We start from the raw sequence: 57671 nt of genomic DNA on the forward strand, positions 1-57671 counted from the left end.
GCGCTACTGGAAGCACAACCTGATCAACCGGGAAGATATCGTCTGGGCGAAAAACATCCACAAAATCGCCATGAATGAGGAAGTGGGTGACACTGGGCGTTATAATTTCGGTCAGAAGTGCGTATTCTGGGCGGCGATTATCAGTCTGGTGCTGTTGCTGGCCAGTGGTATCGTTATCTGGCGGCCATACTTTGCCCCCTCCTTCTCCATTCCGCTGATCCGCATCGCGTTGGTGGTGCATTCGTTGGCAGCGGTGGGGTTGATCATCGTGATTATGGTGCACATTTACGCCGCGTTGTGGGTAAAAGGCACCATTACCGCGATGGTGGAAGGTTGGGTGCCGGCTGCCTGGGCCAAGAAGCATCACCCGCGCTGGTACCGTGAGGTCCGCGAGAAACAACAGGAAGACAAACCCAGATGAGTATCCGCATCGTTCCTAAAGAGCAGTTAGGGGCACAGCGTGAAAAGTCTTCAACGGCGGAAACTATTCCGCCGTTACTTTTCGCCAACTTGAAGAGCCTTTATACCCGCCGAGCCGAACGTCTGCAGCAACTGGCCGCAGACCATCCGCTGGGTGACTATCTCAACTTTGCTGCCAGCATTGCGCAGGCGCAGAACAACGCCTGCCACGATAATCCGCTGGAGCTGGATCTCGGTGAAACGCTGACCCAGAGCGCCGCCAGCGGCAAGCCGCCGTTGGACATCAGCGTCTATCCACGCAGCGAACACTGGCACAAGCTGCTGGCATCGCTGATCGCAGAACTGCGCCCGCAGGCACCGGAACACGTGCTGGCGGTGTTGGATAACCTGGAGAAATCCTCGTCCCATGAGCTGGAGCTGTTGGCCAGCGCCCTGCTGAAAGGCGAGTTTGCCAAAGTAGGCAGCGACAAAGCCCCGTTCCTTTGGGCAGCGCTGTCGTTGTACTGGGCGCAGATGGCCAGCCAGATCCCTGGCAAGGCCCGGGCCGAGTACGGCGAGCATCGCCAGTTCTGCCCGGTGTGCGGCAGTATCCCGGTTTCCAGCGTGGTGCATCTTGGTACCGTGAACGGCCTGCGCTATCTGCACTGCAACCTGTGCGAGAGCGAATGGCACGTGGTGCGGGTGAAATGCAGCAACTGCGAGCAAACCGGCGATCTCAACTACTGGTCACTGGAAAGTGAGCAGGCGGCGGTGAAAGCGGAAAGCTGTGGCGATTGCGGCACCTACCTGAAGATCCTCTATCAGGAGAAGGACCCGAAGGTCGAGGCGGTGGCCGACGATCTGGCTTCGCTTATCCTCGATGCCAAGATGGAAGAGGAAGGCTTTGCGCGCAGCAGTATCAACCCGTTCCTGTTCCCTGGGGAATAATGACAGTTGGGTTTTTTTATTCGACCCTTGCCACGGTAATTGCTCAACTCAACTCCATCACTTTTGCAGCCCCCTCTCCCTAGCGAGAGGGGGCATGAGGGGGCCGCAGCGACTTTCGGATTAGACATCTGGCAAACCGGCAAGCGAGTTGCTACCGTTACGTCAAGACGCGTAACGCGAAAGGAAGACATGATGTTGAAGACCCTTGCCAAAGGCGCGGCGTTAGCCGTGCTGCTTACCGGGCTGGTAGCCTGCGATAATCAGGACAGCAAAAAGCCGGAAGTCCCCGCCCCCGCGCCAAAACCGGTAGTGACACAACCCGTAACGCCAGCTCCAGCGCCGCCGGTGGAAGAACCCAAGCCCGTCCCTGGCCTGAACGTCTCGCTGCAAAAAGGCCAAATCACCTTTGAACTGCCGCCGGGCTTCAGCGATCAGACCAAGCTGAGCGGCATCATCAACGACGACAAGTCGACCATTCAGCTGTTTCTCGACAGCAAATCACGCCAGCGCACTGTCGCTTCGGAAGTGATCCCGCCAGCAGACATGAAGATCAATACCAGCGATGCGATGCTCAAAGAGCTGACGCAAAGCATCATTACTGAGCTGTCCGACCGCTATCAGAACATCAAGAAAACCAAAGAAGAGAATTTCACCGTCGGTAAGCAGAAGTTCCATCGTTTGGATACTGAACAGACGGTCAACGGGCAAAAACTGGTTTCCACCATCGTGTTGACGGTGTTCAATAAACGGGTCGTGACGTTGCAGCTGTTAACACCAGCTAAAACACCGGATCTACATCATGCCCTGGTACAGCGAATTATTGATACCATGCAGGTTAAATAACCTGACTGGTTTAGCTCGGCACGCCAATAAGCCAGTTTGCCGATAACCGGACACTGAAAAATCGAGTGACCATGAGCACTGAATCCCAGCACCTATACAGCCAGTTACCTGCCATTGACCGCCTGCTGCGCGATCCTGCGGTTGAACCCGCCGTCGCCAAACACGGCCAGACGCTTATCAGCGAACTACTGCGCCAGATGCAGGCACAGGCGCGTGAAGCCATCAAGACGCAGCAACAGCTGCCCGCCTGGTGTCAGGACTGGCCACAGGCGCTACAGGCACGCCTGGAACAACAGCAGCGCCCGGCGTTGCAACCGGTGTTTAACCTCAGCGGCACCGTTTTGCATACCAACCTGGGGCGAGCGCTGTTGGCGCAACCGGCAGTTGATGCGGTGGTCAGTGCCATGAGCAGTGCCGTGACGCTGGAATACGATTTGGATGGTGCAGGCCGTGGGCACCGCGATCGGGCCATCGCGGACTTGCTCTGCCAGCTCACCGGGGCGGAAGATGCCTGCATCGTCAACAATAACGCGGCGGCGGTGCTATTGATGCTGGCGGCAGTGGCACCGGGCCAGCAAGTGGTGGTATCACGTGGCGAGTTGGTGGAGATTGGCGGCGCGTTCCGCATCCCGGACGTCATGCGCCAGGCTGGCTGCCAACTGGTGGAAGTCGGCACCACCAACCGTACACATCTGAAAGATTATCGTGCCGCCATCAACGAGCAAACCGGCCTGTTGATGAAGGTGCACACCAGTAATTACAGCATTCAAGGGTTTACCGCTGCGGTCGATGAAAGCGAACTGGCGGTGTTGGGCCACGAACAGGGCATTCCTGTGGCGACCGATTTGGGCAGTGGCTCGCTGATCGACATGGCGCAATACGGCTTGCCAGCCGAACCGATGCCGCAACGCCTGATCGCTGCAGGTGTCGATCTGGTGACCTTCTCCGGTGATAAACTGCTGGGCGGGCCGCAGGCCGGGATTATCGTAGGTAAAAAAGATCTCATCGCCCGTCTGCAACAGCACCCACTCAAGCGCGCCCTGCGCGTCGGCAAAATTACCTTGGCGGCGCTGGAAGCCACGCTGCGGTTGTATCAACAGCCAGAGTTACTGGCAGAACACTTACCCACCTTGCGCTTACTGACCCGTCCACAGCAACAGATGCAGGAAACCGCCGAACGTTTGCAGAGCCAGTTGGCTCCGCGATTTTCTGGCAGCTTCGAGCTGCGCAGCGAGCCGTGCTGGTCACAGATTGGCAGCGGTTCGTTGCCGGTAGATCGCCTGCCGAGCTACGCGTTGACCTTTACCCCACTCGATGGCCGGGGCGCAACCTTAGAAGGTTTGGCCCAGCAGTGGCGTAGCTTGCCGCAGCCGGTCATTGGCCGCATCAACGACGGCAAACTGTGGCTCGATCTGCGTTGCCTGGAACAGGAGGGCGCACTGGTTGAGGCGCTGAGCGCATGATTATCGCCACCGCTGGCCATGTCGACCACGGCAAAACTACCCTGCTGCAGGCGATCACCGGCATCAATGCCGATCGCCTGCCGGAGGAGCAACGCCGTGGCATGACCATCGATCTTGGTTATGCCTATTGGCCGCAGCCCGATGGCCGCGTGCTGGGGTTTATCGACGTTCCCGGCCATGAAAAATTCCTCGCTAACATGCTGGCGGGCATTGGCGGCATCGACCATGCGCTGCTGGTGGTGGCCTGTGACGATGGCGTAATGGCGCAAACCCGTGAGCACCTGGCGATCCTGCGCCTGAGCGGCAGGGCGCAGTTGACGGTGGCGTTAACCAAAGCTGACCGTGTAGATCCTGCACGAATCGCTGAAGTGCAAACCCAAGTATTGGCCGAATTGGCACAGCAGGGCTGGCATGATGTGCCGGTGTTTGTTACTGCGGCGGCCCTGGGGAAAGGTATTGATGAGCTGCGCCAGCATCTGTTGGCGCTGCAACCCGGTGAGCACTTACTCTCCCGGCGTTTTCGGCTAGCGGTGGATCGCGCCTTCAGCGTTAAAGGTGCCGGGCTGGTAGTGACAGGGACGGCGCTGGGCGGCAGCGTGGCGGTAGGCGATACGCTGTGGCTGACCGGTGCGGACGTGCCAGTGCGGGTGCGCGGCTTGCATGCGCAGAATCAGGCGACAGAACAGGCGGTTGCCGGACAGCGCATTGCGCTGAATATCAGCGGTGACGTCAGCAAAGACCAGCTAACGCGCGGCGACTGGCTGTTGGCGCAACAACCGCCAGCGGCGGTAGAACGTATTCTGGTGGTGATAGAGGCCGATGCGCCGATACAGCACTGGCAGTCGCTGCATATTCACCATGCCGCCAGCCATATCACCGGGCGTATTGCGCTACTGGCCGATAACCTGGCGGAGCTGATCCTCGATCGTCCGCTGTGGCTGGTGGAAAACGATCGGTTGGTACTGCGGGATATCAGCGCACGCCAAACGCTGGGCGCTGCACGCGTGCTGGGGCTCTCCTCGCCGAAACGGGGCAAGCGTCAGCCGGAATATCTGGCCTGGCTGGCCGCGCTGGCTCAGGCATCCAGCGATGGGCAGGTGCTGGATTTGCGCTTGCCGGGTGACGCACTGGATTTGGCCGCGTTTGCCTGGGCGCGACAACTGACGGATGACGGTCTGCAGGAACTGCTGGCGGGCTATGCCCTGATGATCTCCGGCGACATGGCGCTAGCCCCAACCAACGTGCAAGCGCATGAGCAACGCCTGTTGCAGGTGTTGGCCGAATACCATCAGCAACATGCCGATCAGCTAGGCCTGGGGCGGGCTCGTCTGCGCCGAATGGCGTTACCGGCGCTGCATGAGCCGCTGGTATTTATGATGATCGATCGGCTGCTGGCGGCGGGGTTGCTGCGCAATACGCGCGGCTGGCTGCACCTGCCGGACCACGGTTTGGCATTCAGCAGCGAGCAACAGGCGCTGTGGAGCCGCATTGAGCCGCTGTTTAGTGACGATCCCTGGTGGGTGCGCGATCTGGCCGCCTCGTTGGGCGAAGAGGAAAACAGCGTTCGCGCCGCGTTGCGCAAGGCGGCACAGCTTGGCTACGTCACCGCCGTGGTGGTCGATCGCTACTACCTCAGCCAGCGTATCGAACAGTTTGCCGCAATGATCCGCGAGCTGGACGCCACGCAAGGCAGCACCAATGCCGGTGATTTCCGCGATCGGCTGGGGATTGGCCGCAAGCTGGCGATCCAGGTATTGGAATTCTTCGATCGTAGCGGCTTTACCCGGCGCAAGGGGAATCAGCACCTGCTACGGGATCGCGGGCTGTTTGGTGGTTGAAATTATGGGTGCATATTGTTGCGCCCAGTTTAAAAGATTGTGACACCCCTCATGCGTTTGAGCATTGTTTCGCCATTTCTCCTCATAAACCCCTATCATTCCGGCTAGAGATCGTTCACCGCTTCTTAAGTTTGATCTGCGGCCATGGTGCCGTGAACCTGCTTACCGTCTGCGGGCGGTAAGGTTGCAGCCACGTTAAAAGGAGATACAAATGGCGAATACCACTACGGCAAGTCACCTCACGCCTGAAAACACCGGGTTTCCTCTCAAGCTGAAAAAACGTTATGACAACTTTATCGGTGGTGCCTGGGTGGCGCCGGTACAGAGCGAGTATTACACCAACCTGACGCCGATCACCGGCCAGACGCTGTGCGAAGTGGCCAGCTCCTCCTCCCAGGATATCGAGTTGGCTCTGGATGCGGCCCACGATGCCAAAGGGGCATGGGGGAAAATGTCGGTGCAGGCGCGCGCCAATTTGCTCAACCGGGTCGCCGATCGCATGGAGCAGAATATCGATCTGCTGGCGGCGGCAGAAACCTGGGATAACGGCAAACCGATCCGCGAAACCGTCAATGCCGACGTTCCGTTAGCTATCGACCATTTCCGCTACTTTGCTGCCTGCGTACGAGCGCAAGAGGGCGGCATCAGCGAGATCGACTCCGAAACTGTCGCCTATCACTTCCACGAACCGCTGGGCGTGGTGGCACAAATCATTCCGTGGAACTTCCCGCTGCTGATGGCGTGCTGGAAGATGGCGCCAGCGCTGGCAGCGGGTAACTGCATCGTGCTGAAACCGGCCAAGCTGACGCCGCTATCGGTGCTGGTGCTGATGGAACTGATCCAGGACATCCTGCCGCCAGGGGTGATCAACGTGGTCAACGGCGCAGGTGGTGAAATCGGGGAATATCTGGCCACCTCCAAGCGCATCGCTAAAGTGGCCTTTACCGGTTCGACCGAAGTGGGCCGCCAAATCATGGGCTACGCCACCCAGAACATCATTCCGGTGACGCTGGAACTGGGCGGCAAGTCACCCAACATCTTCTTTGCCGACGTGATGGACAAAGAGGACTCGTTCTTCGACAAGGCGCTGGAAGGCTTTGCGCTGTTTGCCTTTAACCAGGGGGAAGTCTGTACCTGTCCGAGCCGGGCGCTGGTGCAGGAATCGATCTACGAGCGCTTTATGGAGCGGGCGATCAAACGGGTGGAGAGCATCCGTAGCGGCAACCCGCTGGATGCCAGCACCCAAATGGGGGCGCAGGTTTCCGAAGGGCAGATGAAGACCATTCTTAACTACATCGAGATCGGCAAGCAGGAAGGAGCCAAGGTGCTGACCGGTGGCCGACGTAAGGCACTGGATGGCGGGTTGGCGCAAGGGTACTACATGGAACCTACCATTCTGTTCGGTAAGAACAGCATGCGGGTATTCCAGGAAGAGATTTTTGGCCCGGTGCTGGCGGTGACCACTTTCAAGGATATGGATGAAGCACTGGCGCTGGCCAATGATACCGATTTTGGCCTGGGGGCCGGGGTGTGGAGCCGCAACGGCAACATTGCCTACCAGATGGGGCGCAACATTCAGGCGGGCCGCGTCTGGACCAACTGCTACCATGCTTACCCGGCACATGCGGCGTTCGGCGGCTACAAACAGTCGGGGATCGGGCGGGAAACCCATAAGATGATGTTGGAGCACTATCAGCAGACCAAGTGCCTACTGGTGAGCTACTCCGAAAAACCGATGGGGCTGTTCTAAACCCTCACACCAGTCCTCTCCCTTTGGGAGAGGACTGGTTAACCATTACACTGTGACATTCGGTGCGGGAGTGGCGCCACCACGGTGTTTGCTGAGGAACAGCGCCGTCAACATCAGCCAACACAGGCCACTGACCAGATTGAACAGGCTGAATAATCCGTTACCGCCCCAGACATAGGCCACCTTGGCCAACTCGATCCCGATGGTGAACACCGACATGCTCAGCATCCCCATCACGGCCGAAACGGCACCTTTGCTCACGTTGCTGGAAAATAGCGTCAGGCGATACAGACCGGCGTTCGCCAAACCAATGCCGTAAGCGTAAAGGCTCAGCCCGGCGGTCATCCACAGGTAGGCATGGGCGGAAAATACCGTGGCCAGCGCGGCGAGCAGCAGGCCCAGCAGCATCGGCCATGCGCCCAGCTTGATCGGGCGTTCAATACTGAGTTTGCCGGTGATGCGAGCCAGCGTCAGGTTGCCGAGGATCAGCGCGCCAAACACCGGGATTTGCAACAGGCCATAGTCCAGCGCCGAGAGTGACTCACCCTTGATCAGGATCACCGGAGACTGGGCAATCCAGGCCAACAGCGGCAGGCTGGCAAAGCCGATAGCCAATGAACCACAGATAAAGCGCCGATTGACCAGCACCTGACGATAGTCCCGCCACAGGTTGGCCGCCGAGAAGGCTTCCCCTCGCAGCGTGGCGGTTTCAGGCATGGCTTTCCACAGGCCGACAAAGGCAATCGCGGCCAGGGCGGCAAACAGTACAAACATGCTCTGCCAGGAGGCGACGTGAACCCAGGCAGCCCCGGCCAACGGCCCCAGCAGCGGGGCGATCAACGCCACGTTAGCCATCAGCGCGGTGATTTTGATACATGTCGCCTCTTCAAACGACTCCTGAATGGTGGCATAGCCCACCGCGCCGATAAAGCACAGGCCGATCCCTTGCAGGAAGCGCATCACGATAAACTGCTCGATATTGGTGACCAGCAGAATGGCCAGGCAGGTGACGATAAAGAACAGCACCCCGGCCAGCATCACCGGGCGGCGGCCACGGCGATCTGACAGCGGGCCAAGTAGCCACTGCAGGAAAATACCGCCAGCCAGATAGGCGGTCATTGAGGTGGGCACCCACTCCACACCGGCGTTGAAATCGGCCACGACCGCCAGCATACCGGGCTGGATCATATCGTTGGCGATATAGGTCGCGAATTCGAACAGTACCAGACAAAGTGGGAATAAAAGCGCCTGTCGGCCCAGAAGTGCCGCAGGGGGTAATGATGTTTTCATTTTTATTTTACTGATAGTAAAGAAGAAATAAGGAACTGCCAGGGCGGGAGAGCGCAAACTGAGCGAGTTGTGGCGGCTATTTTGCCGCCAATTGTTCACCTTGGCAATCATAAGGTGATTTTAGGCTCATTCTTAATAGCGCGTTTAAGCGTTGTGCTGTGCCCCCCTGAGCTATAACCTCTGATTAACATTTCGTTATGACAGAATTATAGGCAACTGACGGGCAGCAATGAGCAATAAAATTGGTTGGATAGATAACTTGCGTGCGCTGGCGTGCATGATGGTGGTGATGATCCACGCGACCACCTACTACGTCGCCAACGGTGTGGCTGTGGGTGAACATAACTGGGATATGGCTAACGTATTGAACTCGATCTCACGGGCTTCGGTGCCGCTGTTCTTTATGATTTCCGGCTTTCTGTTTTTTGGTGAGCGCAGTGCCAACCAAAAACACTTTATCCGCATTACCTGCTGTATTTTGTTCTACAGCGTCATTGCCCTGATTTATATTGCCTGCTTTACCCGCATCGGCTTTTGGCCCTCGTTGCGCGCTATCCTGCAAAAGCCGGTGTTTTATCACCTGTGGTTCTTTTATGCCATTGCGGTGGTCTACCTGCTTTCGCCGCTGATCAGCGTCAAACCGGTTTCTGGCCGCTATCTGGCCGGGGTGATCGTCATTCTGGCGATTATCGCCAACCCTAATACCAGCAAGCTGACCCTGGATAATGTCCAGCTACTACCGGTGAACCTGTACATCTTTGGCGATACCTTCTATTACCTGCTGTATGCCTTGGCAGGGCGAGCGATCGGCGTGATGGTTACCCAACGGCGCGGTATGAGCCTGTTGGCGGTGCTGTGCTTTGTTGCTAGCGTGGTCCTGATTATCCGTGGCACCAAAAGCCAGATGTTTATCAACGGCAGCTTTGCCGATACGTTTTATATGTACACCGGCCCCTTGGTATTTGTGGCGGCGGTCTCGCTGCTGGTGTGGTGCAAAAACTGCCTGCCGAATCCAATCGGCTGGCTAGGCGTGATTTCCCGCCACTCGCTGGCGATCTACGGCTTTCATGCCCTGATCGTTAACGTGATGCGTAATCGCCACTGGGAGTTTCCGGCCTACCCGCTGCTGGATATCTTCTGGGTGTTTGGCATGGCGCTTGGCGTGAGCCTGCTGTTGTCGATGGGGTTACAGAAAGTGGATACCCGGCGGCTGGTGTCTTAAGCCTGCCAGCGCTGCTGTGCCCGCCGCAGTTGGCGCCCAGAGGAGAAGCCTGCGGTTAGCGCGGCTTTTTCCAGGCCGTAGCCCTGCTGCAGCCGCTGCTGTGCGACCGCCAGCCGCAGCTGTTCATGATATTCCCGAACGCTGAGGCCGATATGCAGACGGAACAGCCGGGCCAGATGGCGGCTGCTGACGTGGGCTTTCTCCGCTACCTGAGGGACCGACCACTCGGCCTCCGGCTCGGCGGCCATCACATCCTGCGCCCGGTGCACGGCTGGATGCAGATGATTGCGATAGCGTAACCACGGGGAGAGCTGCGGATCGTCGCCGGAGCGGCGGAAATACACCACCATCTCACGGGCAATCTCTAGCGCGCGGTCAGCCCCACAGTGCTGATTGACCAGGTGCAGGGCCAAATCGATACCGGCGGTGATGCCTGCGCTGGTAAACACGCCGCGATCCTCAACAAAAATACGGTTTTCCTTCACCTGTGCTGCCGGTGCCTGCTGGCGCAAGCGCTCGATCACGGCGTGGTGAGTGGTGCAATGATAGCCGTCGAGCAATCCGGCCTGGGCGGCCAACAGCGCACCGGAACAGACACATACCAGATCTATCTGCCGCTGGGCCAAAGCCGGGCGCAATGCCTGGAGCCAATTGCGTGCCAGAGCCGCTTCCTCGCTAGCAAAGTAATGCGTTGAGTCTGCCACCCCCGGTATCACCAGAATATCCCCTTCGTTCCACCGCTGTGGCAAGGGGGCTAGCTGGCCGATGGTCATGCCGATGGAGCAGGAAATTTGCGGCACCGGGCTGACATAGTGCAGCTGGAACTGCCCGGTTAGCCGCAATACCTCTGCCGGGCCGCTGACATCCAGTAACAGCACGTTGGGGAGCATCAGAAAGTAAACGGCCTTGGGCATGATTATTCCTGCGAAAGTTGCGCCAATGCTTGATCGACGCTGGCAATAGTGGCAAAGCGGTCGACCAGCACGGTTTCAGTATGCCGCTTTAACTGCTCGGGGGTAAAGAGGCTGCCGTCCGGGTGATGCATTGGGAAAGTGAGTGTGGCTTCGGTCACAAACGTCACTTTATAGCCCAGATCGGAGGCGACGCGGGTGGTGCTTTCACAGCATTGCTCGGTGCGGATACCGCTGATGATCAGATGGTTGATCTGGCGTTCACGCAGCCAGGCATCCAGGCCAGATTCAGTCAGCGCATTGTGTACTCGCTTTTGCACCGTAACGTCAGCCTGATGGTTCAGGAACGGCAGGCGTTTCACGTAGCCAGATGCCAAGGAGAACGGTCCCTCAGGCGAGACATGGAATACGTCGACCAGCGGCACCTCTTGCTGCTGACAACCCGCAATCAGGCGTGTCAGCGCCTGTTGAAACGCAGGCAGATCGTCTTCCTGCCAGAACGGACGATGCTGAAAGGATTGTTGAACATCGATGATCAATAGTGCGCTACGTGACATTTTCGGCCCTCCTCTATTTGGTATAACACCATATTGCGCTGGCGATAGGGCAGAAAGAAGGTCAAAAACGGCCATCATGATGACAACAACGGACGGGATGAGGTTTGCGGGCGGTTACCGATAATAATCCCGGTGAACGCGGTATTGATTACTATAATTGATTGACCGTCCTTTGACTGGAACGAGGAGGGTAATGACCCCAACCGCTGGTCTGCAAATGATGTGCAGGTTTCATTTATCGTCGATTTTGGAGGGCAATAGCAAAGGAATAAGAAACCGAATTGTTGGCAGCCATATCGGTAACGATTAACTTATCTGAATGGGCAACCAAACATGAAAAAACGTCAGTTGGCAGTAATTATCGCGGGTGGACTGCTGTTTTTTTCAGGGATGAGTCAGGCACAAGAACACAACGCTTCGGTCACCAAAACCATCACTATCACCGCCACTATCGGAGACAGTATTTTTGTTTCTCGCCCGCAGAGTGGGGATTGGTATCAGACGGTGGATTTAGCGGCCACCGATGGTACACAGCAATCTTTCGCCAGCAGTATACCGGTACAGGTTTGGAGCACTACGCCGCAGTTCAACGTGTCGCTGGTTCATCCACTTGAGATCGCCCGCACCGATTCGGCTTATAAAATGGATGGGGTGAAGGTTAAGTTTGCCGGTGAAGGCAGCAATGGCAAAGATCTTGGTGCTAGTGGCGCGGCGCAAACCTTCGATCAGAAAGTTCAGGTGGGCAATGGCTATCAAAGCGTTTATCAGTTGAAGGTGAACGCTAATGCGCCTAAGAGCAACGGCAATGCCGACACCCAAGGTTTGTATACCGGGGAAATGGTGATGCTGTTTGAGATCGCGGCCGGCTCGATTTAGCCCTTAATACTGAGCAATTTAAAGCCTAATGCCAACGGGAGCAGCCAAGTACATACATAGGTGTTGGATATGTATGTACCTGGCAGAGGCGTTGGTGAATTACATCAGCGGCTGCAGGCAGCGGTAAAGCTCGCGGAAAGTATTGCGTTGGGCGGTGTAATATTGATGCCGTTCAGCATCCGGCTCATGCACCTGCTCTAACGGCAATTCAGGCAGTAGGGTGCTCAAAGATACCCCAGGGTTCAGCGCAATCTGCGCCAGACGCGCGGCACCTAATGCCGGGCCAACGTCACCACCGGTGCGGTATTCCAGCCGTTGGCCGCTGATATCCGCCAGCATCTGGCGCCAGAACGGGCTACGTGCGCCGCCGCCAATCAAGGTGATAGCCGTGGGTTGCAGGCCGCTGGCATGCAGCACGTCCATGCCATCCGCCAGTGCAAAACCCACGCCTTCCAGCACTGCCCGTGCGAGATCGTTCGGCCCATGTTGATGAGTGAAGCCCCAGAAGGCGCCTTTGGCGTTCGGGTTGTTGTGTGGCGTACGCTCGCCGGAAAGATAGGGCAAGAACCATAACGGCGTTTCAGCAGGAGCGGCCTGCTCAACGTTACGCAGCAAGGTGGCAACGCTGTCGACATGGGTTAACTGGCAGGCCCAGTCCAGGCAGGACGCCGCGCTGAGCATCACCGACATCAGGTGCCAGGTCTGCGGCAGCGCATGGCAGAAGCTGTGCACCGCACTGGTCGGGTTACTGAGGAAACCGTCGCTGACGGCGAAGTAGACGCCAGAGGTACCCAGTGACAGCATCGCCTGCCCGGCCTGATACAGCCCAACGCCGATCGCCCCGGCGGCATTGTCACCCCCGCCAGCTACCACCGGCACCGGCGCCATCCCCCAACGTTGGGCCAGTTCGCTATCCACTTGCCCGGTGATCTGGTTACCCTCAAACAGCGCAGGCATCTGCTCACGCGTCAGCTCGCAGGCATCAAGCATGGCGTCGCTCCAGTCACGTTTGGCGACGTCTAGCCACATTGTCCCTGCGGCATCGGACATATCGCTGGCAAACTCGCCGGTGATGCACCAACGCAGGTAATCCTTCGGCAATAACACCCTATCGATCTGCTGGAAAATCTGTGGCTCGTGCTCCTTGACCCACAGTAGCTTGGGGGCGGTGAAGCCGGGCATCATCAGGTTGCCGGTGATTTCACGTGAGTTGGGTACGGTTTGTTCTAGTGCCTGGCATTGCGCAAAGCTGCGGCCATCGTTCCACAGGATGGCCGGGCGTAATACCCGTTGCTGTTTATCCAGTAACGTTGCGCCATGCATCTGGCCGGTCAGGCCAATGGCTTTGACCTGTTGCAGGCTATGCTGTTTAGCCAATGCCAACATGGCGCGGTCGGTGGCCTGCCACCAATCTTGCGGGTCTTGTTCAGACCATAGGGGATGGGGGCGTGAGATGGGCAGTGGTTCACTCTGGCTGGCCAGCAGTTGGCCTTGCTCGCCTAGCAGGATGACTTTCACGCCGGAAGTACCGAGATCGATTCCAATATACATGAGCACGGATCCTTTGAAGCGCGGTGAGATGGCCCACCGCGCCGTAGAGAGTTAGCCGAACAGGTAGCGGTTGACCAGGTTCTCCAGCTTTTCCTGATGCCCGCTGGCATGTTGCGGTGCCAGCACCTGTTGCTCGGCGTGCTGTGCCAGCGCTTCGAGCGACAGTTTCCCTTGCAGGATCTGTTGGCCCAATTCACCGTTCCAACCGGCATAGCGTTTGGCAACCTGCTGATGTAGCTGACCATCTTCGATCATGCGGGCGGCCACTTTCAGCGCCAGCGCCATGGTGTCCATCGCGCCGATATGGCCGTAGAACAGATCATATTTGTCGGTACTTTGGCGGCGTACCTTCGAGTCAAAGTTCAGCCCGCCGGTAGTGAAGCCGCCGGCCTTGAGGATTTCGAACATCACCAGCGCGTTTTCTTCCACGCTGTTCGGGAACTGATCGGTATCCCAACCTAGCTGTGGATCGCCCCGGTTGGCATCGACCGAACCGAAAATCCCCAGCGCGATGGCGGTGGCGATCTCGTGGTGGAACGAATGCCCGGCCAGCGTGGCGTGGTTGGCCTCGATGTTCACCTTGATCTCTTTTTCCAGGCCGAACTGTTTAAGGAAACCGTACACGGTGGCGACGTCGTAATCGTACTGATGCTTGGTCGGCTCCTGGGGTTTGGGCTCGATCAGCAGCGTTCCCTGGAAGCCGATCTTATGTTTGTGCTCAACTACCATCTGCATAAAGCGGCCAATCTGTTCACGCTCCTGGCGCAGATCGGTATTGAGCAGGGTTTCATAGCCTTCGCGCCCGCCCCACAGCACATAGTTTTCACCACCCAGTTTGTGGGTAGCATTCATGGCCGTGAACACCTGAGTGGCTGCCCAGCTGAAGACTTCCGGATCCGGATTGGTCGCCGCCCCGGCACCGTAACGCGGATGGGTGAAGCAGTTGGCGGTGCCCCACAGCAGCTTCACGCCGCTGCTTTGCTGTTTCTCAGCCAGCACATCGGTCATGATCGCAAAATTGTTCAGATACTCTTTTAACGTGGCCCCTTCCGGTGACACGTCAATATCGTGGAAGCAGTAGTAAGGCACGTTCAGCTTATGGAAAAACTCGAACGCCACATCGGCCTTGCGTTTAGCCAGCTCCAGCGCTTCGCCCGGCTGTTGCCAAGGGCGATCGAAGGCCCCGATGCCGAACATGTCTGCCCCGTTCCAGCAGAAGGTGTGCCAGTAGCAGGCGGCGAAGCGCAGATGGTCGGCCATACGTTTGCCGAGGATGATTTCATCGGGGTTGTAGTGGCGGAAAGCCAACGGGTTATTGCTGCTGGTGCCTTCGTAACGAACCTGTTCTAGCTGATCAAAATAGGATTGCATGAGTGACTCCTTGGTAACGGTGCCCGGCGTAAGGGATGCGGGATGCGCTCATCTTCGGAGTAAGCGGCGGAATGCTCAATTACGTTATTTCACACTTAAATTCACAGAATTATTAAATGTGCGCGGGATCTCATAATTCAACGAAGGGCCGGTTTTACTGGCCGCGGGTTATTTCACAGGTTTAAAACATGACCGCCATCATAAAATCAACATTAAACCAAAAACCGTAATTCACTGGTGAAAATCTGTAATTGCTGAACACCGCATAAGCGACAACAATCCACTGGAAGTTTCGTGTTTTATCTCGTTACCTTTCAATTTTGCCGTTTGAAAGCCTCGGATAACTATTTCCCTACACAACTCAAGGGTTATAAAATGAAATTCAAACCACTCTTGCTTTCAGCTTGCGCATTGCTGCTACTGGCCAGCCAACCGGGCTACAGCCAACAGATTAAAATCGGTATGGCTATCGACGACCTGCGTCTGGAACGTTGGCAAAAAGACCGCGATATTTTTGTCAAGAAAGCCAACGCCCTGGGGGCCGATGTGTTTGTTCAGTCGGCCAACGGCAATGAAGAAACCCAAATGGCGCAGATCGAGAATATGATCAACCGCGGCGTCGATGTTCTGGTGATCATCCCTTATAACGGCCAGGTGCTGAGCAACGTGATCAGCGAGGCGAAGCGCGAAGGCATCAAGGTCCTGGCCTATGACCGCATGATCAACAATGCCGATATCGATTTCTACATCTCGTTTGATAATGAGAAAGTGGGTGAGATGCAGGCGGAAAGCCTGGTGCAGCGCGTGCCACAGGGCAACTACTTCCTGATGGGCGGCTCGCCGGTGGATAATAACGCCAAGCTGTTCCGCAAGGGGCAGATGACCGTGCTGCAACCGCTGATCGACAGCGGCAAGATCAAGGTGGTGGGCGATCAGTGGGCCGACGGCTGGCTGCCGGAAAACGCGCTGAAGATCATGGAAAACGCCCTGACGGCCAACAATAACCATATCGACGCGGTCGTGGCCTCCAACGATGCCACCGCCGGTGGAGCCATTCAGGCACTGGCTGCACAAGGGCTGGCGGGGAAGGTGGCGATCTCTGGTCAGGACGCCGATCTGGCGGCAGTAAAACGCATTGTAGCGGGCACCCAAACCATGACGGTCTATAAACCGATCAGCAAGCTGGCCGACGAAGCGGCGGATATCGCCGTGCAGCTGGGCAAAGGGGAACAACCCAAGTCCAATGCCAAATTAAATAATGGCAGTAAAGAGGTTTCGGCCTGGTTATTAACCCCGGTACAGGTGGATAAAACGAATATCGACAGTACGGTTATTGCCGATGGTTTCCATAAGCAATCCGATCTTAATTAATGGCAATGCCATCTGGGGGGAGTGAATAATGCCCTGCCTGTTAGAAATGCGAAATATCACTAAACAATTCGGCGCAGTGAAAGCCGTGGATAATGTCAGCCTACACTTGGAAGCGGGGCAGGTATTATCCTTGTGCGGTGAAAATGGCTCAGGAAAATCCACCTTGATGAAAGTGCTGTGCGGAATATATCCGCACGGCAGTTATCAGGGCGATATTTATTTTTCGGGTGAGATTGTTACGGCGAAAACCATTCGCGATACCGAGCAGAAAGGCATCGCCATCATTCACCAGGAATTGGCCCTGGTGAAGCAGATGACGGTGCTGGAGAACCTGTTTCTCGGCAACGAGTGGGGCCGCTATGGGGTGATGGATTACGACAACATGTACCTGCGCTGCCAGCGCATGCTGGCGCAGGTCAAGCTGGAGGTTGACCCTAATACCCGCGTGGGTGAACTGGGGTTGGGCCAACAGCAGTTGGTGGAGATTGCCAAGGCCTTGAACAAACAGGTGCGCCTGCTGGTACTCGATGAACCCACCGCCTCATTGACCGAAAGTGAAACCGCCACGTTGCTGGCGATCATTGCGGATCTGCGCGATCACGGGATCGCCTGTATCTATATTTCGCACAAGCTCAACGAGGTGAAAGCGATCTCGGACTTTATCTGTGTGATCCGCGATGGCAAGCACATTGGCACCCGGCCTGCGGCGGAGATGAGCGAGGACGATATCATCGCCATGATGGTTGGCCGTGAGCTGACCGAGCTGTATCCGCAGGAACCCCATACCATCGGTGAGGTGGTCCTGCAGGTGGAAAACCTCACTGCCTGGCACCCGGTCAACCGCCATATCCGCCGGGCCGATAATGTGTCTTTTACCCTACGGCGTGGGGAGATCCTCGGCGTGGCCGGGCTGGTTGGCTCCGGGCGTACCGAAACCATGCAGTGCCTGTTTGGCGCCTATGCGGGGCGTTGGCAGGGCAAGATCACCATCGCAGGGCAGGCCGCCACCATCACCAACTGCCGCGAGGCAATGCGATATGGCATCGCCATGGTGCCAGAAGACCGCAAGCGCGATGGCATCGTGCCGGTAATGGGCGTGGGGGCCAACATGACGTTGGCGGCGCTGGGGGATTTCAGTGGCGCATTGACGGTGCTGGATGATGCACAGGAGCAGGCAACTATCCAACAATCGCTGGCACGGCTACGGGTAAAAACGTCTTCTGCGGAGCTGGCTATTGCCCGTCTCAGCGGGGGTAACCAGCAGAAAGCCATCCTGGCGAAGTGCCTGTTGCTGAACCCGCAAATCCTCATTCTGGATGAGCCAACGCGCGGCATTGATATCGGTGCCAAGCAAGAGATTTACAAGTTAATCAATCAATTGGCACAGCGGGGGCTCGCGGTGATTGTGGTGTCCTCCGAATTGCCGGAGGTGCTGGGGTTAAGCGATCGGGTATTGGTGATGCACCAGGGGCAGATCAAAGCCGATCTGGTGAACCGCGATCTGACCCAGGAACAGGTAATGGAAGCGGCCTTGAGGAGTGAAACACATGTTGAAAAGCACGCAATCTGAAGCCAGCCTGCCGCCAGTGGGGGCAAAAAAGCCGCTGTTCGGGCTGAAAACCGTCAACTTGCAGGTGTTCGTGATGTTGGCGGCGATCGCCGTCATCATGCTGTTCTTTACCTTTACCACCGAAGGGGCCTATCTCAGCGCCCGTAACATCTCCAACCTGCTGCGCCAGACGGCGATCACCGGCATTCTGGCGGTGGGCATGGTGTTCGTGATTATTTCGGCGGAGATCGACCTTTCCGTTGGTTCAATGATGGGGCTATTGGGGGGCGCGGCGGCGATATTTGACGTCTGGTTCGGCTGGCCGTTGCCGTTGACCATCGTGGTCACGCTGTTGGCGGGGCTATTGCTGGGGGCCTGGAATGGCTGGTGGGTCGCCTATCGTAAAGTTCCTTCGTTTATCGTCACCCTGGCGGGGATGTTGGCGTTTCGCGGCATTCTAATCGGCATTACCAATGGCACCACCGTGTCACCCACCAGCAATGCCATGTCGCAGATTGGCCAGAGCTACCTGCCTAACGGAGTGGGTTTTGGCATTGGCGCGGTCGGCCTGATGCTGTTTGTGGCCTGGCAGTGGCGGCGGCGCAGTAGACGTACACAACTGGGCTTGCCGGTAGCGGCAGCGAGTGGCGATATCACCCGGCAGAGCATCATGGCCATCCTGGTATTAGGGGCGATTTACCTGCTGAACGACTATCGCGGGGTGCCAACGCCGGTGCTGATCCTGACCGCATTGATGCTGGCTGGGATCTTTATGGCGTCGCGTACCGCCTTTGGCCGCCGTATTTATGCCATCGGCGGTAATATTGATGCCGCACGGCTTTCCGGGGTTAACGTTGAACGTACCAAGCTGGCAGTGTTTGCCATCAACGGCCTGATGGTGGCGATTGCCGGGCTGATCCTTAGTTCGCGCCTGGGGGCCGGTTCGCCCTCTGCCGGTAACATTGCCGAGCTGGATGCTATCGCCGCCTGCGTGATCGGTGGCACCAGCCTGGCCGGGGGGATCGGTAGCGTGGCGGGAGCGGTGATGGGGGCGTTTATCATGGCCTCATTGGATAACGGCATGAGCATGTTGGACGTGCCGACGTTCTGGCAATATATCGTCAAAGGCGCGATCCTGCTGCTGGCGGTGTGGATGGATTCCGCGACCAAACGCCGGGTGTAGGCGTGGCTTCACACTTGTAGCTGTAGCCGTATTTATTGCTGGGGAGCCCCCATGTTTAAGAAGCGCTACCGTATTACGCTGCTGTTCAACGCCAATAAAGTGTACGACCGCCAGGTGGTGGAGGGCGTTGGCGAGTATTTACAGGCGTCGCAAAGCGATTGGGATATCTTTATCGAAGAGGATTTCCGTTGCCGCATCGATAATATCAAGGACTGGCTGGGGGACGGCGTGATCGCCGATTTCGACGACCGGAATATTGAGCAGCTGTTGCGTAACGTCCAGGTGCCGCTGGTTGGCGTCGGGGGCTCTTACCATCGGGAGGCGGATTACCCGCCGGTGCATTACATCGCTACCGACAACCATGCGCTGGTGGAAGCGGCGTTTATGCACCTGAAAGAAAAAGGGCTGAACCGCTTTGCATTCTATGGCCTGCCGGTGGAGGGGGGTAAGCGCTGGGCGCAGGAGCGTGAACAGGCTTTCCGCCAGTTGGTGGCTGCGGAACAGTATCAGGGGGTGGTGTATCAGGGGATGGAAACCGCGCCGGAGAACTGGCAATACGCCCAGAATCGCCTGGCGGACTGGGTGCAGACCTTGCCCCAGCAGACCGGGATCATAGCCGTTACTGATGCGCGGGCGCGCCACTTGTTACAAGTGTGCGAGCACCTGGATATTCCTGTGCCGGAAAAACTCTGTGTGATTGGCATCGATAACGAAGAGCTGACGCGCTATCTGTCGCGCGTGGCGTTGTCGTCGGTGGTGCAGGGGACACGCCAGATGGGCTATCGTGCCGCCAAGCTGTTGCATCAACTGCTTGATCAGCGCGAGCTGCCGCTACAGCGCATTCTGGTGCCACCGGTGAAGGTGATTGAACGGCGGTCTACCGATTTCCGTTCACTGCGTGACCCGGCGGTGATCCAGGCCATGCACTATATCCGTTACCATGCCTGCAAGGGGATCAAGGTGGAGCAGGTACTGGATGCGGTGGGCATGTCCCGTTCCAATCTGGAAAAGCGCTTCAAGGATGAAACCGGCCAGACGATCCATAACGCCATCCACCAAGAGAAGCTCGATCGCGCCCGCAACTTACTCACCGCGACCTCGTTACCCATCAACGAAATTTCCCAGATGTGTGGCTATCCATCGTTGCAGTACTTCTATTCGGTGTTCAAGAAGGGCTATGACATGACGCCCAAAGAGTGCCGCGACCGTTTTGGGGAGGCTGGCTATTGAAACCGCAGCGTGGGCATTGTTTGTTACGTGGCAGATAATATTTCTGTCATTACGGCTCCCTATAGTGGCGTTGCTTTTTACCTTTGGGCAAAACCATAACCAGGGAATTCATTATATGCATAAATTACCCTCCCGCCTGGCACTGCTGGCCAGTTGCTTGGCATTCAGCACCACGCTATGGGCGCAGGCTCAGGAAGTCCCCGCCGTGCTGGCCGGGCACGCCGTATTACCGGTGAAGTCCAGCGTCACGGCCCCCCAGGATGCACCAACCGATCTGCAACAGAGCGGTAAATACACCAGCGGCAAACGCATCACCGAACTGGGTAGCGTAGCGGGGAAATCTGCGGATCGGCTGACCGGCATCGGGCTACCCATCAATGGTCAGCCGTTGCAGGGGCATTCCGGTATCAAACACATGCCGGATGGCACCTACTGGGTGCTGACCGATAACGGATTTGGCAGTAAAGCCAACTCGCCGGACGCCATGCTGTATCTCAACCATTACCGTATCGATTTCAAGGAAGGCACGGTAACGCCGCTAAAAACGCTGTTCCTGCACGATCCCGATAAAAAAGTCCCGTTCCATATCGTCAATGAAAGCACCGACAAACGTTACCTGACCGGCAGCGATTTCGACCCGGAAAGCTTCCAGTTTGCCGACGATGCCCTATGGATCGGCGATGAATTTGGCCCTTACCTGATTAAAGCGGATCTGAACGGCAAGGTGCTGGCGGTGTTTGATACCCAGGTTGACGGCAAGGTAGTGAAATCGCCGGATAACCCGACGCTGACGCTGCCAGGTGCGCCGGACGGCAAGCAGAACTTCCAGGTCGCGCGCTCCAAGGGCTTTGAAGGAATGGCGGTATCACCGGATGGCAGCAAGTTGTATCCCCTGCTGGAAGGGGCGCTGTGGGACGGCGAACAGTTTGAGAACGTGGCGGGCAAACGCTACCTGCGGGTGCTGGAGTTTGACGTCAAACAGCAGGTATGGACTGGCCGCAGCTGGCAGTACGTGTTGGAAGACAATCAGAACGCCATCGGTGATTTCAATATGATCGACGCCACCCACGGGCTGGTGATCGAACGTGATAATGGTGAAGGCACTGCCGATAAAACCTGTGCGGCAGGCGCGCCAATGGATAACTGCTTCAGCCAGATCGCTAAATTCAAACGGGTCTACAAAATAGCGTTTTCCGACGCCAACGTCGGCAAACCGGTGGAAAAACTGGCGTATATCGATTTGCTGAACATTCAGGACCCACAGAAGCTGGCGCGTAAGCCGCTGAATAACGGCGTGCTGACCTTCCCGTTCTTCACTATCGAGAATGTCGATGTGGTGGATGGCAGCCATATTATCGTGGGGAACGACAATAACTTCCCGTTCTCTTCCAGCCGCGAACCCAACGTGGCAGACGATAACGAATTTATTTTGTTGGATGTGAAAGCCCTACTACAGCCGTAAAACTCTCCTTTATCGCCAAGCCTTCTCCTGATTGGGGGAAGGCTTTTTTATTCCGATGATGAAAAATACGTATGTGACCTCGTTTTGTGGGGAGCATAGTAGATATTTGACACGGTCATTTTCAAGTAAGCATATTAATAAAACGTTACTTTCAATCTTGCCGCTTCAGGTTGGCTTTCTGGTAGTCTGCTCTAGGCGTTTTACACTATGTCGCCATTTGTAGTGCGAATAATGGCACCAAGGATTGAAGGTGGGAAAATGTCTCGTGTCAGTACCGAAAGTATTATTGCGAAATTAAATTCGTTAGCTATTGCTATTCCTTTGGAGATCCTGATTGCGTGGGAGTCTAGTGATGAGGCCTGGTGCTTAAAGGACGTGCATAAAAAGCCCGTGTATGCCAATGCCAGATATGGCCTATTGCTGAAGCCGGAAGAAAATGGGAGGCCTTCTGCACTAGCCCCTTTTAAGCCCTTTATCTCCATCCATGACCAACGCGTTATTGATGAGATGAGGAAGATTGAAGCAATAGGGATCCTCCCTATCGATAGCAAACGCATATTCAGCGTGTTTTATTGTGAACGCATGCCCTACTACGACAAACAGGCTCATTGCTCTGGTATTATCAGCCATATCAAACCGCTGCACTCCATCACCGCACGTTTTTTTGTCTCTGGTGATGATATCGGTAAATTAACCGTTGCTTGTCCCTCCGAGATTTTATCCGCTAAGGAGTGGGTCGTGGCTTTTCTGCTGTTACAAGGTATGACGGAGAAAGAAATTGCCGGTATTCTCAACAGAACGTTGAGAACGATAAAGTTCCATAAAAGTAATATTCTGGCGAAGGTCCATTGTGAAACCACCCGGGAATTTATATTTTTTGCCAGAAAGCAGCAATGGCAATTTTATATTCCACCATTATTTTCTAAACCCTGTTATATCATCCGCTAATCACCTCACTACAAAACTGTACCTTTGGTACAGTTTATTGTTTGTACTTCAAGAGTATGCTCGCTTTCATCATCTGGCATCCCAGTTGATATCTCAATGACATGGATGAGAAGAGGTCATACAATGAGTTACGCAAGCAATCTTGATTTTCCAATATTAATTGTTTCTGTACGCGATAATAAAATACAGGTCGATGATGGCTATCATGCGATTAAGGAGGTGCTGGCATTAAATAACTACCATTTTATCCACGCGGAAAGCAATGAAACGGCGCTGGCGATGGCCAGAAAAGAAGCGGGCATCGGCTGTATCATTATTAATGAGTGCGAGGGTGCTAACTTGGGCGGGGCTTCTCCCATTATCAAGGAGATTATTCGCGTGATCCGCGCTAAAAACAGCCGGGTGCCCATCTTCTTTTCGTCAAGTGTACCTTTGTTAGGGCGTTTATCGACGGAGGTGATTCAAGAGATCCATGAGTACATCAACATCAGCGAAGATACGCCCAAGTTTATTGCTGGCCGCATTCATCTGGCGATACGCCAGTATATTGAGAACCTGCTGCCGCCTTACTTCGCCGCGCTAAAAAGTTACGCGTTAGACAGCCCTTACTATTGGGATTGCCCGGGGCATCAAGGGGGCGTTGCCTACCTTAAGCACCCGGTAGGCCGTGAGTTTATCAATTACTTTGGCGAAAACCTGATGCGGGCAGACATTGGCATCTCTACGCCGGAAATGGGGGACTGGCTTGAACATAAGGGAGCGCCGGGCGAATCGGAAACGCGAGCCGCCAAACTCTTTGGCGCGGACAAAACCTTCTATGTGACAGGCGGATCTTCCCAGTCTAACCAGATAGTGGGCCACTCAATTGATTTAAAAGATAAAATCATCCTGGTAGACCGCAATTGCCACAAGTCCGTCAACCATGAGCTGACCATCACCCAGGCTAAACCCGTCTATTTCCAGCCTGCACGTAATGGGCTCGGCATTATTGGCTTGATCTCTCCCGATCAGTTTGAGGCCAGCGCGATCCAGCAAAAAATCGATGACAGCGTGCTGGCTTATCAGGCAGAAGACCGCAGCCCCGCTTATGCCATCATCACTAACTGCACTTACGACGGTCTGATTTATGACGTCACCGCCGTCACCCAAAAGCTGGCCAAGTCGGTACCCCGGATCAAATTTGACGAAGCTTGGTATGCCTATGCGAAATTCCACCCCCTGTATCAGGGGCGGTTCGCCATGGATGTGCCCGAAGATAAAGACAACGGCCCAACGCTGTATGCCGTGCAATCGACACACAAGATGTTGGCGGCCTTTTCTTCGGCCTCGATGATACATATCCGCAATTCCAAACGTGCCCCGGTGGATTACGACATTTTCAATCAGGCTTTTATGATGCACGGCACCACGTCACCGTTCTATCCGATCATTGCCTCAATGGATGTGGCGACCGCCATGATGGAGGGGCAAGCCGGTAAGACATTGGTCGATGAAGCTATTCACGATGCTATCAGCTTCCGCAAGACGCTGGTGACCGTCGCAGACAAGCTCAAAGCGGAAAAAAGTGACAAAGGATGGTTCTTCGATGTCTGGCAGCCGAGCACGTTGCTGCAGGAGGGCAAAAAGGTTCCTTTCACCCAGGTGGCCGACGAGGTGCTAGCCAACGATCCCACCTGCTGGCAGCTGCGAGCCGGAGAGGCATGGCACGGCTTCGGCGACTTGCCGGAGGGTTATGCGATGTTGGACCCCATCAAGGTCACCATTACCTGCCCTGGGCTGAACGCGCAAGGAAAGATGAATGTTTTCGGCATCCCCGCGCCGGTAGTGGCAAAATTCCTGGATACCCAGCGTATTATCCCGGCCCGCAACGGCGACTACACCATTCTGGTGTTATTTGCATTGGGTTCTACCCAGGGCAAATGGAATACCCTGATCGACATGCTGATGATATTTAAACATCACTATGACGAGAATACCCCGCTGACCTCGGTGCTTCCGCAGGTTGCGGCCAGTTCCCCCGCCTATCGCAACATGGGCATCGGCGATTTATGCCGGTCGATCCATCAGGCGAATATCGAGCTGAAAATTGCCGAGCTTTTGGAGCTTGCCTGTTCTGTAGAGGCCATCCCCGTTCTTACCCCCTCCCAGGCCTACCAATGCCTGATCTCCGACCAAACCGAGCAGGTCAAGGCTGCCGACATAAGCAACCGCACGCTGGGCGTGATGATAACCCCTTACCCACCGGGCATTCCGCTCATCATGCCGGGTGAAAAGGTGACGTCAGAATCACGGGCCATCGTCGATTACCTGGTGGCCTTGCAGACCTTCGGCCAGCGCTTCCCCGGCTTTGAACATGAACTGCAGGGTGTGGAAGTGGATGAGAACGGCACTTATTGGGTGCGGTGCATAAAAGAAACGCCTGCCAGCGCTTCCATACGTTAATCGGCTCGCGCTTTATCCCCATGGGTGCGATCCGCACCCTCTTCAAGATTTGTATCAATGCAATAATGATGGGAAATATCATGGCTTCTGTTAATACTGCCTCCGTGAAAAAAATGGGGTTGGTTGCCCTGACGTTGGTGACCGCCTCTAACATGATGGGATCCGGGGTCTTTATGCTGCCAACCAATCTGGCAGGCATCGGGTCTATCTCTTTATTTGGCTGGGTGATTACCATTGTCGGCGTGATTGCCCTGGCGCTGGTGTTTGCGAAAAACAGCATGGTGACACCGCGTGATGGCGGCATTATTGCCTATGCCAGCGACGCGTTTGGGCCATTTATTGGCTTTCAGACCACCATCTGTTACTGGATCAGCGCCTGGGTGGGTAACGTGGCGCTGCTGGTGGCGGGTGTGGGTTACCTGAGTTATTTCTTCCCCATCCTCAAAGATCCGCTGGTCAGCTCTATCACCGCCATTGTTATCCTCTGGGCATTTATCGCTCTGGCTTCTTTGGGGGCAAGGGTGGCCGGGCGCTCCCAATCATTCACCGCCTGCTGCATGCTGGTTGTAGTGCTGGGGATCGGATTTATTGGCTGGTTCTGGTTCAAACCCGCGTTATTCACCGAAGTTTATAATGGCACCAAGGGTAGTGACGTTTCGGCAATCCTCTCCGCCGCGTCTTTGGCTTTATGGGGCTTTTTGGGAGTGGAATCCGCAGTGGTGTCCAGCGGACAGGTGGAAAACCCCGAATCCACAGTGCCCAAGGCGACGGTATTGGGGCTGCTGATTGCCGCCGTGTGCTATGTCACCAGCTGTTCGGTGATCATGGGGTTAGTACCGCATAGCGAACTGGTGAATTCCGCCGCCCCCTTTGCCGATGCTGCCCGTTATATGTTTGGTGAATTCGCCGGGGAAGTGGTTTCCGCCCTGAGCATTATCGCCTGTTTCGGTTCGATCTCTGGCTGGCTGATCTTGCAGTCTGAAGCCCCAAAAGCTGGCGCGAAGCAGGGGCTATTCCCGAAATTCTTTGCCGTGGTGAACAAAAACGATGTACCGATGAAGGGGCTGATTTTTACCGGCGTACTGATGACCGTGGTATTACTGACCACGGCTTCGCCTAATCTGGCAAAACAGTTTCAGGTGATTGTGCTGATGTCGGTGTTTGCCTCTTTACTGCCCTATATCTATGCGCTGGTCGCGCTACCGATCATCATGGTGGCCAAATCCTTGAATAAGGGCGGGGGCTTCATTTTCTACTGCACGTTGGCGGTGATTGGCATTCTCTACAGTCTGTTTGCCCTGTTCGGATCGGGAGGCAACGCCATGTTCTGGGGGGTATTGATGATGATGCTCACCATCCCGCTATATGCACTGGTTGCGGCAAAACGCAGCAAAAGCGGGATCAAAACGTTGTACCTGGATAGCGAGGAATAGCCGTAAAAAAACAGAAAGCACGGTAACAATGAAGGCGTTACTGCAACAGTGAATGGCTCTTTTATCTCAAAGCCTTCTCCTTGGTGGGGAGGTTTTTTTATGACGGTGACAAATAAAATACAGCGAATCACCCCTTTTCGGAAAGATATAAGACCCTGCTATTATTAGTTGTTAATTTTAATTAAACACGTTACGTTCAATTTTGTGTAAAATCCTGGCGGTGCGACTACACGGCAATTCTTCATACCGCCGTTATTTGCCAAACCTTGCTATATCATCAGGTAATAGTCCCACCCTAAAATAGTCCCTTTGCGACTATTCAGACTACTGGCAAGGTCCGACAGTAAGGCTAGAACATTGTTCTAATAAGATTAGTGGCGGATCTGTGCCAGCTCGTCTTCAGTCAGACCGGTCATTTTCATGACGGTGTTGCGATCGAGACCGTTCTGCAGCATGGTACGGGCAATTTTCAGCGTAGCATCACGCTCGCCTTCTGAATGCCCTTCCTGCCGACCAAGCTGAATGCCCTTCTCAATACCCTTCTCAATGCCCTTCTGTTCAAGCTGTTGTGCGATGGTCATCAGTGTGTCCCCATGTTGCGGCACTCGCTGTGCCAGTTGGCGTACAAAGGCTTCGGCGTCTGACGTTTCGCCCGCCTGTACAATATAGTGTACCAGCGATACTACCTGTGATGAAGAGAGATATCCGGCCAGTAGGATGGGAGCGAGCCTATCCACCAGTTCCGCCAGATCCCGATGATGAATGTGCTTCTGCAGTAGTGTCAGAGCCGCCATGCTGCGATGGCCTGCGATTTCGTCATCAGGGATGACGGTGACATCGACAAGCGGAAAAGCAGCGCTGTAAAGTTTACCGGCCAGCTCTGGGTTAGCAAACTCATCCAGCCACCGGGTGGAATAGGGGTATGGGCTGCGCTTACCGGTATAGAATAGCATCGGTATTACCAAAGGCAGCTTTTTGTGGCCCTCCTCCAGATGGCGCTGCATGGCCGCTACTGCGTACCTGATGAGCCTGAAAGCCATGTGCCGATCCGGGGTGGACTGGTGTTCGATGAGCACGTGGACATAACCGTCATCCCCAGCAGTGGTTTTCAGGCTGTAGAGCACGTCGCTGAAGTACTGGCGGAGGTTATCTTCCACAAAGGAGCCTGACTCCAGTTTCAGGGTGTTAAGGTCGCAGATGGCACGCAGCTCTGCCGGGAGGTGTAGTTCCATGAAATCACGGGCAACCTCTGGCTGGGTCAGGAACTGTCTGAATGTGGCATCGTGGGGCGTTGGCGTGTTGTTTTTCTTTTTCATTATAATCATTTCACTCCGATACTGATTTTAATCTGACGTTATTATTTTTCGCATATCCCTCCATTGATTTATCTGAGGCAAGCTCCGGCGAACCTATATTCAGGATATTTATTAATTCACCGAGGTTTTTATTAAGATATGAAATTAATTCAGATTTTGTTTGTGGCATACCCATAAAGAATTCCCTCTATTTTTTAGCATAGATCCCGTGAAGGCATTGCATTGTGTAATTATGGACTACCCACCACTACAGGGGAACAAGTATTAGTGATGTCACGGTTATTTCAACCAACTATGCTCCTACGGTCGAATATATTTGCCCCGAAAAATTCAGAAGAATAGCCACGTTGTTATCAATATGAATAATTTTTGCCAAAGGTGCAGCTTATTCCCGTACTTCTATTGTGTGGTTAACAAAAATGATGGGCCGGTTAGGGGGGGTTACTGGCGTGCTAATGACCGTGGTATTACTGACCACGGCTTCGCCTAATCTGGCAAAACAGTTACAGGTCATTGTTATGCGTTGGTTGCCGCTAAACGTAGCAAAAGCGGGATCAAAACGTTGTACCTGGATAGCGAGGAGTAGCCGTAAAAAACAGAAAGCGCGGTAACAATTTTCGCTTTCGGCATCGGAGCCGGAAAACGTAAACTGTGCCGCGCCTAGTTAGCAGCAGTCGCGATTAATGCACTGCCTGTGGGGCTTGCCAGTTTTCGTGATAGATATGTACGGCTTGCTCTTGCGTGGTAGTGCGATCGCCGGTCAGGCGGTAGGCCACGGTGAAGGCAAAATCAAACGCGGCCCCCAACCCTTGGCCACTGATCAGATTGCCATCTTCCACAACCCTTTCAGCCACGTAGGTACCATCTTCGATCTCCTGATGCAGATCGCCAGAACAGACATAACGGCGGCCTTGCAGCAGTTTGTTGGCAGCCAGCACGCGAGCAGCGGCAGAACACAGCGGGCAGATCAGCTTGGCAGCACGATCGTGGCGGCGGATAAACTCCACGACCAGCTCGTTTTCCGCCATTGCGGCGGTAGCCTGCGGCCCACCGGGGATCACCACGGCATCGTACAGTTGGTCCATGCGGCGTTCCAACAGAGCATCGGCAAACATACGTATCTGGTGATAGCTGCGCAGCTCCAGCCTATCCTGGCAGGACAGCAGCTCTACCTCTATCTCCATACGACGTAACACGTCGATCACGATAACCGCCTCGGCCTCTTCAAATCCTTCGCTCAGCAGGACGGCAACTTTCTTGGTCATAGCATCTCCAGCAATGTACGGGTTAATAACCCGGGCTCGGCTAGGGTAGCAAATAAAAGGCAGGAGTTTTGTGCGGGAGAGCAAGTGTACGAAGGGGATCGCGGAAACATGAATTCCCTCTTAGCAGCTAGGGGGATTCGCGCTATAATCTGCGACTTGCTTCCTAGCTCTAGAGGAAGATCCTCGTCCCCGGTGGGGCGGCTGGACTTCAAATCCAGTTGGGGCCGCCAGCGGTCCTGGGCAGGTTCGACTCCTGTGATCTTCCGCCATTCGATGTATTCTGAACTCCACTAAAGTCAATAAATCCCTTATAATACCCGTAACTTAAGCCACTTTCGCTCTCCTGGTGTCAACTCATGTCCACCCAAATCAAGTGTAGTCTGGGGGCACCATAGGGGGCACTGACGATGCCCCTATTTTTGAGGTGCCCCCTATGAAGCTAACAGCCCGACAAGTTGAAACTGCTAAACCAAAAGACAAGCCGTACAAGCTCTTCGATGGAGGAGGGCTTTACCTTGAAGTAAAAACCAGTGGTTCTCGTTACTGGAGATTGAAGTACCGTTACGGCGAAAAAGAGAAGCGCCTTGCCTTTGGCGTTTACCCGGATGTATCTCTGGCAGAAGCCCGTGACAAACGCGATGTAGCTAAAAAGATTCTGGCTGCAGGTGACGATCCTGGTGAAACCAAAAAAGCTGAGAAGCTTGCTCAGAAACTGAATTCGGAGAACACGTTTGAAGCCGTTGCCCGCGAGTGGCATCAGGCTAAAGCCGACCGCTGGTCACTGCGCTACCGTGATGAAATCATTGATACCTTCGAAAAAGACATCTTCCCTTATATTGGCAAGCGGCCGATTGCCGATCTCAAGCCGATGGAGTTGCTAGAAGCACTGCGCAAAATGGAGAAACGCGGAGCGCTGGAGAAAATGCGTAAGGTTCGCCAACGCTGTGGGGAAGTATTTCGTTTTGCCATTATCACTGGCAGAGCTACTTACAATCCTGCTCCCGATCTGGCTAGCGCTCTGGCAACGCCGAAGAAGGAACACTTCCCATTCCTGACGGCTCAGGAACTGCCATATTTCCTTAAAGACCTATCTGGTTACACTGGCAGTGTCATCACTAAAACCGCAACCAAGATCATCATGCTGACGGGCGTAAGAACCCAGGAGCTGAGATTTGCACGTTGGCAGGATATCGACTTTGACAAGGGGCTGTGGAACATACCGGTTGAAGTGATGAAAATGAAGCGGCCTCATGTCGTTCCATTATCAACGCAGGTTATTGAGCTGTTCAGCTCTCTCAAGCCAATGACTGGCGGCTATCCCTTGGTGTTCATTGGTCGGAACGATCAGCGTAAGCCAATCAGCAAGGAAAGCATCAATCAGGTTATTGAACTGTTGGGTTACAAGGGGCGACTGACTGGCCACGGCTTCCGCCATACCATGAGTACCATCCTGCATGAGCAAGGCTATAACTCGGCTTGGATTGAGACCCAGCTTGCTCACGTGGATAAGAACAGCATCCGTGGCACCTACAACCATGCGAAGTATCTGGATGGACGGCGTGAGATGTTGCAGTGGTATGCGGACTATATGGATAACCTGGAGCGGGACGGGAATGTGGTAAATGGTGGGGATTTAGTATGAGAGATTAAGGAAAAACCCACAATTCAGCAGAGAAGACAGCTAGAAGAGTAAAATGATGAAAGATGTCAGCAATGCCAGTTAACATACTGGCATTGCTGACTTTAATTGAAATGCACTTTTTAGTCGTGATATTGGTTTTACTGAGTCGGCTAGTATTCAAGCATGATTTTTTTGACTGATGACCCTCAGATCTACTCACCGTTAGTTGGAGACCGCTGGTAGGTGTGCGAAACTAATAAAACCATTCTTAAACTCAAGGACGGTCTGACTTATGACTGCCAAAACTGATTCTCTAAGACAGAAAGTGCAATCTATTCTCAATGGACAAAATTTACATGAGCACCAACGAACGGCAGCACAAAAAACATTTGATGCTCTAAATGGTAACGTCAGAGCGGTTATCACTGCTGCAGAGATGCAAGCAGGTAAGTCAGGTGTGGCTTTGGCACTTTGCTGTTTGCAGCGCCTGTCTATGAATGATGACGATATTTGCGACCGGCTCAAGCTTAAGGATACTTTGTACCTGGTGACCATGCCTGATGTGGCTCTGCTTGAACAGGCAGAAAAAGATCTGGCTGATGCAAAAAATGTGGTCGTTAGTAACTTTATTCGTTTTGACCAGGACTTAGAAAGGAGTTTTAAGGGGAGTCCGCCGAAGCTTATCCTGATTGATGAATGCCATTATGGCTCAAATGCTTCAGCTATTCGTTATTGCAAAGTTTTTGATTATCTTGAAAAGGAAAATAAAGAATGTAAGGTCGTTTTCATTTCAGCAACCCCTTTTGGCGCTCTCTATGCAGCAGAAACAGAGTATGATGTGGCTAAATATGAGGAAGAGATTGCCAGGAGTCATCACAAGGAAAAAGAAGCAAGCGAAGCCGCAGAGGCTGCGGAGGAAGCAGCTAAAAACTCCATATTGCGCCGGGATTTCAATACAAAACTCGTATTCCATCGTACCAGTAATGAATACTACGGTGTCAGGGAGATGCTGCAATCTAATAAGGTAACTGGATTAGATAATGATTCCAGAAACATCCTCCTAGAGTCATCAGCAAGAGATAAATTGATGACCTTATTGGCTCAACATGAAGGTGCAGGATGGGCATTAGTGAGAGTGCCACCTGGCGCCGCAATGGAAGCAAAAAATGGTTTCATTCAGGCTGGCTTCTCTGAGCAAAATATTCATATCCTTGGTAAGGACTTGAGTGGAGTTCCTGAGGACCAACTAACAACCATTGAGCGATTTAAAAAAGAGTTTGATGAATGTATCGATTTCGATGAAAAACTCATCGCAATTACTGTTGCTGGTTGCCGTGCCGGAATTAATTTCGGCCAAGATATGAAACAGCGGCTCATTGCTACCTGGGATAGTACGGTCACTAGCGTTGCTGCCGTGGTACAAGCTAATATCGGCCGGGCCTGCGGCTATCACAACAATCGAGATGCACATCATTTTACCAGTCTCAACGCAGCACAAGCGTATGCCGCCATATTAGATTATCTTGACCAAAATACCAGTGAGCACGCAGCTTCAGATTTCGATGGTTTAAAAGAGTTTTTTGAAGACATCTGTCAAGAGTTTAATGTAAACGGTTTAGATGTAGGATTGACGGTCAAAAATAAAAGACGCAGGCCTATTGGTGATGTTGAAACCTATATGACCGCTAGCTACGTTGCAGTACCGGCAAAGTTATTTTCTCCTGATTACGACTTTACTCAACATACTGACGATAAGTTGATGTTGCAAGCTATCGCTTTAATCCGTGAAGAGCTGCTGAAAGATTCGGGGCCATCAGTAAAATCATCACGTGCTATGCGAGGCAGCAAGAAAAACTGGGTAAAGGCCCAATGGGTAAATGGTGATACCTATGACAACAAGGAGAAAGCCCTTAAAGAAGGAACGATGAAAGAACGCACCCTGAAATTCACTTGCCAGCTTGATGCTGAAGAAGCATTAGAGTTCAATACAGTGGTTATGCCCGGTTCAGGTGAATATACAGAGCAGAAATTGATCACGGCTACTATATTTAGTGTTTACAATATGTCACGCCGAAATAATGTAAATAAATGGGTTATGACTGAAGCTGATGTTCATGAGATGTGTGAATATTTCAGTGTTGACTATGATGATACTATGTTCGTTTTGTTTAAACGTGGCGAGTATAATGCTGAGATAAGTCGTTTGAAAAATGCAGCTAATCAGTTACCCGATTATGAAACGACTATCTATGATGAATCACAGTTTTCCGAACAGCAGCGTAATGTTTAATTAGGCAAGGTAATATCATGAAAATGATGGCGAAGCGACATCGAGAGCGAATAGGATTAGTGCTCAATAACTATGTTTTTGCACATCAAAAAGATGCAGCCTATCGTGCATTTAATTATTTTAATGGTGGTGCTAGGGCTGTTATTGTTGCCGCTGAAATGCAATCAGGAAAGTCAGGGATTGCATTAGCTATGAGTTGCTTACAACGCGATTCTTTGTCAGATTTTGATTTATGTGACCGAAGGAAACTCAAAGATACTTTATATTTGGTAACAATGGCGGACATCTCTCTATTGGAGCAAGCAAAGAATGATTTCTCGACTTCTCCCAATATGGTAATTAGCAATTTTGCCAATTTCAGGCAGTCACTGGAGACTGAGTTTAAACATCAACCACCGAAGTTAATTATCATCGATGAATGTCACTATGGTAGTAATCAAGAGGGTATTCGCTATGGTAAAATTTTCAACTACCTTGATAGTGAAAACATTGGTTGTAAAATTGCCTTTATTTCAGCAACCCCTTTTAGTGCTCTATATTCCTCTGGGTCCGACTCCATTCTAAAACATAGCTATCATACCCAGTTGGTGTTCCATAAAACCAGCCGAGACTATCACGGCATACGTAGCATGCACAAGCACCATCAAATTGTGAAACTGGATCCGACTCAACGAGATTTTTGCCAGGATTCATTGTTACGACGCAGGTTTATCAGACAGTTTTGTGAACACCAAGGGCCTGGTTGGAGTCTAATCCGGGTGCCCAACGGTTCAGCTTCACAGGCCAAAGCAATATTGCTAGATCAAGGGATCGATGAAGATCAGATCTTCATCATTGGTCAAAAGTTATCTGGTGTTGAAGAATATGAGATTGGCACTATTCAGGACTTTAAGCATGCCTATGAAGCAGCAAGCCTCTTTGATGATAAGCTTATCGCTATCACAGTTGCAGGTTTTCGAGCTGGGATAAACTTTGGCTCAAAGATGAAAGAGGAACTAATCAACAGCTGGGATAGTACTATCTCTAGTATTGCAGCTATCGTTCAAGCGAATATTGGTCGTGCTTGCGGTTATCATAGCAATACCCTTGCTATTCATTATACAAACCTAGATGCTATAGGCGCTTATAGCGAATTGCTCAATCATCTTGAGAGTCAATCCGAGCACTGTGATTTTGTTGCTTTACAACAACAGTTTGAACGCATCTGTGAACGCTACGATGTCATTGGTTTTGACCGTGGGCTGATGGTTAACACCACCTCAATCAGCCAAAGTAGACAGCAAAGCCCAGATCATTTTATTTATTCAACTGAATGCTACCACGTTATTCCTGCAAATCTGAATGAAATTGCACCAGACTTTAGTGGCTATGGCTTGGGTAATGAAATTTTAGAGGCTATCCAACTTATTCGGGAAGAGTATCTTAAGGATAATGGCCCCTTTATCAAAAGTGGCAGAGCACTCAGGGGGGATCACCAAAACTGGATAAAAGCCCAATGGGTAAACGGAGCTACCTATGATAATTTCACTGAGAGCTGTGCAAAGGCACGAACCTTATCGTTTATCGAGAAGCTCAATTATGGCATGCAACTCGAATTCAATCAGGTCGTCAATCCTGGTGGGGGGGAACGTACGGATGATAAGCGACTTATGGCGGTTATCTTCAGTGTTTATAATTTATCCAGGCAGCAGGATGCTTATAAAAGAACGATGGATGAAGATGACCTAAAAGAGCTGTGTAGGCTGCTGAAAGTTCCCTATGATGATACTGTTATCGTTATTTTTAAGCGCGGGGTAGTTTTTAACATTAGCCCATCAGAATTAGAGTTTGACGTTAGTCCAACAAAGTTAAGGAATAATTCGATTTTTAAATAACGCAGGGCGGCAACTTCATTGCAACTTAGCGTGATATGGCATGTTGCATTAAAATTGCTCAAATGCACTAAAGCAGCAACACTTCATTCATAGTATTTGGTAAAACGTAGTCACCGTGGAGTGGCCACCTGTGGTGGATGCATTTATGCCATACAGCATAAATGTTCGATTTGGTGACCTAGTTTCGTAGAGCTATGGCCCTCTCAGGGGTAGAATGATGCTTCTTTGACTGTATGAACTGAGCGCCATTGAGGATTTATGAGTAGCGATGAACGCCTAGTGAGACTGGGCTTTAAATTTGGTAAGAGTGGTGCCCACTCCGCTCGTAGCCTGATGTATGCAGAGCTCAAAACCCTGTTGAATGCCCGTCCCTGTGAAGCAACCCGGTATGACTACCAGCAGGATATAGAGCTTTTCAATCGACTCCATAAAAGTAGCGGTAATGCTCGCAAGCTGACCTTCCGACATCTGGTTGATCTTTATGGTATATCACCCGAGATCCCGCTGTTTCGAGTATTTCGTCAGTTATGGGATAGATCTGAAGAGGCGCAACCTCTGTTGGCGTTGCAATTGGCGTTGGTCAGGGATCCTCTACTCAGGCAAACCCAAGCTTTGATCAGCACAACGCCCATAGGGCAGGTGTTAGAGCGTGAAAAGGTTGAACATATTCTGTCAGCGCCGGAACCGAGCCGATTTAGTCCAGTGTCATTGCGCTCATTTGCCCAAAACATCAATGGCAGTTGGACCCAGGCTGGACTCTTACATGGCAAAGTAAAAAAGGTTAGAACTAACCCTGTGGTTACTTATGTCAATGCGGCTTTTGCACTCTTCCTGGGGCATTGTGAAGGTAAGTCTGGGCAAGGTCTTTTTCAGACCTCCTGGTTTCAACTACTAGGATTAGAGCCTGCGCAAGGGTTCGAGTTGGCCTATATGGCATCACTGCACGAAGTGATCAGTTATAAGCAGGCCAGTGGCATCGTTGAAGTGCGTTTCCCACTCTGGACTATTGAGGAGAATTAAGGCATGAGCGATCGCCTCTCGAAATTGATTAAGCGTTTTGCAATCTATATGTCTGTGCCCTGGCGAGCGGTGCTCTCAGCCGAGGAACGAGCAGTCTTTGTGGTTTACCACAAAGAGGATGAGCTCAAGCTACGCGCCCGCGTTCAAGAGTTTCAACTGGTGGTAGAGCAGAATGGCCACCGTTGGCAGTTACTGGATATCACAGATGGTTTCGCCAAGTGGATGGGGGAGCACGACTATGCAGAAGCCTACTTCGATGAGCCTGAGTTGTTGGTGGGCAGTTATGAATTTTTTGCCGAAGAGTTAGCTGAGCGCCTGAAAGTTGAAGTCGATAAGGCGCTGGGGGGCAATGATGTGGTGGCCTTGCTAGGCACCGGTACTCTGTTTGGATTCGCTTCTGTCTCAGCGCTGGTAAAGGCCCTCTCTCCAGCGATAAAAGGGAAGCTAGTCGTCTTCTTCCCCGGTGAATATCACGATAACAATTTCAGTCTTTTGGATGCCAAGGATGGCTGGGGCTATCATGCCACCGCCATCTGCCACCATAACGAATAACAAGGAATTCGGGATGTTAAATAGAGAGATTTACACTAACGACCCACTGCAATCAGAGTTAGCAAACAATGGGGTTGCCGTTGTAAACGATGACCAGAGTGCCGAGTCATTTGCTACTCTGCGCTACGAGTTGAAAACCTTTGTCTGTGATGGTGCCTATGAAGCAGGTATGCAGAAAATTCTGACGGCATACTTGAGCAAGTTAGAGGCGAAGGTCGAGCAGTCTGGGGTTTGGATCAGCGGTTTCTATGGGTCGGGTAAATCTCATTTGGCCAAGATGCTTCGCACCTTTTGGACCAACCAACGTTTCCCGGATGGCGCAGACCCACTGAGCTTGGCTGAGTTGCCCGTGGGTATTCGTGAGCAGTTTGCTAAACTTGAGCGTCTATCCCATGAATACCAAGGCCTTCATGCTGCTTCTGGTACTCTAGGGGCGGGTAAACGGGGCAACGTGCGCCTAGCGTTTCTCTCTATCATCTTCAAGTCGGTCGGTTTGCCAGAGCAATACCATTTGGCTCGTTTTGTTATGTGGCTAAAATCCCAAGGAGTCCTTGAAGAGGTGCAGCAGTATGTTCGCCTGCATGCTAAGCCTTCAGGGGATCTCGATGCATGGCAAAAAGAACTGCGTAACCTCTATGTCTCTCCTGTGCTGGCTCAAGCTCTTTTGTCACATTTCTCAGACTTGGCTACCACTACACCAGATATGTTCAAGGTGCTTCGTGCTCAGTTCCCCGAAGTGAAAGACATCACCAACGATGAGATGGTTGGTGCTGTGATGGAGGCTCTTGAGCGCAATGGTCAACTTCCTTTGACCTTGGTTGTTCTTGATGAAGTGCAGCAGTATGTTGGGGGGGATGAAGATCGTGCTTTCGATGTACAAGAGGTGATTGAAACCTGCTGTAAGGCGAGTCGTTTCAAATCCCGCCTGCTGTTTGTGGCCACCGGTCAGAGCGCCCTCAGTGATACCCCTAACCTGCAGCGTTTGATGGGCCGTTTTGTCGTGACGGTTCAATTGGCCGATACCGATGTGGATGCGGTCATTCGTAAGGTGATACTGCAGAAAAAAGAGAGCGCCAAAGGGGTCATAAATTCTCTGTTCCAAACCAATCTAGGTGAGATCAGTCGTCATCTGCGTGGTAGCAAGTTTGAACACCAGCGAGATGATGAGACCTGGATGGTAGCCGACTATCCTCTGTTGCCGGTACGCCGCCGTTTTTGGGAAAAACTACTGCCTGCTTTAGATAAAACCGGTACCGGCTCTCAGTTGCGTAACCAACTGCGTATTACCCATGAGGCGACTCGTTTTGGTGCCGAAAAACTCCTTGGCTGTATTATTCCTGCAGATTTTATCTACGACCAGATAGTCAATGACCTGGTAAACAGTGGGGTAGTGGGGCAGGAGATCTATGCCGAGATTGGCAAGCTCAAAGACGGCTCTCATGAGGAAGTGTTACAGGGGCGAGCATTGTCGCTGATCTTGATGATCAGCAAACTACCAAGTGAGATTGACTATGGCATTCATGCAACCGCCGAAACCTTAGCCGATTTGCTGCTTGAAGATTTGAATACGGAAAAGCATGAATTACGTCCCCGGGTAAACAAGGCCTTGGAGGCTCTTGAGAAGGCATCGCTCATTATGGCGGTTCAGGCTGCCGGTGGCGTAGAGTATCGTCTGCAAACGGCAGAAAGCCAGCAATGGTACGACATGTATCGCCAGCAGCAGGCAGAGCTACGGGCAGACCCGGCTCGGCTGGATGGCCTGCGTAATCAATTGGTACACTCAGTGGTACGCAAACTGGTGAGCCAAGTACGATTGACGCAAGGGGGGGTGGCTGAAGGCCGTACGTTGAATGTGGAATTTGGTGATGACTTGCCTAAAGATTCTCAAGAGAAGCTCTATGTGTGGGCTCCCTCTCTGCCAGAGAGACAATTACAAGAGCTGGCACGTGCGGACAGCGCCGATAACGGCACACTCTACCTTTATATTCCGTCCGATCGTAAAAGCGCTTTGAATGCTGCTATTGTCGACAAGCAAGCGGCTACCATGACCTTGGATGTCAAACAAAACGCGGTAATAACCGAAGCCGGTAAAGAAGCGCGTGCCGCCATGATGTCCAGCCAGCGGAATGCTGAGGCGGAGGTTAAACGCCTGACCTCCGAGATGGAAACCCTGATGTGGTTGCGTCTTTCCGGTGGCAGTGAAGTAGGTGGCGATACTCTGAGTGAGCAGTTGCAAAAAGGGGCCGAAACAGCTTGTATTCGCCTCTATCGAAACTTTGATATGGCCGATCACAAGGGCTGGGCCAAGGTCTATGACCGTGCTAGCCGTGAAGGGGGCGAAAATGCTCTGGAGGCAGTGGACTACCAGGGCGAGGCACAAGCCCATCCGGTCTGCCGCGAAGTTAAAAAATTTATCGGTGTGATGAAAACAGGTGCCGAAGTGCGTGAACGCTTTGGCAAAGCTCCCTATGGCTGGTCCCGTGATGCTATCGATGGTGCTCTCTTTGCCATGTTGGCTGCTGGAGTGATCAAAGCCAGTGATGCCAAACTTAATCCTACCGATGCCCGCAGTCTAGAACGCGCTCAGGTTGGCCAGACTCAGTTCCGCCCCGAGACTGTTACTATCAGTAAGAGGGAGCTTATCCTGGTGCGTAGCTTGATCAACAGTTTTGGTGTGCCCTGCAATGCCGGGGAAGAGAGCAGTAAGCTCGGCGAGGCGCTGCAAAGTGCTAAGGCGTTGGCCCGTCGTTTGGGCGGTGAAGCGCCGTTGCCATTGCCTCCAAGCACCCAATGCATCGATGAGCTACTTGTACTGTCTGGTAACGATCAACTACTTGAGGCCTACAACCGCAAAGACCAGCTGCAAGCGGAGTACGAAAGCTGGAAGAACCAGCTTGAACTGGTCGCTGAACGCAATGAACAGTGGTACAACCTGCAAAGCTTATTGCCGTATTGCCGCGAGTTAGTTGTTATTAGCGAACTCAATAGTGAGTGCGAAGCCTTGCGCGCAGGGCGCACCCTGCTGCAAAGTCCATCGCCAGTACAGCCACTGCTAGCCAAGGCGCTTACCGCCCTGCGTGATGCCATCACCGCCCACTGCACTCGCTATGAGCAATGCTATCACGATTGCTACCGCGAGTTGGAGATTGACTCCAGTTGGGCCAAACTCAACGGCGATCAGCAGAGTGATTTACTTAAAAAACATGGTATTGCCAAGCTTCCTGCCCTCAAGTTGGGAAATTTGGACGAGGTGCAACAGAGTCTGGATAACTGCTCCTGGCAGGGGTGGAATGATCGCATCGCTGCCTTGCCCTCTTACTTTGCCAAGGTTTTGAATGATGCCGTAACGCTACTCAAGCCTAAGGTGCGCCATATTTCGCTGCCTAAACCGTTAATTGAATCAGAGCAAGATCTGAAAGACTGGCTTGCACAGGTAGAAGCACAGGTGCGTAGCGAACTGGACCAAGGTAACCCAGTGCGTGTCAGTTAACGCATAGCAACCAAGCGATTAAGCTACTTACGGCGCACTGGCAATCTGGCCGGTGCGCTTACTCCCTGATAGTGACGATTGGGACAAACCAATCTGCTCTGATCCATCGAGTGAATACCATGAGACAATCCCTGGATAAAACCCTAAGAAACCAGTTAGAAAGTACCGTTTTGACTGCCCGCGAAGTAGTCGAAACCGCTTGTCATGAAGAGATTGAGCGCTTAGGCATTGGTGATACAAACGCGCCAACCTTTTTAAACGAGGCTCAGCGCAAGCTGCGTAACCGCCTGCGTGCCCATGCCCGACAGTTAGGGGACAATCTTGCAGTCAACGGTGCACAGGAGACGAAGCACCTGCTGGCCGAAATGGCTTACGAGCAGTGGCACCGAATGCTATTTGCTCGCTTCCTTGAGCAAAATAATCTGTTGATGTATGACCCCCACACATCGGTCACTCTGGATGAGTGCGCAGAGCTGCTTGAAGAGGAACCCGAGTGTGCCAGTGCCTGGGAACTGGCTGGTCGTTTAGCCGCTAGAATGTTACCTCAAGTGTTTCGGGTCGATTCCCCCGTGCTTGAGGTGCGTCTTGCCATCAACCATCAGCGAACTTTAGAAGGGCTGATTAACAATCTACCATCCGCTATTTTTCAGGCCCAGGATAGCTTGGGGTGGTGTTACCAGTTTTGGCAGACCAAGCGTAAAAAAGAGGTCAATGATTCGGGTGTACCGATTGGGCCAGATGAACTTAGCCCGGTGACTCAGCTATTCACCGAGCCCTATATGGTCTCGTTTTTACTCGATAATGCCCTTGGCGCTTGGTGGGCTAAACGTCGTTTGACCCAGGATCACTTGCGTTATGCCAGCGATGAGCTGGAGCTGCGTGAGCGCGCTGCTATCGATGGTGTACCGCTCTCTTATCTGCGCTTTGTAAAAGTCAGTGATGAACAAGGCGAGCTGTGGCAACCGGCCGGTGGTTGGTATGACGCTTGGCCGCAAGAGATCGGTGAACTCAAAGCGTTGGACCCTTGCTGTGGCTCCGGCCACTTTTTGGTAGCGCTTTTCTTGATGCTAGTGCCGATGCGTATGCAGTTGGAAGAAGTTGATGTCAACACCGCCATTGATCGGGTACTGCGACAAAACCTTCATGGATTGGAACTTGATGGCCGCTGCATCGAGATCGCAGCCTTTGCTATGGCGCTGGAGGCTTGGCGCTTCCCAGGTAGTAGCGGTTATCGTCCACTACCCGCCCTGCAACTGGCCTGCTCAGGGCAGGATGTAGAAGCTGCTGCTCAAGAGTGGCAGCAGCTTGCTAAGCAAAACCCAGAGCTTGAATCTGCGCTGACCTGGCTTAAACACCAGTTTAAAGATGCCCCTGTACTTGGTAGCCTGATTGATATCAAAAGCGCTCAGTATAAGGGGAAAGAGGTAGGCAAGCCCGCCCCTTGGCTGCAGCTATTAGCCGCTCAGGCCAATGGTGTTGATGAAAGTCAGGATACCCGTATTGCCGCGCAGGGATTGGCATTGGCGGCTCAATTGCTTGCGGGCAGCTACCATCTTGTGGCCACAAATGTACCCTATTTAAAACGAGGAAAACAGAGTTCTGTTCTGCAGGAGTTTTGTGAGAGTTACTATCCAGAAGCCAAAGTCAACTTGGCAACTGTGTTCCTGGAGCGTTGCCTTGACTTTAATGCTCCAGGGGGAAGCTCAACCATTGTATTACCGCAAGAATGGCTTTTTTCGATCAGTTATATGGAGTTTCGGGAAAAACTACTGATAGAGCAGGCTTGGAACCTTTTGGCCCGCCTGGGGGCAAGGGCTTTTGAAACTATTAGTGGTGAAGTGGTTCAAGTGATCTTGTTTATCCTTAGCAAGGGTGTAGTTCATAAAAATGCACTAATGCGTGGAGTGGATGTGGCGGAATTGAAAACGGCAGAGGAAAAAGCGAGCTTTTTACTTTCAGCGGCTATTAATGCCGAGATTCAAGCAAGTTTACTTGAAAACCCTGAATCAATAGTTTCTTTCAATGAGATTAACTATCAGAACGTCGGAGCTTTTGCTAAATCAGTCCAAGGGATTAAAACAGGCGATGATGGTCGGGTACGCAGATCATTCTGGGAGCTTAGTGAGCTTCTTTTGGAGTGGAGTTATTATCAGAGTACATTTGAACGAAACTTACATTTCGGTGGATTACAGTATGTCCTTTACTGGGGAGATAGAGGCGATGGCTTGGCGAGGAAGCAAGGTCTAAAGGCTTGGGGTAAATATGGATTAGGCATTAGTCAAATGGCCTCTTTACCAAGTGCTATATATATTGGTGAAAAGTTTGATAGCAATATGACCGTAATAGTTCCAAATAATAGCAATGACCTTCTGCCAATAGTAGAGTTTGGTATGTCCGGTTTGTATTCACAAGAAGTAAGGAAATTTGATACATCATTAAAACCAACCAATAGTGCTTTTGAAAAAGCACTGTTCGATATTGAACATTGGAGGAAGTTATCAAAGGAAAATTATAATCAAGGACTTCCGAAACCTTATTCTGATGATCCTACACAATGGATCTTCCACGGGCATCCCTGTTCTTCTGTAATTTGGGATGAGGAAAGTAAATGGACCAAAGAAGGGCCAGTGCGCTTTGATGACACAGTGCTACAAGTTGCAGTGGCGCGGATGTTGGGTTACCAATGGCCTACCGAACTTGATGAGCAGATGGAACTAGCCGACGAGCAGCGTCAACTAGTTAAGCAGGCTGCCAAGCTTAACTCTTTCGTCGATGAAGATGGCATTGTTTGTTTACCGGCTGTACATGGTGAAGCGCCTGCCCATACTCGCTTAGAAAAGCTATTGGTGGCTGCCTATGAAGATGACTGGAAGGCTGGGGCGCTGGATAAACTGCTTGTCTCGGTGGGCAGCAAGAGCCTGGATCTTTGGCTGCGCGATAAGTTTTTTGAACAGCACTGCAAGCTATTCCAGCACAGACCCTTTATCTGGCATATCTGGGATGGCCTGAAAGATGGCTTTGCCGCCCTGGTTAACTATCACAAGCTTGACCGTCCTGGGTTAGAACTGCTGACGCACACCTATTTGGGCGACTGGATCAAGATCCAGCAGCAGGGACTTAACGAGGGTCGAGATGGTGCCGAAGAGCGTCTGACCGCAGCCAAGAACTTGCAACAGCGTCTTGAAGCGATCCTGGTAGGCGAGAAAGGTTTGGATATCTTTGTGCGTTGGAAGTCGCTAGCCGAGCAGCCCATTGGCTGGAAGCCGGATCTCAACGACGGTGTGCGCCTCAATATCCGGCCCTTCCTAAAAGTGGACGATGTGGGCAAGAAGGGGGCTGGGATCCTGCGCATTAAACCCAATATTAACTGGAACAAGGATAGAGGCAATGATGTCGAATCCGCACCTTGGTACTCTTTGGGGTTGCAATATGGCGAAAAAGAAGGTGCTCGTATCAATGATCACTATTTATCGCTAACGGAGAAAAAGGCTGCCCGGGAGTTACTATCATGATCAAGTCGGTTCACAACTATCCTGTTTCTACCTTGCTCGATATTGAAGCGGGGGTGATATATGCCATCCCCCGTTACCAGCGGGAGTACACCTGGGGTAAGTGGCAATGGGACGCCCTGTTTGATGATCTGTTAGAAAACGATCTGCACTATTTTCTGGGCTCTATCATCTGCATTAATCAGAGCACCGATGCTCTATCGGTCCAGCAACTTGAGTTGGTTGATGGTCAGCAGCGTATGACGACTCTATCTATCTTGCTTGCGGCCATTTATTTTGTGTTTTCAGCCCAACCTGATTTAACCATGGAAAGGCAGATTGAGCTGTATAACCTCAAACACAAGTTAGTGCTCAAGAAAAAGGCGGAACAACCTAGATTGGTACCACAGGTACAGAATTATAATCAGCAAGACTATAGGGTTGTACTGAATATGGCGGGCATTCTTGCTGAGGTAGAGGCAAAACCCAATGCAGGTAAGCGCCGAGTAGTTAAAGCGTATCGGCACTTCATCGGGCGTATCGAACATTATTTGTTCGAACAATCTCAACTGAGTATGCCTCTTGAACCTATAGTTGCGTTAAATGACCTGTTGGAGAAAGTCAATTCCGCATCTCTAGTTAAGATTGAAGTAGGTAGCCACTCAGATGCCTATACCCTATTTGAGTCACTCAATAACCGAGGAGTGCCGTTAACCGCTATCGATCTGATAAAAAATAAACTCCTAGCTAAACTCGAACAACTTGATGAAGGGCAGATAGAAAATCACTTTAATAGCTGGACCCAAGTGATTGCTGCTTTGGGGGATGATTATGCTGTTCAGGAACGTTTTTTCCGTCACTACTACAATGCTTTTCGCGCCGAGCTAAAGGATATTTTCCCCGTTCCTGTCGCGACTAAATCCAACCTTATCCAGATCTACGAAAAGATCATTGGTCATGATGCTCAGGATTTTCTGGTGAAAATGAAGCACCATTCAGCGCTTTATGCTCAGCTTATTGGTCATCACAGGTTATCGGATGCGCCGCATCTTGAGCAGTTGTTGCAAAAGTTGGGTCGTGTACAAGCTGCCCCGTCCTATCTGCTGTTGTTGTTACTGTTTTCACGGCGTGATTCCATGGAGCTGACGAACGCACATTTGGAGCAGGTGGTTAATCTGCTTATTGCCTTTTTCGTGCGGCGTAACACAACAGATTATCCTGCAACCCGCGATTTGACTCGCATTTTTATGGAGTTGGCCGATTCGGTTCGCCCTCTCTGCGCTGAACAGGTCTACCACAAAGTTGCAAATACTCTTCGTAGTGTTAGTGCCAGTGATGAGCAGTTTAAAGAGGCCCTTGCTGGCAATCTCTATGAAGAGAATACTGGAGTCTGCCGCTTTATCCTTTGTGCCCTGGAAGAACAGCATATGACTAAGGAGTATGCGGTCGATTTGTGGGCCATGGAAGGAAAGCAGTATGTTTGGACCATTGAGCATATCTTCCCGCAAGGTGAAAATATTCCTGATGAGTGGGTGGCGATGATTGCACAGGGAGATAAGGCATTAGCTGAACACTATCGTCAGCAATATGTACATCAGCTCGGTAATCTTACTATCTCCGGTTACAACAGTACGCTGGGTAACAAGAGTTTTGTAGAAAAACGAGATAGGGCCAATCGCCAGGGGCGCCCAGTAGGCTATCGCAACGGCCTATTTTTGAACAATTCTCTTGCGAAAGCAGAAGTATGGACCGTAGCTAATATCACAAAACGTACAGATCAGATGGTAGAGTTAATCTTAGCAGCATTCCCCTTACCTGAGGGGAATGAGCATAATTATAAACTGGCCGAACCTTGTCTTTAAGCATTCTATTTCTCAGTGACTAAACGTGAAGAGGAACCTATGATCCCTGACCTTAGCATCGTTACCGGTAGCCAGTTTGGATCCTCCTTTTGTTCAGTTGATATTAACTCCAAACTGACTGCTGGGTGTAAAACGTTGGCAAGGGGTGAGGGGGATGAGCATCATCCGATTTGAACTGGGCATTATAATGATTATTTCAACGGCGACTGTTCCCTGGTGTTTTGGGCCGGGAAAGTCACATTTTGTTTATAACGAACTGATCCGCCTGGGAAGTTTAGCTTCCCTGGCGGATCAGTATTGAGAATCCCATGCAAGTTATTGACTATCTTGTCAACCAATTACGCGAGTGCGCTCTTTATAACTCCCAGGTGCAAGTATCCCCCGCAGTGGTGATCTGGACCGATGAAGCATGCCAGTGGCAATCTGCTATGCCGGTGATCAAACGATACCTTCCTGAATTACTGGAGTTGGGTTCCTACCTGCCCCATGAGCGTACTGGCCCAGCTATCTGGCTAAAATGCATGATTGCAGGCACTTTGCCGCAGTACTCTTTACCTACAGGCGCCGTACCAATCCTTTATCTACCAGGTGTCGGTCGTAAAGATTTGCGAGCCATCGACCAATGTCCCCTTTCGTTGCAGCCTTTAGCTGAGCTGCAATACAGGGGGGGCTGGTGGGTCTATAACACTGCCGGGCGGGATTGGAGCGTGGGTTCTTTCTTGAGTAATCCCAAAGTGGGTTTACAACTTGATATTGCCAAAGATGGCCGAACTCAACAAGCAATGTTGGAGGTATTGCCTGACTTGCTTGAGGAGCAGGCAGCCAGCTTGCAGGGTAAGCGTCTTGAGGCAAGTGATCTTTATGCTCTTGCCGGTGGTGACCCCATCAAGAATATGTTGGCTTGGCTCAATGCTCCAGAAATGACTGAAGGAGAATGGAAAAAAACCAACCAGTGGCAGCATTTTTGTGGTCAGAGCAGAGATGCATTTGGTGTTGACCCTGCCAGCGTAGAATCGGGCGCAATGTTACCTCTTCTATGTGAGGCTGATGGCCCCTGGCAAGGCGTATGGGAGCGTTTTACTGATACTGCCGCCCACCATTCCTTGTTGGTGAAAGCTCTGCATCAGGTACAGCCCACCGGACTGTTGTTTGATCCTGCTCATTACCCCTTTGTCAATCAGCACGAAGAGCAGAAGTTGGCGCATGCTCTTACCGGCTTAGTATCGGACGATGTTTCCCATATTCGGGCTAAACTGGCATTGCTAGAGGTAGAGCATGCTCCTAGACGTGAATGGATATGGGCTAGCTTGGGACTATCTCCATGGGCTCGTATGTTGGCTCCTATGACCGCGCTGGCTGAACTGACCTACCAGCCATTAGGTGGGCCGGATATCACTACCATGGCTACACATTACCAAGAAAAAGTATGGCAGACAGATGATCTTGCCTTGCAGGTGATGACCATTGCGAACGAGGGAACTATGGAGCAATTAGCAGCTCAGCTGTTAGCCAAGCTTTATACTCCTTGGCTTGAGGCGGTGACTCTCCACTTTCAGCAACTGGTCAAGACGGAAGGGTATCCTGGTAGCACTAGTGTACAAGAGCCTGGTGCTGAGTACCTGGGGACGAGTACAGTGCTATTCTTTGTCGATGGTTTGCGCTTGGATGTAGGCCATCGCCTGAAGGGGGTACTGGAGCAATCAATGTTACAGGTGAAATTGAAGAGCCGCTGGAGTGCACTACCAAGTTTGACGGCCACGGCTAAGGCTGCGGTTACTCCTCTTAGCTTCCAACTGAGCGGTGATCTGGATAGTGAAGATTTCATTCCTCAATTTACCGATTCGGGGGCTTCTTTCTCGTCCCATTATTTTAAAAAGGGATTAGCTCAAATGGGTTGGCAGTACCTTGATGGGCAAGATTGCGGTGAACCTGAACAAGGAAAAGCCTGGGTACAATGTGGAGATCTTGATAACTTGGGCCATGAGCGTCAGCAAAGTTTGCCGAAATATATCGATCTTGCCTTGAAAGGTGTGGTCGATCGGATTGTGAACCTGCTTGATGCCGGATGGGGTAGGATACATGTAGTGACCGATCACGGTTGGATTTGGGCCCCCGATAAGCTTCCTAAAGCTGATATGACCAAGCATATGACTCAACTACGTACTCCCCGCTGCGCCATTTTGAAAGGTAATGTGCAGAGCGAATATTTGCAGTGCCCGTGGCATTGGAACCCTGCAGTGACGGTTACCATGGCTCCAGGGATTTCTTTGTTTCAAGCCGGTGATTACTACACTCACGGTGGCTTGAGCCTGCAGGAATGTTTGACACCTGAATTGATTATCACCAAAAAGCATTAATAACATTTTGATAGAGGCAATATCGCTTCGTTGTAAGTATCTAAGGAAGGCGTGTGCTTTGTCGATTTTCGCAAACAGGTCTGTGGTTGGTGGTGTTGATTGAACAATAGCTCGGTATAGTCGTGAGCGCCATTGGAACCCCACACCCCACATAAATTGATGATAATGGCTGACGCACAACGTTTATCCGTGCTCAGCCATACTCGTAAGCATCCAATCAGTACTGCCTGGTTTACCTGTAAGTTAGGCCCCACCTGTTTCAGATGTAGTGACATACTGAATTTGGCCACCTGAACAGAGGTGATATCATCACCTCAACTTACCAAAGGTGACCTCATGACCGGTCGTACCAGAAGAACTTTTAGCCCTGAATACCGGCTTGAAGCCGCACAACTTGTGCTCGACCAAAATTACTCCGTCGCCAGTGCTGCCAAGGCTATGAACGTGGGCGTTTCCACGATGGATAAGTGGGTTCGTCAGCTCAAAGAAGAACGCGCAGGAAAATCGCCTAAAGCAATGCCGATGACGCCAGAACAACTTGAGATACGTGAGCTAAAAAAACAGATCCAACGTATTGAAATGGAAAACGATATATTAAAAAAGGCTACCGCTCTCTTGATGTCAGACTCCCTGAAAAATTCTCGTTAGTTGAGAAGCTCAGGAAGCGGTTTCCTGTTGCCACTTTGTGCAACGTGTTCGGGGTCCACCGTAGCAGTTATAAATACTGGCGTAAGCCAAAAATGCCCGATGCCTCGCGAGTGGTATTGTTGAGTGCAGTGCGTGAGGTGCACCAGGCCAGTCATGGTTCAGCCGGGGCGCGGAGTATTGCTGCCATGGTGACAGCAAGAGGCTTAAGCCTTAGCCGTTGGCGCGCAACGAAGTTAATGAAAGCCCTGAATATAATCAGCTGCCAGCAGCCTGGACTCCGTTATAAAAAGACGTCAAAAGAGCATGTTGATATCCCGAACTATCTGGATCGACAGTTTGCCGTTACGGAGCCTGACCAGGTTTGGTGTGGTGATGTGACCAGGGCAACGATGGGCCTATCTGGCCGTTGTTCTGGACTTGTTTGCACGTAATCCTGTGGGTTGGGCGATATCGTTTTTCCCGAACTCGTCGCTGACAGGAAAAACGTTATCGATGGCATGGGAGCGCAGAAATAAACCGGCGAACATCCTGTTCCATTCTGATCAGGGAAGTCATTATACAAGCACTCATTACAGGCAGTTGCTGTGGCAGTATCAAATAAAACAAAGCTTGAGCAGACGGGGCAACTGCTGGGATAACAGTCCTATGGAACGCTTCTTCCATAGTCTGAAAACAGAGTGGGTACCCGAAACCGGTTATAGCAATTTTACGGATGCTCAGCACAGCATAACAACATACATAACGGGTTATTATAGCCAGTTGCGGCCTCATCAATATAATGGTGGGCTGACACCGGATGAATCAGAACGACTGTTCTGGGAAAACTCTAAAACTGTGGCCAGTTTTTGTTGACCACTACACCATCCTACCATTCAGTAGAAACCCAGTAACTTCCTTCTTCCAGAAACTTTATCTTTTCGCATAATCACTCCAAATTTGATATCTTTATTAACTCCACCATAGGCTACTAGGTATTATGCTGATATTAAAAACCAGGAATCTGAAATGAGTAGTCAAAATCAAGAAGTAAGTAAATTTTTAAGTTATGTATTACGTCATCAACCAGAGTCTATCGGTTTAACTCTGGACAGTGAGGGGTGGGTAAGCATCGACTCACTTATCACCTGTGCGACCCAAAAGGGTAGGATACTTAACTTACAGTTGATAAAATTGGTTGTGGAGAACAGTGACAAGAAGCGTTTCTCTATTTCTGACGATGGCTGCTATATCCGTGCTGTACAGGGACACTCCTCACCGCAAGTGGATATTAAGTATGAGGAAAAAACTCCACCACAGTATCTTTACCATGGCACAGCAATACGTTTTATCAATTCAATTCATCAAGATGGCTTGATCGCAGGCTCCCGTCAGTATGTACATCTATCCTCTGATATAACTACAGCAACAGCGGTTGGCCAGCGACATGGTAAACCTGTTGTATTAACACTAAATGCATTGGCCATGTACCAAAATGGCTTTAAATTTTACCAAGCTGATAATGGTGTGTGGCTAACGGCTACAGTGCCGGCGAAGTTTATCTGCGAGTGAATGACGGATTCGGCCTAACCTAGAGTAGCTTGAACATAAGTTCGGGGATGGTCTGTCCCCGAGCTAAAAATTTAACATATATGAATACTATCATAATTTTATTATATTAAAAAATATAATTCGCCATCCAAATTTCGCGATTGGTCATTCATTCTCCATCATATTCAATGGTAGCTTCTAATGCACTGCGAAGCCAATCCCAAAATCCACTAAATTCAATAACATTCTCATATCCTTCGTTAGCGAAATCATGAATGATTATTACTCGTCCTGGTTTATCTTTATCCCAGCATGCGATGTCATCATTATCCTCACGCCTCGCGAATGGAACTAGTTGCCTTGATGGATATCTAGATTTTATTCCATCATAACGTGATCTTAGCCTTTCTCCTTGAAGTATTATCCATGGGTCAAAATCTAGCAATCCTTGTTCTGCTATCCTATTGAATTCCATGGGGTATTCAAACCATTCTGGAAGTTCGTCTTTTGTAAGAAATTTATCCATTTTATTCTATTGAGCCTATAATTGGTGAGCCATTAGGGTATGTATTTCTATATCCGGAGTTTTGTTTTCCAATTCGTAGCATGATCGCATCTTCCCATGTAACAGGGACACCTTTTTTAGTCGTAAATCGCTCAATAAATTCAGTCGGTAAAGGTGAGTTTCCATCATGCACTCGAGCCTGAACATTCACATTGGCGCGAGATGCAGCTAAAACACGGGTATTATCTATGGTTGTTAACCCTCCATCGCTCATTCTTACCACATCGATTGGATCTCCTTTCCAACCATTCTCAATCATACTCTTTGTTAAATCACCAGCATTGTTTACTGAACTTTGACTATATCTTATTTCATGAGGATTTAAATCCACTGTCGGGATGTCTGGTTCCCCTAAATTAACCACACTAGCAGTCTTTTCTCCTGTAGCAGGCGGGCAATTCCCCGGCACGCTCGTCAACCCCAGCGGATCCACCCAACCAGTTGGGTTAGGCACATATTGCGTCTGGTTCAGCCCACCCGCCAGCCCAATCGGGTCCGGCGTGATAAACCGTGCAGTCTCCGGCGAGTAATAACGATACCGGTTATAGTGTAGCCCGCTCTCTACATCGTGGTACTGTCCCTGGAATCGCAACGGTTGTACCACTGCGCCAACGAACGCTACCGCCAGATTGCCGTAGGCGCGGTACGCCGCACTCCAGGCAACCTGTCCTTTGCCGTTGACCAGTTCCTGCGGAGTGCCCAGATGGTCGGTCAGGTAGTAGTAAATCTCCGACTTGCGCCCTTTCCCCAACAACTGTGCCAGCGGCACAAAGCTGCCGGGGGTGTACAGGTAGCTTTTATAGGTTGCCAGGTGCGCCGGTTTTGGGTCGTCCGCCGTAAAGATATTATCATCGTCAGCGCATTCTGCCACCATCCGCTCACCTTGCCAGAAGAAGCGGGTTAGGGCATCGGGCCTTTGAGCGAGCAAGTCCTGCTTGTGGATACGCCGCCCAAACGCATCGTAGGCATAGGCGAAGTGGGTTTTCTGCCCCTGCCGCTGTTCAATAAACTCCACCAGACGGTGTTGGCAGTCATAACGGAACTCTCGTACCCACAGTGGCTTGGTGCTGCGCACTTCGCGTGTCAGGTTGCCAAACTCGTCATACTCAAACCGCGTATCGCCTTTCTGTTTAAGCAAATTGCCACGGATTTTCGCTCCACGGGAGGCGGTACCGTTCCCCAACACGTTACCCGCTGCATCGTGCGCAAACTGCTCACTGACACCCCGCCAGCGCAGCGCCTGCGGCAAGGCTTCGGGGTAGGTTATCGGGTGGTGCAAGGCTTCAGTCAGGCGATGTTGCTTATCGTAGCGGTATTCCCGGTTGCCTTTGTGCGGATCGAGGATTTGCGTCAGGTTACCTGCCGGATCGTACTCATAGCGGCGCTGCATCACCCGCGTCACGTTCGGGGCCTCGCCCTCCATTTCCGCTTTGACTACGGCGCTGGCCTGTTGATGGCGCAGGCGTTGTCGCCCATCGTAATCAAACTCGCTCACCACCTCGCCGGTGATACGCCGGGTTTCCTGCGCACCGCGATACTGGTGCTCACTCAACACCTGACCATTGAGTGCAATACGCGAGACCTGCCCTTGCTGGTACTGGTAGGCCAGAATGTTGCCGTCGGGCAGGCATTGGCGTGTCAGGTTGCCCGCGCTGTCATACGCATAAAACAGGCTGGCAAAACCCTGATACTCTTCCGTTAACCGCCCGGCCTCATCGTAACCGTAGGCCAGCGGCCAATGCCCATCATCCACTAGCCGCAAGCGGTTGAAGCTATCGTAGCCGTAGTTGACTTCCTTGCCGTCTGGCAACACTTTACGCACCAATCGTCCGGCGGCGTCCCGCTCATAGCGGGTGACCAGCGCGGTCTGTTCACTCTGGCTGGTGCCGTACTCGGTGCGCTGGGTCAGGTGCCCGTTAAGGTCGTAGTCATAAAAGAAGTGGCGTCCGTTAATGGTGTGTTCTTCACTCACCAGGCCATTGGGGTAATAGGCCAACCGATGGTGTTCGCCGTTCTGGTTGATGATGTCACTGACGAAGTTCTTCGGGTTGTCATAGAGGTATTCCACCTGACTGAGGTCAGGGTAAATGACCCGGCTCACCAGATGGGAGTTTGGATGGTATTCGTATTGTGTGGTGAGCCCTTTTTCGTCACGCTCGCTGGTCACCTTGCCGTAGGCGTTATAGCGGTACTGCCGCACCGTGCCGTCCGGTGAGTGGATGTCTTCCAGACGGTTGGCTGCGTTCCAGGTATAACGGGTACCGTTGACCCCGGCGTCGTCCAGCGGGCTGTCGCTGTGCCGGATCACCTGTCCCAGCAGGTTATAGCGATAATAGTGAGTCAGCCCGTTACGCTGATGATGCTCCAGTACTTGACCAAAGGCATCGCGAACGAAGCGCTCGCGGCTGCCATCCGGGTATTGCACCTCGTTGAGTGCCCCTTGCGCTGACCACTGATAGTGACAGGTATTGCCCAACGCATCGGTTTCTTCCGTTAGGTTGCCCTGCGTATCGTAGCGATAGCGTTCACGGATTTTATCCTCCTGATCGAGGCTCCAGGTGGTTTTCTCCACCACCCGCCCCCGCGAATAACGGTATTGGGTCTCCTGCCCGTCCTGGGTGCGCACCCAGGTGCACTGCAGTTCGCCGTTATAACCATATTCGGTACGGTTGCCCAATGGGTCGGTTTCACTCAGCAGCTCCCCACGTTCGCCATATTCGTTGTGGTGTGTAGCGCCGTCCGGGTCAACCTTTTTCACCAGGCGACGGAAGCGGGTATCATGCTGCCAGGTCTCCCGTGAGCCGTCCTGATGGACTACAGTGACGGCCCCAGGTTGCTCATCCCACAGAAAACGCTGGTCAAAGTTTGGCAGGTTGCTCCAGTGGCGCACGGTACGGACCTGCTTGCCTTCTCCCTGCCATTCCCAGTAAAACTCGGCTCCACCCGCCAACTGCCGCAGGCTGAACACATAGTCGTCGCGATATTGGTAACGCTCGGCTTCTCCCGCCGCATTGATAGCGGCACTCAGTTGCCCCCGCTCATCGTACTCATAGGTCATCAGCGAGTAGGCTGCATCTTCTCGTCCAGACTCAGGGATCAGACTCAGTTGCGTCAAGCGCCAACCCTGCGGTAACTCCTGATAGCTGAACTGCAAGGCAGCACCGGCCGGGTGCTTCAGCCGAACCGGCAAGCCCTCATGATAATGCAGGGTCAAGTGCTGCTGGCGATGTGAAAGGCCGGTAATGCGCCCGGTCGTCTTGCCTGGCACCCGCTGCACATGCAGCACCCAGCCGTCCAGGCTACCGGCCATCAGGCAGTAGCTATCGGGTTTCTCATCCAGATAGGCGGCAGCCCCGGCCACATAGTTAAGCCCACTGGGGGAGACTTCGGTAGGCAACGGCAGAATGGTGGTGAGGGCCTGATGATCGGTCCAGTGTAGTTCATCACCGACAAATTCCACCTGATGCTGCAGGCTGTGGCTCCAGCCAAAACCCAGCACCGACGGGCACTCAACGGCAGTGGTGCGGTACTGACGCTGGAAGATAAAGGGCGTCAGGCCAATCAGTTGCCCATCGTCCAGGGTGAGCAGTTCCTCGCCGTTGATCAGCGAGACCGGGCAACCGGTTGTTCCGGTGCATTGCGAGTTCACCGTGGATTTCCCCGTCGCGTCTGTCGCGGGGGTATTTTTCACCGTGCCCGAATTATCGACCAGGCCAGTCTGGTGATTGGGCCCCACCAGGTTCTCTCTATCCGGTTTCAACCGGCTATTAGGCTGGCGTTTGAGGTTCGGTAGACGCGTCTTTTCAAAGAAGCGTTTGACCAGCTCCAGGGTGGCAAACAGGACCGTCTTCAGACCCTGCCAAACATGCTGCATGGCGCTGCCCAGCTTCTTGAGCAAGCGGCCCACTTTATAGACCAGGAACGCCACGCCCAGCCCGGCGGTCACCAGGGTCAGCAGCGCCCCGAAGACAATGCCGACCAGCGCATCACCGATAATAGAACCCCCTACTTTCACCATCGGCTCCAGCAACGCCCCCCACGGGTACATGCGCAATTGCATGACCACCGAACGCATAAACAGATACAATCCGGCTTCGTCATTGAACAACGCCAGCAGCTCACGGGTCATCTGCTTGCTGCCCTCCAGCAGCGTCTTCAGTTTCTGTTCATCCAGTTGGGTGATCAGATCCTTATACTTGCTGGCTCCCGCATAGATTTCCTGTCCGTATTTTGCGGGATCGGTGATCACGTTGTAGGCCAGTTTTACGTCGTCCCACAGCCCGAACATGCCCTCGTACAACCCATCTCCCAACGCGGTCAACAGGCCTGCATTAATAGGGCTGAGCTGCCACTGCGGCTTATAGGCCTGCCATTGCGTAGACAAGGCATCGTACATCTCCAGCATCAGGCCGTCATAGGCTTGCAGCATCTGGTTATTGTGCTGTTCCAACTGGGTGTCGGTGGCTTTAACGTAATACTTCTTGCCCGCGGTCAAACCGGGAAAGAGCGCCACACCTTGCTCATCGGTTTGTTTCGTCGCCACCTTCGAGTCAAAGCCAAAACTGACATCTTCATAGATCTCGATGGTCACATCGGGAATAGGCAGGTCAAGCGTGGACTCATAGGCAAGCGCCACCGTGATCACACCGCTCTTGGGGCAGGTCACCACACTGCTCTCAAAACTGCGATCGTTTTCAGAGACCACCTTTTTACTGTCGTTGAGCCGCAGGGTTTTCTCCATCTCCAGCGTCGGCCCACCCAAGCTTCCGGAAATGCTGCTGGCGGTGGCCCACTCCTTGACGATCTGCCGATATTCTTTAGTCAACAGGGTCTTGTTCTTGAAGCTCAGCAACGCATTATCAATACTCGCAATATATTCGGTCGTCATAGTCCATTACTCACGGTCGAAAAGAGGAAACGTTAAAGGTGCTCACCTCGAACGGATTAGTACGGCGATTCAACGTATCTACCAGAGCCTGAGATAGCCGTGCGGTTCGCTTCTGCGGATCGGGCGTCTGTTGCCAGACCTGTGGGTACAGCCGCATCGCAACCTGGCGCAGCACCGGTTCCGGCACAGCTTGATAGAGTTCAAACTCATTCTCGCGCAACCAGTTCAGCAGGTTGGCGATCAGCGGTGACGGATCTTCGTCCAGCAGGGAGTCCACCATGCCTTGAGGCACCTGCCACCACGGGCTAACCAGGGCCTGCGCAGTGGGATCTACTGGACAGGTAAATACTTCGCCGTTTACCCAGTAATCGGAAAACGCCGGCAGAATAGTGCGCCATCCATCGCCAAAATAGTGCAGGTAAGCCGGTAAGAAGCGACCATCCCAGTAACGGAAAAACACCGCTTTGCCGCTGGGCATAATCACCTGAGTTAAACCGGCAAGGTGGGCGGCCAAAGCGGCCTGCGGCAGCGGTGAACGCGCCAGCCAGCCCCAATTGCGCAGGGGCGTTTCTGCTACCCAGCGCAGGAACGGACTGCCTTCATTGAGCTGCACCATCACTGGCATCACCTCGAACCAGTTGGCATAGGGCGTGTTGGCATAGAGCCCATAAGGCGTGCGGCTGCCATCTTCCCTGTAATAAGCTTTAATACCTTCCGCGCCATTGGTATTGGCCAGGATGGCATACAGCGGTGTTCCGGCCGTGTCTCTGACCCAGTCCTGTACGCGTTTTTTGCTCATGACTTTTTACCCATCTTTTTGAATAGCGCGTCCATATCCGCAGATTGCGAGCCTTTGAGCTTGTCGCTGGCCATATTCAAATAGTCTTTAGCGGTTGCTTCGGACAGTTGGCCGACATCAACCATCCCGGCCAGTCCACTGATAGGCAACGAGCCAACGTTAGGCAATTCTTGAGAAACACCGCCTGTCGAGGCCCAGCCACTGCCGGGCATCCCTTGAGCGCCACTGGCCGTTGCCGGGATCGCCCCACCGGATTGCTGTACAAAACCGCTGGAAATATTTTTGCCGGGCGACGCAGTAGCCGCAGGCGATTCATCTATTGGACACTCGCCCTCTTTGCACTTCTCGCACTCTTCACAAAAAGGAGCGTCACTGCTGAGCACACCCTGTTGAACCAGCATAGGAGCAGCCAGCAATGGCACCACACCCGGCATCTTCAGGTTGACGCCCTGTCCGCTCCCCGCAGAACCGCTACCCACCAGCAACGATGACGAGGTGAAAATGGCCCCCGGAGCCAGTTTGATGAAGCTGCCCCCAGCCTTGAGCGTCAGCTCACTGCCCGCCGACAGGGTAATTTTGGCCCCGGCTTCTACCGACACCTCCTGCCCCGATTTCACTACGTAGGCACTGCCGACCTGCAAATGGGATTCGCCATCGGCCAGTTCGGACTTTTTGCCGCTGGTATACAGGGAGAGTTCACCCTTGATGCGGGTTTCCTGATTACCCTCGATGTCACTCAGGCTGTTGCCGCCAATCTTGCTGTGCTGGTTGGCGCGGATATCCCAGTGCGCATCGTTATTCACCAGCGCCTTGAGGTCTTTCTGCGCGTGCAGGAAAATCTCCTCGCTGCCCGCTTCATCCTCAAACGACAGTTCGTTAAAACCCTCGGCCTTGTGCGATTTGCTGCGCCAGACCGATTTGGTCTTGTTGGCAGGCAGAGGGTAAGGCGGTTTGTTCAAGCCGTTGTAGTAACGCCCACTGACCACCGGGCGATCGATATCGCCGTTCAGGTAGCTCACCAACACTTCCTGACCGATGCGCGGCAACGTCACCGCACCAAAGCCATCCCCCGCCCATTGGTTGGAGACCGGCACCCAGCAGGAGGCCTTTTCATCCGCCGGGTCGTAACGGTTCCAGTGAAAATGCACCCGCACCCAACCCAGTTCGTTGACGTACAGCTCTTCCCCCTTTGGCCCGACGATGGTCGCCACCTCATCCCCGTCGGCCAGCGGTTTGTAACGGTAGCTTGGCCGCCAGTCGATATTCCCCGGCGCGAAGGTCAGTGAGTTAGTAAAAGTGGTGCCGCTGCCGTTACTCTCTTCTTCCAGCGCAGCAGGCTGTTCTCCACGGTGGCTGACGGTGATCACCTGCCAGCGATCGTTACGTGCCTGCACCGGGTGGCCCTGCAAGGTGAAAATCGTGCCCGGCATCAGCCGGATACTGTTGGTCTCTGCCTCGCCCTGTTGGGTGCC

39 protein-coding genes, 1 tRNA gene and 1 pseudogene (2 of these 41 cut by a window edge) are annotated in these 57671 nt (G+C 52.5%); 29 read left to right on the forward strand and 12 right to left on the reverse strand.

Translation table 11 applies throughout. The features are described 5' to 3' along the window. The 6 genes from fdoI to KGP21_RS00255 form a co-directional block, all read left to right on the forward strand. Positions 1-421: the 3' portion of a formate dehydrogenase cytochrome b556 subunit gene (gene fdoI, locus KGP21_RS00230; RefSeq protein ID WP_021181336.1), read on the forward strand. 218 nt of this gene lie to the left of the window's left edge; only the last 421 of its 639 coding nucleotides appear in the window; its start codon lies beyond the left edge, outside the window; its stop codon occupies positions 419-421. Next, entirely contained in the window at positions 418-1347 is a 930-nt protein-coding gene (gene fdhE / locus KGP21_RS00235) for a formate dehydrogenase accessory protein FdhE (protein WP_094982492.1), read from the forward strand. The genes fdoI and fdhE overlap by 4 nt, the downstream gene beginning before the upstream one ends. 192 nt (positions 1348-1539) lie before the next feature. Further along, positions 1540-2190: a DcrB-related protein gene (locus KGP21_RS00240; protein ID WP_059199233.1), complete on the forward strand. Its 651-nt coding sequence runs from the start codon at positions 1540-1542 to the stop codon at positions 2188-2190. Between the two features lie 71 nt (positions 2191-2261). Next, entirely contained in the window at positions 2262-3653 is a 1392-nt protein-coding gene (selA, locus tag KGP21_RS00245; protein ID WP_223536761.1) for an L-seryl-tRNA(Sec) selenium transferase, read from the forward strand. Next, entirely contained in the window at positions 3650-5491 is a 1842-nt protein-coding gene (selB, locus tag KGP21_RS00250; protein WP_223536764.1) for a selenocysteine-specific translation elongation factor, read from the forward strand. The genes selA and selB overlap by 4 nt, the downstream gene beginning before the upstream one ends. Positions 5492-5702: 211 nt before the next feature. Continuing rightward, a complete protein-coding gene (locus tag KGP21_RS00255; RefSeq protein ID WP_223536766.1) occupies positions 5703-7241 on the forward strand; it encodes an aldehyde dehydrogenase family protein in 1539 nt (512 codons plus the stop codon). Positions 7242-7286: 45 nt separating this feature from the next. Here the strand turns inward: KGP21_RS00255 and KGP21_RS00260 are convergent, their stop codons facing one another. Next, complete coding sequence (locus tag KGP21_RS00260; RefSeq protein ID WP_223536769.1) at positions 7287-8531, reverse strand: MFS transporter; 1245 nt, start codon at positions 8529-8531, stop codon at positions 7287-7289. A 229-nt stretch (positions 8532-8760) separates the two neighbouring features. Between KGP21_RS00260 and KGP21_RS00265 the strand changes: the two genes are divergently transcribed. Next, positions 8761-9753, forward strand: coding sequence for an acyltransferase (locus KGP21_RS00265; protein WP_223536772.1), 993 nt, complete (start codon positions 8761-8763; stop codon positions 9751-9753). Here the strand turns inward: KGP21_RS00265 and KGP21_RS00270 are convergent. Beyond that, positions 9750-10667 carry a GlxA family transcriptional regulator gene (locus KGP21_RS00270; RefSeq protein ID WP_179248601.1) on the reverse strand — a complete coding sequence of 306 codons (918 nt, stop codon included), beginning with the start codon at positions 10665-10667 and terminating at the stop codon, positions 9750-9752. The two genes, KGP21_RS00265 and KGP21_RS00270, sit on opposite strands and share 4 nt — an antisense overlap. 2 nt (positions 10668-10669) lie before the next feature. Then, positions 10670-11221 (reverse strand): cysteine hydrolase family protein, encoded by a 552-nt coding sequence (locus KGP21_RS00275; RefSeq protein ID WP_223536774.1) that lies wholly within the window; start codon positions 11219-11221, stop codon positions 10670-10672. Between the two features lie 333 nt (positions 11222-11554). On the opposite strand from KGP21_RS00275, the gene KGP21_RS00280 reads away from it, so the two are divergent. Beyond that, positions 11555-12097 carry a CS1 type fimbrial major subunit gene (locus KGP21_RS00280; protein ID WP_021807301.1) on the forward strand — a complete coding sequence of 181 codons (543 nt, stop codon included), beginning with the start codon at positions 11555-11557 and terminating at the stop codon, positions 12095-12097. A 99-nt stretch (positions 12098-12196) separates the two neighbouring features. Here the strand turns inward: KGP21_RS00280 and xylB are convergent, their stop codons facing one another. After that, complete coding sequence (gene xylB, locus KGP21_RS00285; RefSeq protein WP_223536776.1) at positions 12197-13648, reverse strand: xylulokinase; 1452 nt, start codon at positions 13646-13648, stop codon at positions 12197-12199. A 51-nt stretch (positions 13649-13699) separates the two neighbouring features. Then, on the reverse strand, positions 13700-15019 hold the full coding sequence (gene xylA / locus KGP21_RS00290) for a xylose isomerase (protein ID WP_024483256.1): 1320 nt from the start codon (positions 15017-15019) through the stop codon (positions 13700-13702). 375 nt (positions 15020-15394) lie between these two features. On the opposite strand from xylA, the gene xylF reads away from it, so the two are divergent. From xylF to KGP21_RS00330, 8 genes are all read left to right on the forward strand, one after another. Further along, on the forward strand, positions 15395-16390 hold the full coding sequence (gene xylF, locus KGP21_RS00295; protein ID WP_021807304.1) for a D-xylose ABC transporter substrate-binding protein: 996 nt from the start codon (positions 15395-15397) through the stop codon (positions 16388-16390). A 28-nt stretch (positions 16391-16418) separates the two neighbouring features. Beyond that, complete coding sequence (locus KGP21_RS00300; protein ID WP_115160111.1) at positions 16419-17960, forward strand: xylose ABC transporter ATP-binding protein; 1542 nt, start codon at positions 16419-16421, stop codon at positions 17958-17960. After that, positions 17938-19122 carry a xylose ABC transporter permease XylH gene (gene xylH / locus KGP21_RS00305; protein WP_021807306.1) on the forward strand — a complete coding sequence of 395 codons (1185 nt, stop codon included), beginning with the start codon at positions 17938-17940 and terminating at the stop codon, positions 19120-19122. Before KGP21_RS00300 ends, xylH begins: the two co-directional genes overlap by 23 nt. Positions 19123-19173: 51 nt before the next feature. Further along, on the forward strand, positions 19174-20352 hold the full coding sequence (gene xylR / locus KGP21_RS00310) for a D-xylose utilization transcriptional activator XylR (protein ID WP_059199223.1): 1179 nt from the start codon (positions 19174-19176) through the stop codon (positions 20350-20352). Positions 20353-20467: 115 nt separating this feature from the next. Beyond that, positions 20468-21814: an esterase-like activity of phytase family protein gene (locus KGP21_RS00315; RefSeq protein WP_218520054.1), complete on the forward strand. Its 1347-nt coding sequence runs from the start codon at positions 20468-20470 to the stop codon at positions 21812-21814. Positions 21815-22072: 258 nt separating this feature from the next. Further along, the gene (locus KGP21_RS00320) at positions 22073-22762 is read left to right on the forward strand and encodes a helix-turn-helix transcriptional regulator (RefSeq protein WP_037376472.1); all 690 of its coding nucleotides are present in this window, start codon (positions 22073-22075) and stop codon (positions 22760-22762) included. Positions 22763-22885: 123 nt separating this feature from the next. Next, positions 22886-25204 (forward strand): Orn/Lys/Arg decarboxylase N-terminal domain-containing protein, encoded by a 2319-nt coding sequence (locus KGP21_RS00325; RefSeq protein ID WP_223536778.1) that lies wholly within the window; start codon positions 22886-22888, stop codon positions 25202-25204. A gap of 80 nt (positions 25205-25284) precedes the next feature. Further along, positions 25285-26637: an amino acid permease gene (locus tag KGP21_RS00330; protein ID WP_115160115.1), complete on the forward strand. Its 1353-nt coding sequence runs from the start codon at positions 25285-25287 to the stop codon at positions 26635-26637. A 371-nt stretch (positions 26638-27008) separates the two neighbouring features. Here the strand turns inward: KGP21_RS00330 and KGP21_RS00335 are convergent, their stop codons facing one another. The 3 genes from KGP21_RS00335 to KGP21_RS00345 all read right to left on the reverse strand — a co-directional run bounded on the left by KGP21_RS00335 (position 27009) and on the right by KGP21_RS00345 (position 29218). Beyond that, entirely contained in the window at positions 27009-27953 is a 945-nt protein-coding gene (locus KGP21_RS00335) for an Rpn family recombination-promoting nuclease/putative transposase (protein ID WP_059199218.1), read from the reverse strand. 10 nt (positions 27954-27963) lie between these two features. Continuing rightward, positions 27964-28128, reverse strand: coding sequence for a hypothetical protein (locus KGP21_RS00340; RefSeq protein WP_223536780.1), 165 nt, complete (start codon positions 28126-28128; stop codon positions 27964-27966). Between the two features lie 505 nt (positions 28129-28633). Beyond that, the gene (locus tag KGP21_RS00345; RefSeq protein ID WP_021181316.1) at positions 28634-29218 is read right to left on the reverse strand and encodes a DJ-1/PfpI family protein; all 585 of its coding nucleotides are present in this window, start codon (positions 29216-29218) and stop codon (positions 28634-28636) included. Between the two features lie 174 nt (positions 29219-29392). Between KGP21_RS00345 and KGP21_RS00350 the strand changes: the two genes are divergently transcribed. The 13 genes and pseudogenes from KGP21_RS00350 (at position 29393) to KGP21_RS00410 (ending at position 49968) form a co-directional block, all read left to right on the forward strand. Continuing rightward, positions 29393-29487, forward strand: a tRNA-Sec gene (locus tag KGP21_RS00350). Positions 29488-29651: 164 nt separating this feature from the next. Then, complete coding sequence (locus tag KGP21_RS00355; RefSeq protein ID WP_223536782.1) at positions 29652-30860, forward strand: integrase arm-type DNA-binding domain-containing protein; 1209 nt, start codon at positions 29652-29654, stop codon at positions 30858-30860. A 271-nt stretch (positions 30861-31131) separates the two neighbouring features. Further along, positions 31132-33129 (forward strand): DEAD/DEAH box helicase family protein, encoded by a 1998-nt coding sequence (locus tag KGP21_RS00360; RefSeq protein ID WP_223536785.1) that lies wholly within the window; start codon positions 31132-31134, stop codon positions 33127-33129. Between the two features lie 17 nt (positions 33130-33146). Further along, positions 33147-35003 carry a hypothetical protein gene (locus KGP21_RS00365; protein ID WP_223536788.1) on the forward strand — a complete coding sequence of 619 codons (1857 nt, stop codon included), beginning with the start codon at positions 33147-33149 and terminating at the stop codon, positions 35001-35003. A 258-nt stretch (positions 35004-35261) separates the two neighbouring features. Further along, positions 35262-36023, forward strand: a complete 762-nt coding sequence (locus KGP21_RS00370) for a hypothetical protein (protein WP_223536791.1) — start codon at positions 35262-35264, stop codon at positions 36021-36023. Between the two features lie 3 nt (positions 36024-36026). Further along, positions 36027-36575 (forward strand): BREX protein BrxB domain-containing protein, encoded by a 549-nt coding sequence (locus KGP21_RS00375; protein WP_179248586.1) that lies wholly within the window; start codon positions 36027-36029, stop codon positions 36573-36575. 13 nt (positions 36576-36588) lie between these two features. Then, positions 36589-40065 carry a BREX system P-loop protein BrxC gene (gene brxC / locus KGP21_RS00380; RefSeq protein WP_223536794.1) on the forward strand — a complete coding sequence of 1159 codons (3477 nt, stop codon included), beginning with the start codon at positions 36589-36591 and terminating at the stop codon, positions 40063-40065. A 119-nt stretch (positions 40066-40184) separates the two neighbouring features. Next, a complete protein-coding gene (locus KGP21_RS00385) occupies positions 40185-43577 on the forward strand; it encodes a BREX-1 system adenine-specific DNA-methyltransferase PglX (protein WP_223536797.1) in 3393 nt (1130 codons plus the stop codon). Beyond that, positions 43574-45415 (forward strand): DUF262 domain-containing protein, encoded by a 1842-nt coding sequence (locus tag KGP21_RS00390; protein ID WP_223536800.1) that lies wholly within the window; start codon positions 43574-43576, stop codon positions 45413-45415. The genes KGP21_RS00385 and KGP21_RS00390 overlap by 4 nt, the downstream gene beginning before the upstream one ends. 154 nt (positions 45416-45569) lie before the next feature. Further along, positions 45570-45716, forward strand: coding sequence for a hypothetical protein (locus KGP21_RS00395; protein WP_223536803.1), 147 nt, complete (start codon positions 45570-45572; stop codon positions 45714-45716). A 7-nt stretch (positions 45717-45723) separates the two neighbouring features. Next, positions 45724-47772, forward strand: a complete 2049-nt coding sequence (pglZ, locus tag KGP21_RS00400; RefSeq protein WP_223536806.1) for a BREX-1 system phosphatase PglZ type B — start codon at positions 45724-45726, stop codon at positions 47770-47772. Positions 47773-48108: 336 nt separating this feature from the next. After that, positions 48109-49272, forward strand: a pseudogene (locus KGP21_RS00405) (IS3 family transposase). Positions 49273-49425: 153 nt separating this feature from the next. After that, on the forward strand, positions 49426-49968 hold the full coding sequence (locus KGP21_RS00410) for an RNA 2'-phosphotransferase (protein WP_025122249.1): 543 nt from the start codon (positions 49426-49428) through the stop codon (positions 49966-49968). A 148-nt stretch (positions 49969-50116) separates the two neighbouring features. Here the strand turns inward: KGP21_RS00410 and KGP21_RS00415 are convergent, their stop codons facing one another. The 4 genes in view from KGP21_RS00415 to tssI are tightly spaced (at most 10 nt apart) and all read right to left on the reverse strand, a layout consistent with a single transcriptional unit that may run on beyond the window. Beyond that, entirely contained in the window at positions 50117-50473 is a 357-nt protein-coding gene (locus KGP21_RS00415; protein ID WP_223536809.1) for a hypothetical protein, read from the reverse strand. A gap of 1 nt (position 50474) precedes the next feature. Continuing rightward, complete coding sequence (locus KGP21_RS00420; protein WP_223536811.1) at positions 50475-55400, reverse strand: RHS repeat-associated core domain-containing protein; 4926 nt, start codon at positions 55398-55400, stop codon at positions 50475-50477. A gap of 10 nt (positions 55401-55410) precedes the next feature. After that, the gene (locus KGP21_RS00425; RefSeq protein WP_223536813.1) at positions 55411-56199 is read right to left on the reverse strand and encodes a DUF4123 domain-containing protein; all 789 of its coding nucleotides are present in this window, start codon (positions 56197-56199) and stop codon (positions 55411-55413) included. After that, on the reverse strand, positions 56196-57671 hold the 3' portion of the coding sequence (gene tssI / locus KGP21_RS00430) for a type VI secretion system tip protein TssI/VgrG (protein WP_223536815.1). Its footprint extends 825 nt past the window's final position; only the last 1476 of its 2301 coding nucleotides appear in the window; the start codon falls outside the window, past its right edge; it ends in the stop codon at positions 56196-56198. Before tssI ends, KGP21_RS00425 begins: the two co-directional genes overlap by 4 nt.

Source organism: Serratia sp. JSRIV004, from assembly GCF_019968705.1.
Classification (GTDB): Bacteria; Pseudomonadota; Gammaproteobacteria; order Enterobacterales; family Enterobacteriaceae; genus Chania; species Chania fonticola_B.

Bases quoted from the DNA above. Each gene is read 5' to 3' on its own strand.
- fdhE (WP_094982492.1), top strand. From the start codon at position 418: ATGAGTATCCGCATCGTTCCTAAAGAGCAGTTAGGGGCACAGCGTGAA.
- KGP21_RS00240 (WP_059199233.1), top strand. From the start codon at position 1,540: ATGTTGAAGACCCTTGCCAAAGGCGCGGCGTTAGCCGTGCTGCTTACC.
- selA (WP_223536761.1), top strand. From the start codon at position 2,262: ATGAGCACTGAATCCCAGCACCTATACAGCCAGTTACCTGCCATTGAC.
- selB (WP_223536764.1), top strand. From the start codon at position 3,650: ATGATTATCGCCACCGCTGGCCATGTCGACCACGGCAAAACTACCCTG.
- KGP21_RS00255 (WP_223536766.1), top strand. From the start codon at position 5,703: ATGGCGAATACCACTACGGCAAGTCACCTCACGCCTGAAAACACCGGG.
- KGP21_RS00260 (WP_223536769.1), bottom strand. From the start codon at position 8,531: ATGAAAACATCATTACCCCCTGCGGCACTTCTGGGCCGACAGGCGCTT.
- KGP21_RS00265 (WP_223536772.1), top strand. From the start codon at position 8,761: ATGAGCAATAAAATTGGTTGGATAGATAACTTGCGTGCGCTGGCGTGC.
- KGP21_RS00270 (WP_179248601.1), bottom strand. From the start codon at position 10,667: ATGCCCAAGGCCGTTTACTTTCTGATGCTCCCCAACGTGCTGTTACTG.
- KGP21_RS00275 (WP_223536774.1), bottom strand. From the start codon at position 11,221: ATGTCACGTAGCGCACTATTGATCATCGATGTTCAACAATCCTTTCAG.
- KGP21_RS00280 (WP_021807301.1), top strand. From the start codon at position 11,555: ATGAAAAAACGTCAGTTGGCAGTAATTATCGCGGGTGGACTGCTGTTT.
- xylB (WP_223536776.1), bottom strand. From the start codon at position 13,648: ATGTATATTGGAATCGATCTCGGTACTTCCGGCGTGAAAGTCATCCTG.
- xylA (WP_024483256.1), bottom strand. From the start codon at position 15,019: ATGCAATCCTATTTTGATCAGCTAGAACAGGTTCGTTACGAAGGCACC.
- xylF (WP_021807304.1), top strand. From the start codon at position 15,395: ATGAAATTCAAACCACTCTTGCTTTCAGCTTGCGCATTGCTGCTACTG.
- KGP21_RS00300 (WP_115160111.1), top strand. From the start codon at position 16,419: ATGCCCTGCCTGTTAGAAATGCGAAATATCACTAAACAATTCGGCGCA.
- xylH (WP_021807306.1), top strand. From the start codon at position 17,938: ATGTTGAAAAGCACGCAATCTGAAGCCAGCCTGCCGCCAGTGGGGGCA.
- xylR (WP_059199223.1), top strand. From the start codon at position 19,174: ATGTTTAAGAAGCGCTACCGTATTACGCTGCTGTTCAACGCCAATAAA.
- KGP21_RS00315 (WP_218520054.1), top strand. From the start codon at position 20,468: ATGCATAAATTACCCTCCCGCCTGGCACTGCTGGCCAGTTGCTTGGCA.
- KGP21_RS00320 (WP_037376472.1), top strand. From the start codon at position 22,073: ATGTCTCGTGTCAGTACCGAAAGTATTATTGCGAAATTAAATTCGTTA.
- KGP21_RS00325 (WP_223536778.1), top strand. From the start codon at position 22,886: ATGAGTTACGCAAGCAATCTTGATTTTCCAATATTAATTGTTTCTGTA.
- KGP21_RS00330 (WP_115160115.1), top strand. From the start codon at position 25,285: ATGGCTTCTGTTAATACTGCCTCCGTGAAAAAAATGGGGTTGGTTGCC.
- KGP21_RS00335 (WP_059199218.1), bottom strand. From the start codon at position 27,953: ATGAAAAAGAAAAACAACACGCCAACGCCCCACGATGCCACATTCAGA.
- KGP21_RS00340 (WP_223536780.1), bottom strand. From the start codon at position 28,128: ATGGGTATGCCACAAACAAAATCTGAATTAATTTCATATCTTAATAAA.
- KGP21_RS00345 (WP_021181316.1), bottom strand. From the start codon at position 29,218: ATGACCAAGAAAGTTGCCGTCCTGCTGAGCGAAGGATTTGAAGAGGCC.
- KGP21_RS00355 (WP_223536782.1), top strand. From the start codon at position 29,652: ATGAAGCTAACAGCCCGACAAGTTGAAACTGCTAAACCAAAAGACAAG.
- KGP21_RS00360 (WP_223536785.1), top strand. From the start codon at position 31,132: ATGACTGCCAAAACTGATTCTCTAAGACAGAAAGTGCAATCTATTCTC.
- KGP21_RS00365 (WP_223536788.1), top strand. From the start codon at position 33,147: ATGAAAATGATGGCGAAGCGACATCGAGAGCGAATAGGATTAGTGCTC.
- KGP21_RS00370 (WP_223536791.1), top strand. From the start codon at position 35,262: ATGAGTAGCGATGAACGCCTAGTGAGACTGGGCTTTAAATTTGGTAAG.
- KGP21_RS00375 (WP_179248586.1), top strand. From the start codon at position 36,027: ATGAGCGATCGCCTCTCGAAATTGATTAAGCGTTTTGCAATCTATATG.
- brxC (WP_223536794.1), top strand. From the start codon at position 36,589: ATGTTAAATAGAGAGATTTACACTAACGACCCACTGCAATCAGAGTTA.
- KGP21_RS00385 (WP_223536797.1), top strand. From the start codon at position 40,185: ATGAGACAATCCCTGGATAAAACCCTAAGAAACCAGTTAGAAAGTACC.
- KGP21_RS00390 (WP_223536800.1), top strand. From the start codon at position 43,574: ATGATCAAGTCGGTTCACAACTATCCTGTTTCTACCTTGCTCGATATT.
- KGP21_RS00395 (WP_223536803.1), top strand. From the start codon at position 45,570: ATGAGCATCATCCGATTTGAACTGGGCATTATAATGATTATTTCAACG.
- pglZ (WP_223536806.1), top strand. From the start codon at position 45,724: ATGCAAGTTATTGACTATCTTGTCAACCAATTACGCGAGTGCGCTCTT.
- KGP21_RS00410 (WP_025122249.1), top strand. From the start codon at position 49,426: ATGAGTAGTCAAAATCAAGAAGTAAGTAAATTTTTAAGTTATGTATTA.
- KGP21_RS00415 (WP_223536809.1), bottom strand. From the start codon at position 50,473: ATGGATAAATTTCTTACAAAAGACGAACTTCCAGAATGGTTTGAATAC.
- KGP21_RS00420 (WP_223536811.1), bottom strand. From the start codon at position 55,400: ATGACGACCGAATATATTGCGAGTATTGATAATGCGTTGCTGAGCTTC.
- KGP21_RS00425 (WP_223536813.1), bottom strand. From the start codon at position 56,199: ATGAGCAAAAAACGCGTACAGGACTGGGTCAGAGACACGGCCGGAACA.